This is a genomic window from Saccharomonospora sp. CUA-673, from assembly GCF_001942305.1.
Taxonomy (GTDB): Bacteria; Actinomycetota; Actinomycetes; order Mycobacteriales; family Pseudonocardiaceae; genus Prauserella.
Genome location: NZ_MKKE01000021.1, coordinates 1 through 56,297, shown reverse-complemented (window position 1 = coordinate 56,297; position 56,297 = coordinate 1). Strand labels below are relative to the sequence as shown.

The 56,297-nt window shown below is 70.2% G+C and carries 52 protein-coding genes, 2 tRNA genes, 1 other RNA gene and 6 pseudogenes (1 of these 61 running past the window's edge); 26 read left to right on the top strand and 35 right to left on the bottom strand.

Going from position 1 to position 56,297, the window contains the following annotated elements; all coding sequences use genetic code 11:
- The 9 genes from BJF85_RS11230 to BJF85_RS11195 form a co-directional block, all read right to left on the bottom strand.
- On the bottom strand, nt 1-586 hold the 5' portion of the coding sequence (locus BJF85_RS11230; RefSeq protein WP_075847162.1) for an ABC transporter ATP-binding protein. 437 nt of this gene lie to the left of the window's left edge; the window shows 586 of its 1,023 coding nt (coding positions 1-586); its start codon is at nt 584-586; the stop codon falls past the left edge of the window.
- Nucleotides 583-1,581: an ABC transporter ATP-binding protein gene (locus BJF85_RS11225; RefSeq protein ID WP_075847160.1), complete on the bottom strand. Its 999-nt coding sequence runs from the start codon at nt 1,579-1,581 to the stop codon at nt 583-585. Before BJF85_RS11225 ends, BJF85_RS11230 begins: the two co-directional genes overlap by 4 nt.
- Before the next feature lie 5 nt (nt 1,582-1,586).
- Complete coding sequence (locus tag BJF85_RS11220; protein ID WP_075847158.1) at nt 1,587-2,507, bottom strand: ABC transporter permease; 921 nt, start codon at nt 2,505-2,507, stop codon at nt 1,587-1,589.
- Complete coding sequence (locus BJF85_RS11215; protein ID WP_075847156.1) at nt 2,504-3,508, bottom strand: ABC transporter permease; 1,005 nt, start codon at nt 3,506-3,508, stop codon at nt 2,504-2,506. The genes BJF85_RS11220 and BJF85_RS11215 overlap by 4 nt, the downstream gene beginning before the upstream one ends.
- A gap of 77 nt (nt 3,509-3,585) precedes the next feature.
- Complete coding sequence (locus BJF85_RS11210) at nt 3,586-4,770, bottom strand: ABC transporter substrate-binding protein (protein WP_158056891.1); 1,185 nt, start codon at nt 4,768-4,770, stop codon at nt 3,586-3,588.
- 61 nt (nt 4,771-4,831) lie between these two features.
- Nucleotides 4,832-5,131 (bottom strand): ABC transporter substrate-binding protein, encoded by a 300-nt coding sequence (locus tag BJF85_RS31360; RefSeq protein WP_369822144.1) that lies wholly within the window; start codon nt 5,129-5,131, stop codon nt 4,832-4,834.
- Between the two features lie 321 nt (nt 5,132-5,452).
- Complete coding sequence (locus BJF85_RS11205; protein WP_075847182.1) at nt 5,453-6,010, bottom strand: uridine kinase; 558 nt, start codon at nt 6,008-6,010, stop codon at nt 5,453-5,455.
- Between the two features lie 83 nt (nt 6,011-6,093).
- Nucleotides 6,094-6,690, bottom strand: a complete 597-nt coding sequence (gene recR / locus BJF85_RS11200) for a recombination mediator RecR (protein ID WP_075847154.1) — start codon at nt 6,688-6,690, stop codon at nt 6,094-6,096.
- A 2-nt stretch (nt 6,691-6,692) separates the two neighbouring features.
- Nucleotides 6,693-7,058 carry a YbaB/EbfC family nucleoid-associated protein gene (locus BJF85_RS11195; protein WP_075847152.1) on the bottom strand — a complete coding sequence of 122 codons (366 nt, stop codon included), beginning with the start codon at nt 7,056-7,058 and terminating at the stop codon, nt 6,693-6,695.
- A gap of 77 nt (nt 7,059-7,135) precedes the next feature.
- Between BJF85_RS11195 and BJF85_RS11190 the strand changes: the two genes are divergently transcribed.
- Entirely contained in the window at nt 7,136-7,987 is an 852-nt protein-coding gene (locus BJF85_RS11190) for an N-acetylmuramoyl-L-alanine amidase (protein ID WP_255375559.1), read from the top strand.
- Nucleotides 7,988-8,215: 228 nt separating this feature from the next.
- Here the strand turns inward: BJF85_RS11190 and BJF85_RS28425 are convergent.
- Nucleotides 8,216-10,356, bottom strand: a pseudogene (locus BJF85_RS28425) (DNA polymerase III subunit gamma and tau); the annotation flags it as partial.
- Nucleotides 10,357-10,541: 185 nt separating this feature from the next.
- Between BJF85_RS28425 and BJF85_RS11180 the strand changes: the two are divergent.
- Nucleotides 10,542-12,104: an SLC13 family permease gene (locus BJF85_RS11180; RefSeq protein ID WP_255375557.1), complete on the top strand. Its 1,563-nt coding sequence runs from the start codon at nt 10,542-10,544 to the stop codon at nt 12,102-12,104.
- A gap of 128 nt (nt 12,105-12,232) precedes the next feature.
- Here the strand turns inward: BJF85_RS11180 and BJF85_RS28920 are convergent, their stop codons facing one another.
- The 4 genes from BJF85_RS28920 to BJF85_RS11165 all read right to left on the bottom strand — a co-directional run bounded on the left by BJF85_RS28920 (nt 12,233) and on the right by BJF85_RS11165 (nt 14,309).
- Nucleotides 12,233-13,069, bottom strand: coding sequence for a hypothetical protein (locus tag BJF85_RS28920; RefSeq protein ID WP_222844528.1), 837 nt, complete (start codon nt 13,067-13,069; stop codon nt 12,233-12,235).
- Nucleotides 13,066-13,290, bottom strand: coding sequence for a hypothetical protein (locus BJF85_RS28915; protein ID WP_222844527.1), 225 nt, complete (start codon nt 13,288-13,290; stop codon nt 13,066-13,068). Before BJF85_RS28915 ends, BJF85_RS28920 begins: the two co-directional genes overlap by 4 nt.
- 600 nt (nt 13,291-13,890) lie before the next feature.
- An RNA gene (gene ffs, locus BJF85_RS11170) (signal recognition particle sRNA small type) lies at nt 13,891-13,987 on the bottom strand.
- A 55-nt stretch (nt 13,988-14,042) separates the two neighbouring features.
- Nucleotides 14,043-14,309: a DUF397 domain-containing protein gene (locus tag BJF85_RS11165; RefSeq protein ID WP_075847178.1), complete on the bottom strand. Its 267-nt coding sequence runs from the start codon at nt 14,307-14,309 to the stop codon at nt 14,043-14,045.
- Nucleotides 14,310-14,598: 289 nt separating this feature from the next.
- Between BJF85_RS11165 and BJF85_RS11160 the strand changes: the two genes are divergently transcribed.
- Nucleotides 14,599-14,811, top strand: coding sequence for a hypothetical protein (locus tag BJF85_RS11160; RefSeq protein WP_222844526.1), 213 nt, complete (start codon nt 14,599-14,601; stop codon nt 14,809-14,811).
- Nucleotides 14,812-14,942: 131 nt separating this feature from the next.
- On the opposite strand, the gene BJF85_RS11155 is transcribed toward BJF85_RS11160, so the two are convergent.
- Entirely contained in the window at nt 14,943-15,800 is an 858-nt protein-coding gene (locus tag BJF85_RS11155; RefSeq protein ID WP_075847148.1) for a helix-turn-helix transcriptional regulator, read from the bottom strand.
- A 66-nt stretch (nt 15,801-15,866) separates the two neighbouring features.
- Between BJF85_RS11155 and gndA the strand changes: the two genes are divergently transcribed.
- The 5 genes from gndA to metH all read left to right on the top strand — a co-directional run bounded on the left by gndA (nt 15,867) and on the right by metH (nt 23,543).
- Nucleotides 15,867-17,309: an NADP-dependent phosphogluconate dehydrogenase gene (gene gndA, locus BJF85_RS11150; RefSeq protein WP_075847146.1), complete on the top strand. Its 1,443-nt coding sequence runs from the start codon at nt 15,867-15,869 to the stop codon at nt 17,307-17,309.
- 4 nt (nt 17,310-17,313) lie between these two features.
- The gene (locus tag BJF85_RS11145) at nt 17,314-18,669 is read left to right on the top strand and encodes a TrkH family potassium uptake protein (protein WP_075847176.1); all 1,356 of its coding nucleotides are present in this window, start codon (nt 17,314-17,316) and stop codon (nt 18,667-18,669) included.
- The gene (locus BJF85_RS11140; RefSeq protein ID WP_255375556.1) at nt 18,662-19,339 is read left to right on the top strand and encodes a TrkA family potassium uptake protein; all 678 of its coding nucleotides are present in this window, start codon (nt 18,662-18,664) and stop codon (nt 19,337-19,339) included. Before BJF85_RS11145 ends, BJF85_RS11140 begins: the two co-directional genes overlap by 8 nt.
- An 84-nt stretch (nt 19,340-19,423) precedes the next feature.
- Nucleotides 19,424-19,512 (top strand) — tRNA-Ser (locus BJF85_RS11135).
- A gap of 311 nt (nt 19,513-19,823) precedes the next feature.
- On the top strand, nt 19,824-23,543 hold the full coding sequence (gene metH / locus BJF85_RS11130; protein ID WP_222844529.1) for a methionine synthase: 3,720 nt from the start codon (nt 19,824-19,826) through the stop codon (nt 23,541-23,543).
- Nucleotides 23,544-23,653: 110 nt separating this feature from the next.
- On the opposite strand, the gene BJF85_RS11125 is transcribed toward metH, so the two are convergent.
- Complete coding sequence (locus tag BJF85_RS11125) at nt 23,654-23,992, bottom strand: hypothetical protein (RefSeq protein ID WP_075847174.1); 339 nt, start codon at nt 23,990-23,992, stop codon at nt 23,654-23,656.
- 316 nt (nt 23,993-24,308) lie between these two features.
- On the opposite strand from BJF85_RS11125, the gene BJF85_RS11120 reads away from it, so the two are divergent.
- From BJF85_RS11120 to BJF85_RS11105, 4 genes and pseudogenes are all read left to right on the top strand, one after another.
- Nucleotides 24,309-24,569, top strand: a complete 261-nt coding sequence (locus tag BJF85_RS11120) for a hypothetical protein (RefSeq protein WP_030532094.1) — start codon at nt 24,309-24,311, stop codon at nt 24,567-24,569.
- A gap of 22 nt (nt 24,570-24,591) precedes the next feature.
- On the top strand, nt 24,592-24,852 hold the full coding sequence (locus tag BJF85_RS11115; RefSeq protein WP_075847140.1) for a hypothetical protein: 261 nt from the start codon (nt 24,592-24,594) through the stop codon (nt 24,850-24,852).
- A 6-nt stretch (nt 24,853-24,858) separates the two neighbouring features.
- Nucleotides 24,859-27,608: pseudogene (locus BJF85_RS11110) on the top strand (FtsK/SpoIIIE domain-containing protein).
- The gene (locus tag BJF85_RS11105; protein ID WP_075847138.1) at nt 27,601-27,999 is read left to right on the top strand and encodes a hypothetical protein; all 399 of its coding nucleotides are present in this window, start codon (nt 27,601-27,603) and stop codon (nt 27,997-27,999) included. Before BJF85_RS11110 ends, BJF85_RS11105 begins: the two are co-directional and overlap by 8 nt.
- Nucleotides 28,000-28,118: 119 nt before the next feature.
- Here the strand turns inward: BJF85_RS11105 and BJF85_RS11100 are convergent, their stop codons facing one another.
- The 4 genes from BJF85_RS11100 to BJF85_RS11085 all read right to left on the bottom strand — a co-directional run bounded on the left by BJF85_RS11100 (nt 28,119) and on the right by BJF85_RS11085 (nt 31,288).
- A complete protein-coding gene (locus BJF85_RS11100; RefSeq protein WP_083666237.1) occupies nt 28,119-30,023 on the bottom strand; it encodes an endonuclease/exonuclease/phosphatase family protein in 1,905 nt (634 codons plus the stop codon).
- Nucleotides 30,024-30,195: 172 nt separating this feature from the next.
- Nucleotides 30,196-30,283 (bottom strand) — tRNA-Ser (locus tag BJF85_RS11095).
- A 10-nt stretch (nt 30,284-30,293) separates the two neighbouring features.
- Nucleotides 30,294-30,809 (bottom strand): nucleoside deaminase, encoded by a 516-nt coding sequence (locus BJF85_RS11090; RefSeq protein WP_075847136.1) that lies wholly within the window; start codon nt 30,807-30,809, stop codon nt 30,294-30,296.
- A complete protein-coding gene (locus tag BJF85_RS11085) occupies nt 30,806-31,288 on the bottom strand; it encodes a tRNA adenosine deaminase-associated protein (protein ID WP_075847134.1) in 483 nt (160 codons plus the stop codon). The genes BJF85_RS11090 and BJF85_RS11085 overlap by 4 nt, the downstream gene beginning before the upstream one ends.
- Before the next feature lie 108 nt (nt 31,289-31,396).
- Here BJF85_RS11085 and BJF85_RS11080 point away from each other — a divergent pair.
- Nucleotides 31,397-32,625: pseudogene (locus BJF85_RS11080) on the top strand (M20 family metallopeptidase).
- A 106-nt stretch (nt 32,626-32,731) separates the two neighbouring features.
- Nucleotides 32,732-33,745, top strand: a complete 1,014-nt coding sequence (locus tag BJF85_RS11075) for a prephenate dehydrogenase (protein WP_075847132.1) — start codon at nt 32,732-32,734, stop codon at nt 33,743-33,745.
- Between the two features lie 5 nt (nt 33,746-33,750).
- Here BJF85_RS11075 and BJF85_RS11070 read toward each other — a convergent pair whose 3' ends face one another.
- From BJF85_RS11070 to BJF85_RS11055, 4 genes are all read right to left on the bottom strand, one after another.
- On the bottom strand, nt 33,751-34,053 hold the full coding sequence (locus BJF85_RS11070) for an antitoxin (protein WP_075847130.1): 303 nt from the start codon (nt 34,051-34,053) through the stop codon (nt 33,751-33,753).
- 64 nt (nt 34,054-34,117) lie between these two features.
- Nucleotides 34,118-36,094: an FUSC family protein gene (locus BJF85_RS11065; protein ID WP_075847128.1), complete on the bottom strand. Its 1,977-nt coding sequence runs from the start codon at nt 36,092-36,094 to the stop codon at nt 34,118-34,120.
- Complete coding sequence (locus BJF85_RS11060; RefSeq protein ID WP_075847126.1) at nt 36,091-36,303, bottom strand: hypothetical protein; 213 nt, start codon at nt 36,301-36,303, stop codon at nt 36,091-36,093. Before BJF85_RS11060 ends, BJF85_RS11065 begins: the two co-directional genes overlap by 4 nt.
- Nucleotides 36,300-36,998: an RNA polymerase sigma factor gene (locus BJF85_RS11055; RefSeq protein ID WP_075847124.1), complete on the bottom strand. Its 699-nt coding sequence runs from the start codon at nt 36,996-36,998 to the stop codon at nt 36,300-36,302. The genes BJF85_RS11060 and BJF85_RS11055 overlap by 4 nt, the downstream gene beginning before the upstream one ends.
- A 536-nt stretch (nt 36,999-37,534) precedes the next feature.
- Here BJF85_RS11055 and BJF85_RS11050 point away from each other — a divergent pair.
- The 3 genes and pseudogenes from BJF85_RS11050 (at nt 37,535) to BJF85_RS11040 (ending at nt 39,926) form a co-directional block, all read left to right on the top strand.
- Nucleotides 37,535-37,801, top strand: coding sequence for a glutaredoxin domain-containing protein (locus BJF85_RS11050; RefSeq protein WP_075847122.1), 267 nt, complete (start codon nt 37,535-37,537; stop codon nt 37,799-37,801).
- A gap of 68 nt (nt 37,802-37,869) precedes the next feature.
- Entirely contained in the window at nt 37,870-38,343 is a 474-nt protein-coding gene (locus BJF85_RS11045; protein WP_075847120.1) for a Fur family transcriptional regulator, read from the top strand.
- A gap of 58 nt (nt 38,344-38,401) precedes the next feature.
- A pseudogene (locus BJF85_RS11040) lies at nt 38,402-39,926 on the top strand (catalase).
- A 60-nt stretch (nt 39,927-39,986) separates the two neighbouring features.
- On the opposite strand, the gene catC reads toward BJF85_RS11040, so the two are convergent.
- Nucleotides 39,987-40,262: a muconolactone Delta-isomerase gene (gene catC / locus BJF85_RS11035; RefSeq protein WP_075847118.1), complete on the bottom strand. Its 276-nt coding sequence runs from the start codon at nt 40,260-40,262 to the stop codon at nt 39,987-39,989.
- Nucleotides 40,263-40,375: 113 nt separating this feature from the next.
- Here catC and BJF85_RS11030 point away from each other — a divergent pair.
- A pseudogene (locus BJF85_RS11030) lies at nt 40,376-41,122 on the top strand (IclR family transcriptional regulator C-terminal domain-containing protein); the annotation flags it as partial.
- A gap of 47 nt (nt 41,123-41,169) precedes the next feature.
- Here BJF85_RS11030 and BJF85_RS11025 read toward each other — a convergent pair.
- On the bottom strand, nt 41,170-41,625 hold the full coding sequence (locus BJF85_RS11025; protein ID WP_075847114.1) for a nitroreductase family deazaflavin-dependent oxidoreductase: 456 nt from the start codon (nt 41,623-41,625) through the stop codon (nt 41,170-41,172).
- 154 nt (nt 41,626-41,779) lie between these two features.
- Between BJF85_RS11025 and BJF85_RS11020 the strand changes: the two genes are divergently transcribed.
- The gene (locus BJF85_RS11020; RefSeq protein WP_075847112.1) at nt 41,780-42,508 is read left to right on the top strand and encodes a TetR/AcrR family transcriptional regulator; all 729 of its coding nucleotides are present in this window, start codon (nt 41,780-41,782) and stop codon (nt 42,506-42,508) included.
- On the opposite strand, the gene BJF85_RS11015 is transcribed toward BJF85_RS11020, so the two are convergent.
- Genes BJF85_RS11015 through BJF85_RS11005 form a run of 3 tightly spaced genes read right to left on the bottom strand, consistent with a single transcriptional unit; the run spans nt 42,501 to nt 45,206 of the window.
- Nucleotides 42,501-43,103 carry an LUD domain-containing protein gene (locus BJF85_RS11015; RefSeq protein WP_075847110.1) on the bottom strand — a complete coding sequence of 201 codons (603 nt, stop codon included), beginning with the start codon at nt 43,101-43,103 and terminating at the stop codon, nt 42,501-42,503. The two genes, BJF85_RS11020 and BJF85_RS11015, sit on opposite strands and share 8 nt — an antisense overlap.
- Nucleotides 43,096-44,517 (bottom strand): LutB/LldF family L-lactate oxidation iron-sulfur protein, encoded by a 1,422-nt coding sequence (locus tag BJF85_RS11010; protein ID WP_075847108.1) that lies wholly within the window; start codon nt 44,515-44,517, stop codon nt 43,096-43,098. The genes BJF85_RS11015 and BJF85_RS11010 overlap by 8 nt, the downstream gene beginning before the upstream one ends.
- Nucleotides 44,499-45,206, bottom strand: coding sequence for a (Fe-S)-binding protein (locus BJF85_RS11005; protein WP_075847170.1), 708 nt, complete (start codon nt 45,204-45,206; stop codon nt 44,499-44,501). Before BJF85_RS11005 ends, BJF85_RS11010 begins: the two co-directional genes overlap by 19 nt.
- Nucleotides 45,207-45,524: 318 nt before the next feature.
- Here BJF85_RS11005 and BJF85_RS11000 point away from each other — a divergent pair, with 318 nt between their 5' ends.
- Nucleotides 45,525-46,349, top strand: coding sequence for a nitroreductase/quinone reductase family protein (locus BJF85_RS11000; protein WP_075847106.1), 825 nt, complete (start codon nt 45,525-45,527; stop codon nt 46,347-46,349).
- Nucleotides 46,350-46,715: 366 nt separating this feature from the next.
- Complete coding sequence (locus BJF85_RS10995) at nt 46,716-47,507, top strand: maleylpyruvate isomerase family mycothiol-dependent enzyme (RefSeq protein WP_075847104.1); 792 nt, start codon at nt 46,716-46,718, stop codon at nt 47,505-47,507.
- A 195-nt stretch (nt 47,508-47,702) separates the two neighbouring features.
- Here BJF85_RS10995 and BJF85_RS10990 read toward each other — a convergent pair whose 3' ends face one another.
- Together BJF85_RS10990 and BJF85_RS29990 are read right to left on the bottom strand one after the other, a co-directional pair.
- Nucleotides 47,703-48,113 carry a VOC family protein gene (locus BJF85_RS10990; protein ID WP_075847102.1) on the bottom strand — a complete coding sequence of 137 codons (411 nt, stop codon included), beginning with the start codon at nt 48,111-48,113 and terminating at the stop codon, nt 47,703-47,705.
- Nucleotides 48,114-48,232: 119 nt separating this feature from the next.
- Nucleotides 48,233-48,358 carry a hypothetical protein gene (locus BJF85_RS29990; protein WP_255375554.1) on the bottom strand — a complete coding sequence of 42 codons (126 nt, stop codon included), beginning with the start codon at nt 48,356-48,358 and terminating at the stop codon, nt 48,233-48,235.
- A 46-nt stretch (nt 48,359-48,404) separates the two neighbouring features.
- Between BJF85_RS29990 and BJF85_RS10985 the strand changes: the two genes are divergently transcribed.
- The 5 genes from BJF85_RS10985 to BJF85_RS10965 all read left to right on the top strand — a co-directional run bounded on the left by BJF85_RS10985 (nt 48,405) and on the right by BJF85_RS10965 (nt 52,491).
- Entirely contained in the window at nt 48,405-48,863 is a 459-nt protein-coding gene (locus tag BJF85_RS10985) for a GNAT family N-acetyltransferase (protein WP_075847100.1), read from the top strand.
- Nucleotides 48,864-49,057: 194 nt separating this feature from the next.
- Nucleotides 49,058-50,023 (top strand): cyclase family protein, encoded by a 966-nt coding sequence (locus tag BJF85_RS10980; protein ID WP_075847098.1) that lies wholly within the window; start codon nt 49,058-49,060, stop codon nt 50,021-50,023.
- 2 nt (nt 50,024-50,025) lie between these two features.
- A complete protein-coding gene (locus tag BJF85_RS10975) occupies nt 50,026-51,675 on the top strand; it encodes an AMP-binding protein (protein WP_075847096.1) in 1,650 nt (549 codons plus the stop codon).
- Nucleotides 51,676-51,760: 85 nt separating this feature from the next.
- Entirely contained in the window at nt 51,761-52,126 is a 366-nt protein-coding gene (locus tag BJF85_RS10970; RefSeq protein WP_255375553.1) for a GatB/YqeY domain-containing protein, read from the top strand.
- 59 nt (nt 52,127-52,185) lie between these two features.
- Nucleotides 52,186-52,491, top strand: coding sequence for a GNAT family N-acetyltransferase (locus BJF85_RS10965; RefSeq protein ID WP_075847094.1), 306 nt, complete (start codon nt 52,186-52,188; stop codon nt 52,489-52,491).
- A 106-nt stretch (nt 52,492-52,597) separates the two neighbouring features.
- Here the strand turns inward: BJF85_RS10965 and BJF85_RS10960 are convergent, their stop codons facing one another.
- The 4 genes and pseudogenes from BJF85_RS10960 to BJF85_RS10945 form a co-directional block, all read right to left on the bottom strand.
- On the bottom strand, nt 52,598-53,563 hold the full coding sequence (locus tag BJF85_RS10960) for a pirin family protein (protein ID WP_075847092.1): 966 nt from the start codon (nt 53,561-53,563) through the stop codon (nt 52,598-52,600).
- Between the two features lie 106 nt (nt 53,564-53,669).
- Nucleotides 53,670-54,380, bottom strand: a complete 711-nt coding sequence (locus BJF85_RS10955) for a hypothetical protein (RefSeq protein ID WP_139320577.1) — start codon at nt 54,378-54,380, stop codon at nt 53,670-53,672.
- A 124-nt stretch (nt 54,381-54,504) separates the two neighbouring features.
- Nucleotides 54,505-55,281 carry a thioesterase family protein gene (locus BJF85_RS10950; RefSeq protein ID WP_075847088.1) on the bottom strand — a complete coding sequence of 259 codons (777 nt, stop codon included), beginning with the start codon at nt 55,279-55,281 and terminating at the stop codon, nt 54,505-54,507.
- Nucleotides 55,282-55,294: 13 nt separating this feature from the next.
- Nucleotides 55,295-56,022: pseudogene (locus BJF85_RS10945) on the bottom strand (ESX secretion-associated protein EspG).
- Nucleotides 56,023-56,297 lie beyond the last annotated feature (275 nt).

The following is a 56,297-nucleotide window of genomic DNA, read 5'->3' as shown; positions in this document are numbered from 1 at the left end:
CCTGCACCGACACGTCCAACGCCGACACCGGTTCGTCCGCCACGATCAGGTCCGGCTCCACCGCCAGTGCCCGTGCGATGCCGATCCGCTGCCGCTGCCCGCCCGAGAACTCGTGCGGATACTTGTGCAGCGCGCTCTCCGACAGGCCGACGGCGTCGAGCAGTTCCACCAGCCGCGCCCGCGTCGACTCCTTGCCGGAGTCGAGCCCGTGCGCGCGCATGCCCTCGACGATGATCGACTCCACGGACTGGCGCGGGTCCAAACTCGACAGCGGATCCTGGAAGATCATCTGCATCCGCCGGCGCGCCTTGCGCAACGTCTCGCCCTTGAGCGCCGACACGTCGGTGTCGTCGAACACGACCCGTCCGCCGGTCGGCTCCACCAGCCGCAGCAGGCCCCGGCCGAGCGTCGTCTTGCCGCAGCCCGACTCCCCTACCAGGCCGTACGTCTCGCCGCGCCGGATCGTCAGGTCCACCCCGTCGACGGCGTAGACGTGCCCGACGGTCCGTTCCAGCACGATGCCCCGCTTGATGGGGAAATGCACCTCGAGACCCTCGACGGTCACGAGCACCTCTTCGGAACTCACCGCGCTCCCTCCGGCACCGCGTCGTCGCTCGATTCGACCGGGTTGTGACACCGCAGCATGCCTCCGCGATCCTCGACCAGCGACGGCGGATCGCTCCAGCACGCGTCCGTCGCGTTCGGACACCGCGGCGCGAACGCACAGCCGTCGGCCCACGCGATGTTGTCGGACACCGAGCCCTTGATCGGCGTGAGCGCCTCCCCACGCGGCGAGTCGAGCCGCGGGATGGATTCCAGCAGTCCGTGCGTGTACGGATGCCGCGCGCCGCTGAACAGCGCGTGCCGTTCCGCGCGTTCCACGATCCGCCCGCCGTACATGACGTTGACCTCGTCGCACAGGCCCGCCACGACGCCGAGATCGTGCGTGATCATGATCAGTGCGGTGTCCGTTTCGGACACCAGCTCCGACAGCAACGACAGGATCTGCGCCTGGATCGTGACGTCGAGGGCGGTCGTCGGCTCGTCGGCGATGAGCAGTCTCGGCCGGCAGGCCAGCGCGATCGCGATGAGCACACGCTGGCGCATCCCGCCCGACAGCTGATGCGGATACTCGCCGAGCCTGCGCTGCGGATCGGGCAGGCCGACGTGGCCGAGCAGTTCGACCGCCTCGGAACGCGCCTCCTTGCGCGACATCCCGCGGTGCCGTTCCAGCACCTCCGCGATCTGCAGCCCGATGGTGATCACCGGGTTCAGCGACGACAGCGGGTCCTGGAACACCATGCCCAGGTCCCGCCCCCGCCGGTCGCGCAGCTGCCGGTCGGACAGGGTGAGCAACTCCGTGTCCTCGAACGTGACCGACCCCGTGACCTGCGCTCCCCTTTTCGGCAGCAGGCCCATGATCGCCAGCGAGGTCACCGACTTCCCGCTGCCCGATTCGCCGACCAGCCCCACCGTCTGTCCCGGCTCCACCGAGAAGCTGACGCCGTCGACGGCGGTGAACGGGCGGGTTCCCTTGCGCTTGAACACGACGCTGAGGTCGCGGACGTCGAGTAGTGCCATTGCCCTTACCGCCTGTTCTTCGGGTCGAGCGATTCCCGCATCGACTCGCCGAGCAGAGTGAAGCCGAGCGCCACGACGATGATCGCGATCGCCGGGTAGAACGCCAGCGACGGCTTGACCGCCAACAGGTCCTGCGCGTTGCCGAGCATCAGACCCCATTCGGCGCGCCGCCAGTCCGAGTCGCCGAGGCCGAGGAACGACAGCGCCGCCGCGTCGATGATCGCCGTGGCCAGCGTCAACGTGGCCTGCACGATCACCGGACCGATCGAGTTCGGCAGCATGTGCCGGAACACGATCGTCCGCCGTTTGACGCCCAGCGCGGTCGCGGCGAGCACGTGGTCGCTGTTGCGTTGCGCCATCATCGATCCGCGCAACAGCCGGGCGAACACCGGGACGCCGATCATCGCGACGGCGATGATCACCGTCCACTGGCTGCCCGGCAGCAGCGCCGCGATCGAGATCGCCAGCAGCAGCGACGGAATCGACAGCATGATGTCGGTCAGCCGCATGAGGACGGCGTCGACCCAACCACCGAACGCACCGGCCAACCCGCCGATGATCATGCCGATCGCGACGCCGATCAACGTCGCGAACACGCCGACGAACAACGTCTGCTGTGCGCCGACGAGAAGCCGCGAGAAGAAGTCGTACCCGTTCTGATCGCTGCCCAGCAGGAAGCCGGGCATCGGACCGGGGATGTGCGACGGCGTCAGCTCCGCCTGGAGCTCGGGATACGGGACGTAGGGGTCCTTCGGCGCGACGAACGGCGCGATCGCCGCGAGGACCACGAACAGCGACACGATGACGAGGCCGACGATCGCGACCGGACTGCGGAACGTGCGCCGCAGCGCGTCCATCGCCAGGCTGGTGCCGCCCTCGGCGAGGGCGTCGATCCGGTCGGCCCTCCGGGTGGAAAGAATGCTCATCGCACACGCACCCTCGGGTCGATGATTGCGTACGAAATGTCGACCAGCAGGTTGACCAGCACGAAGACACCCGCGAACAGCAGGATCAGACCTTGCAGCCGTGGATAGTCACGTTGCTGGATGGCCTGTTCGAGCAGCGTGCCGAGCCCGCCCCACGCGAACACCTTCTCCGTCAGCACCGCACCCGACATCAGCAGACCGGTCTGCAGGCCGATCGTCGTCGACACCGGCAGCAGCGCGTTCCGGAGCACGTGCCGCTTGCGCACGACCTTCGTGGTCAGGCCCTTCGAATCGGCCGTGCGGACGAAGTCCTCGCTCTGCACGTCCAACACGGACGCCCGCGTGATCCGCACGATCACGGCGAACGGGATGCTCGCCAGCGCCACCGACGGCAGGATCAGATGCAGGATCGCATCCCACGTGGCGTCGAACTCGCCGGTCAGCATCCCGTCGAGAGTGGCGATGCCGGTGACGCGCGTGGCGTCGATCAGCACGTCCTGCCTGCCCGACGGCGGCAGCACGCCGAGCTCCTGCGCGAAGACGTACTTGAGCAGGAAGCCGAGGAAGAACACCGGCACCGCGACGCCCACCAGCGTGGTGATGACGGTGGCGTTGTCGAGGAACCGGCCCCGGAACCGCGCAGCGACGTAGCCCATCGGGATGCCGAACAGCACCGCCAGGAACATCGCCGCGGCCGACAGCTCCAACGTCGCCGGGAAAGCCCGCGCGATCTCCTGCATCACCGGTTCGCTGGTGATCAGGGAGTTGCCGAAGTCGCCGGTGAGCACCCGGCCGAGGAAACGGAAGTACTGGACGAAGATCGGATCGTCCAGTCCCAGCACCGCGTTCAGCTGCGCGATGCGCTCGGGGGTCGCGCGGTCGCCGAGCAACGCCGACGCCGGCCCGCCGGGCAGCATCCGCAGCCACGCGAAGACCAGCACGGACAGTACGAACAGCGTCGGAATGGCCTGGAGCAACCGACGCACGGTGAACCTGAGCATGAATTACGTGCCTTTTCCCAGGGGAGCCCGGGAGACGGCGCCGCAGCGCCGCCTCCCGGGCCGATGACGGCCGAGCGTCAGCTCTCGCCCTTGTGGACCGTAGCGAACCGCTCGTCGGTCAGCGGGCTCGGAACGAGACCCTGGATGTCGGCGCCCACGACGATCGCCGGCGGGGACGAGGTCAACGGCACCGCGGGCACGTACTCGGAGATCTTCACCGACGCCTCCTCGTAGGCCTGCTTCTGCTCCTCGTCGTCGACCTTGGAGTCTGCTTCGGACAGTGCCGAGAAGATCTCCTGGTTGTTGAAGCCGAACTCGGCCTTGTACCGGCCGAAGAACGTGCCGATGAAGTTGCCGGCGTCGCCGTAGTCGCCGGTCCAGCCGAGCAGGTGCAGGTCGTGCTCGCCGGCCTGCTGGACGTCGTCGAGGAATCCGCCGTTCCACGGGCGCTGGCGCATCTCGACGTCGATGCCCACGGCCTTCAGGTCGTCGGACACGGCACCCGCGATGTCGACCGGGCTCGGCATGTACGGCCGGCTGACCTCGGTGGGCACGTAGAACTCGAGCGTCAGGTCCTCGGCGCCCGCCTCTGCCAGGAGCCGCTTGGCCTCCTCGACGTCGTACTCACGCGTCTCGACGTCGTCGGTGTAGCCGTCGGTCTCCTCCGGCAGGAACTGATCGCGTGCCGTGGCGCCCTCGGGCATCTGGTTCTGCGCGAGCTGTTCCTTGTTGATGGCGTGGTCGATGGCCTTGCGGACACGCACATCCTCGAGTTCCGGCGTGTTCTCCTGGTTGATGCCCAGGTACAGAATGTTGAACGTCGGCCGCACCATCACCTGCGCGCCGGAGTCCCGCAATTCCTGGTAGTCACCGGGATTCGGCAGGTCGTAGCCGTCGATCTGGCCGGAGATCATGTCCTGCTTACGCGTGTTCTCGTCCTCGATGATGCGGAAGACGATCCGCTCCATCTGGGCCTGGTCACCCCAGTAGTCGTCGTTACGCACGAGCGTGACCGTGTTCGCCGAACGGTCGTAGGACTCGAACTCGTACGGCCCGGTGCCCGTGGGGTGTTCGTCGGCGAATGCGGGGTAGTCGAACGAGCCGCCGCTCTGGGTGACCTCGTCGGCGTTGTGCTCCTGCAGGGCCTGCGGGCTGGCGATCGACAGCGACGTCAGGCCGAACGCGTCGGGGAACGCACCCTTGGCCTTGGTGAGGTTGAGGACGGCGGTGTGCTCGTCGGTCGCCTCGCACGAGTCGTACACCGGGTCGCCGGTGGCCGCGCCCTCGTTGTTGGCGAAGCCTCGAAGACGTCGCCGTAGTAGATCATCTGGCTCTGCGCCGCGCGCCCGGCATGTTGTACCAGCGATCGAAGTTGAAGCAGACGGCCTCGGCGTTGAAATCGGTGCCGTCGTGGAACTTCACGCCCTCGCGGAGGGTGAACGTCCAGGTCTTGCCGTCGTTGCTGGGCTCCCACTCGGTGGCGAGGCCAGGTTCCAGATCGGCGCTGCCCGGCTTGTACGCCACGAGCGTCTCGTACATCTGCCGGATCGGTCGGAACGATTCTCCGTCCTCGTTGAACGCGGGGTCGAAGTTCTTCGGCGCACCTGCCGCGCCGAAGACCAACGTGTCCGCATCACCGGCGCCTGGTCGCGTTCCGAGGCACAGGCCGACAGCACCAGCGCGCCTGCCAGCCCGATCAGGGCGAGGCGGCGCATGCGAGGCACTCGCGAGTGGAGCATGTTCGCACTCCTTGAAAAGATCAGTTCGGTGACGCCCAGGTGGGCGCAGATGGAGGCAGACCTTAGCGCTCGGTGGCCGTTTCCTTAAGTGGTTGAGGTTACGATCGGGATACTTGACCGAAAAACCGCGCCGGAACCAACGGTGCAGAATCGCATCCCCAGAACTGACCGGGTCCAAATCCCCGAGGATTCGCACACTTTTGTCTCAGCGATTAGGCCGTTCGGCCGAGTACGAAAGATGTGCCGCCTTCCACGGTTCGTCGACCGCGAACCACCCGGATTCGAACCGCTGCCATCGCCTCAGGTGCGGTCTGGACCATTCCCCGTCGCGCGCCACGGCGCGTTCGAGACGCACGCGCGGGTCGCCGACCTCGAGCCAGCACAGCAGCGAGACGACGTCGCGGACCGACCGGCGGCCGGCGGAGACCCCTTCGAGCACGAGCACGTCGGGCACGGGAACGTCCACCCACGCGCCCAGGTGCGGCCGGCCGTCGGGCGCCCATTCGGTACGCCGGTAGCGACCCGGCCGGCCGGCGGCGAGCGGGGTCAGCACGCCGGTGGCGAGCCGCGGCCACCACGACACGGGCTCGTCCCACGTCGCGAAGTCGTCCGTGCTCACCAATGCCGTGTCGACATGGCGAGCTGTCAACACGTCGACGATCTCGGCCGCCAGTCGGGTCTTGCCCGCGCCGGACCGGCCGTCGATCGCGAGCAACCGGACCGCGCCGAGTCGCGGCGCCGCAGCCGACAGCCGCGTCGCCACCTCCGCCGCGAACGCCGCGTGCTCGGGAGACACTGAGCCACCGGAAAACACTGCGGCACCGGGAGACACGTCCGGCACCGCGCTTACAGCGTGCGGCGGCCCGACAACGCGCGGCCGAGGGTGAGCTCGTCGGCGAACTCGAGGTCGCCGCCCATGGGCAGACCGGAGGCCAGGCGCGTGACGTTGAGCCCGGGGAAGTCGCGCAGCATCCGCACCAGGTACGTCGCGGTGGCCTCGCCCTCGGTGTTCGGGTCGGTCGCGATGATGACCTCGGTGATCTCCTCGGCACCGATCCGCGTCAGCAGGTCCTTGATACGCAGCTGGTCGGGGCCGATCCCGGACAGCGGGTCGAGCGCACCGCCCAGCACGTGGTAACGGCCGCGGAACTCGCGGGTGCGTTCCACCGCGAGCACGTCCTTGGGTTCCTCGACGACGCAGATCAACGACACGTCGCGGCGGACGTCGTTGCAGATCCGGCACCGCTCCGCCTCGGAGACGTTGCCGCAGACCTCGCAGAAGCGGACCCCTTCGGCGACCTTGCCCAGCACCTCACGCAGCCTGCCGATGTCCTGCGGATCGGAGGCCAGCAGGTGGAAGGCGATGCGCTGCGCGCTCTTCGGACCGACGCCGGGGAGCCTGCCCAGCTCGTCGATCAGGTCCTGAACGACACCTTCGTACACGCTTACATTCCGGGCAGACCGAGGTTGCCCATGCCGGGCAGACCCTCACCGCCGCCGAGTCCGCCCGCGATCGGGCCCAGCTTCTCCTGCTGCAACTGCTGCGCGTTGCTCGTCGCGTCGCGCACGGCCGCGACGACCAGGTCGGACAGCGTCTCGACGTCCTCGGGGTCCACGATCTTGGGGTCGATGTCGAGCTTCTTGAGCTCGAGCTCACCGCTGACCGTGGCGGTGACCATGCCACCGCCTGCCGTGCCGGTGACCTCCGCCTGCGCGATCTCCTGCTGGGCCTCCATCATCTGCTGCTGCATCTGCTGGGCCTGCTGCAGGATCTGCTGCATGTCGGGCATTCCGCCGCCGGGCTGCGCCATGATGGTCGATCCGATCTCGTCGCTGGGGTAGCTGTGCCGACCAGCCTAGTCGCCCCGGGTGTGGCACCGTGGAAGCCGTGCGAGGTTCGGGGGGTTCCGATTCGCTGCCGCGGCTGCGCGCGCACGCGCGACGGGTCGCGGCAGCGCTGTGCGCAGGAATCCTCCTCGCGTCGTGCTCGACCGCCGACCCGGCGCCGTCGACACCTCCCCCGAACGGGGCATCGCCCGCCGAACGCGGCGGGGAACACCGCGGGGGTGACGGTGGCTCACGGGACGACGGTCCGCCGCTCGTCGTGCTCGACCCCGGGCACAACGGCGCCAACGCCGAGCACCTCGACGAGATCGAACGTCGCGTGCCCAACGGGCGGGGCGAACACAAGCAGTGCAACTCCACCGGCACCAGCACCGACGACGGCTACGGCGAGCACGCGTTCAACTTCGCCGTCGCCGAGCAGGTGCGCGAGCGGTTGACCGCGCGCGGCGTGCGGGTGGAGCTGACCCGTGAGGACGACGAGGGCTACGGCCCGTGCGTCGACGAACGCGCGGCGATCGGCAACCGCGCAGGCGCCGACGCGGTCGTGTCCATCCACGCCGACGGCACCGCCCCCTCCGCGAGCGGTTTCCACGTCATCTACTCGGACCCGCCGCTCAACGAGGCCCAACGCGGCCCCGCGGTGCGCCTGGCCCACGCGATGGCCGAGGGCATGACCGACGCCGGCCTGCCGGTGGCCGACTACATCGCCTCCGACGAGGGGTTCGATCCGCGCGACGACCTCGCGGGGCTGAATTTGTCGACCGTGCCCGCCGTCCTCGTCGAATGCGGCAACATGCGCAACCCGGCCGAGGCCCGCGCCATGGCCTCCCCCGAGGGCCGCGCCCACTACGCCGACGCCATCACCCGAGGCATCACCCGCTACCTCGACCGGTAGCCGCGGCGGGTCAGTCGATGGGGCGGGCGCCAGGTGGTCGGAGAGCAGGCGTTCGGCCAGGGCTTCCGGGTCGTCCGGGGTCGATGCCGGGGCCCGGTTCGCCTGCGACGACTCCGCGCCTCCCGACTGCGTACCGCCCGACTGTGCCGAGCCCGCGTGCGATGACCCTGACTGAGCCGGGCCCGCCGACGACCCCGGCGTACCGGGGCCCGCTGCATCCGACCTCGGGGGTGCGGCTTCCGGGGCGCCGTACTCGTCGTCCTCGGGTTCCGGCGGCAACGGGATGTCGGGTTCCGTCGTCGTCACCTTCGGGCCCGCCGGACGCTCCGGCGCCGACTGCGACGACTCTGCCGACGCGGTTCCGCCGGCCGATCCCGCGGCCGGGGACTCCGATTCCGACGCCGGTCGCGGCGGCGCCTGCTGCGGGTCCGGCCGCGCGGGAGCCTCAGCACTCGCGGATCCGGCATTCGCCGCGCCGGTCGGGCCGTTCTGCGGCGGCTTCGGCGGTGCGCTCGGCGCCGCGGACTGTGCGGCCGCCTTCGCCGGGGCCGACCCCTGGACGGCACTCGTGTGCAGACAGCGGACCTGCCACTGCCCCCCGAGCAGCTCGCCCAACGCGGCCGCGATGCAGTCCGCATTCCGCGGTTCCGACAGCCTGCGCGCCAACGGCTCGGCGGTGTGCGTGAGCGTCACGCCGTTGCCCTCGACGCTGTGCACGGTCGCGTTGGTCAGCATCGCCTCGGTGCTGCGGCTGGCCTTGCGCACCGCACCGAGCAGCTGCGGCCAGTACTGCCGGAGCGCAGCCGCATCGACCGCACCCGGCTGACTCGACGACCCCTCCGAACCGGACTCCGGCGGCGGGTCGGCGGCCGCCGACCCCGCTGCGGCCGCGGCCGGCTGCGCCTCGGCAGCCGGCGGAGCCGCATTCACCGGAGCCGAAGTCGCCGGAGCCGCGTTCGCCGGAGCCGGGGCCGCACTCGCCGACTCGGCAGCGGCAGGCTCGTTCGCCGCCGCGGCCGGAGCAGCGGGCGCCGTCGCCCCGGCGGGCGCGGTCGCCTCCGAAGCAGCCACCGAACCCGAAGCAGCCGCCAGTCCCGGAGCTGCCTCGGGCGTCCGCTGCGAGGGCCGCTCGAACGTCCGCTCCGGTACGGCGCGGCAGCATCAGCACCAGCCGCACCGGCACCGCCACCGGACGGAGCCGCACCACCGGCGGTCATCCGCCGTTCGAGCCGTTCGACCCGCTGGAGCACGGCGCCCTCGTCGTCGGCGACCTCGGGCAGCAGCATGCGCGCGGCGAGGAGTTCGAGCAGCAGTCGCGGGGCGGTGGCGCCGCGCATCTCGAGCAGTCCGCCGTGCAGCAGCTCGGCGTAGCGGGTGAGCGTGCCGGGCCTGACCCGCTCGGCCTGCGCGACCATGCGGTTGAGTTCCTCCTCCGGCGCGGCGACCATGCCGCGGCTCGCGGCGTCGGGCACCGAGCGGAGCAGGATGAGGTCGCGGAACCGGTCGAGCAGGTCGCTGGCGAAGCGGCGCGGGTCGTGGCCCGCCTCGGCGAGCTGGTCGATGGTGCCGAACACGCCCTGGTGGTCGTCGGCGGCCAGGGCGTCGACCATCGCGTCGATCAGGGCGGAGTCGGTGACGCCGAGGAGCGCGACGGCGCGGTCGTAGGTGACGCCGTCGGGTCCGGCGCCGGCGAGCAGCTGGTCCAGCACGGACTGCGTGTCACGGGCCGATCCGCCGCCCGCGCGCACGACGAGGGGGTACACGGCCGGTTCGACCGCGATGCCCTCCGCGGCCACGTTGCGCTCGAGCAGCTCGCGCATCGACGTCGGCGGGATGAGCCGGAACGGGTAGTGGTGTGTCCGCGACCGGATCGTCGTGAGCACCTTGTCCGGCTCGGTCGTCGCGAAGATGAAGATGAGGTGTTCCGGCGGCTCCTCGACGATCTTCAGCAGGGCGTTGAAACCCTGCGTCGTGACCATGTGGGCCTCGTCGATGATGAACACGCGGTACCGCGACTCGGCGGGTGCGTAGAAGGCGCGGTCGCGCAGCTCACGGGCGTCGTCGACACCGCCGTGGCTGGCGGCGTCGAGTTCGGTGACGTCGACACTGCCGGGGCCTTCGGGGGCCAGCGCGCGGCACGGGCCGCACTCGCCGCACGGGTCGGCGGTCGGGCCCTGCTCGCAGTTGAGCGAGCGCGCCATGATGCGTGCGCTGGACGTCTTGCCGCAGCCGCGCGGACCCGAGAACAGGTAGGCGTGGTTGATCCGACCGGCCGCGAGGGCGGTGCGGAGCGGTTCGGTGACGTGCTCCTGCCCCACGACCTCCGCGAAGGTCGAGGGCCGGTACTTGCGGTACAGCGCGAGAGCCACGCAGCGAGCGTACCGATCCCCGCCGACACCGCACGCCGCCGCCGAGCCCCACCGCCGGAACCCGGCTACACCCACGAACGCGCGCGAACCAGACGGCTGCGACCAATACGCACAAAAGGGGGACATTCGCCGTGAGTCGTGTCACCTTCGACGCCGCCATCAGTGACGATCAATCGGAGGCAACGATGCCAACTCCGCTCGACGAAGCGCGGACCGGAGCCGCGCCCGCGGCGGGGCCACGCCCCGGCGCGGACGAGAGCCAACTGTCCCAACGCCGGATCTGGATCGGCCGGCTGCTCGGCCCGGCCCTGGGACTGGCGGTCTACCTGCTGCTGCCGCAGGACGAGGCCCTGTCCGACGCCGCACGGACGACCGCGGCGATCGCGATCGTCATGGCCGTGTGGTGGATGACCGAGGCGCTGCCGCTCGCGGTGACCTCGCTCGTGCCCCTTGTGGCGTTCCCCCTGGCGGGCATCCTCGAACTGGACGCCGCGACCGCGCCGTACGCGGCCGACACGGTGTTCCTGTTCCTGGGCGGGTTCGTCATCGCGCTCGCCATGCAGAAGTGGAACCTGCACAAACGCATCGCCCTGGTCGTCATGACGATCATCGGGACGAAGCCGCGGCAGCTCATCCTCGGCGCGATGGTGGCGACGGCGTTCCTGTCGATGTGGGTCAGCAACACGGCGACCACGCTGATGATGCTGCCGATCGGCATCAGCATCCTCGCGCTCGTCGCGGCCAAGGGATCGGCGTCCGGCGGTGATGAGGCCGATTCCGGCGGCGGCCCGGTGTCGGAGATGTTCGCCGACAAGGACACGAAGAACTTCGCGACCTGCCTGATGCTCGCGATCGCGTTCGCCGCCACCATCGGCGGACTCGCGACGTTGATCGGCAGCCCGCCGAACCTCATCCTCGCCGGATTCGTGGAGAACGCCTACGACAACGTGACGATCGGCTTCGCCGACTGGATGAAGATCGGCGTGCCGCTGTCGGCGGTGTTCCTGGTCATCGCGTGGCTGCTGCTGACGCGCGTCATCTACCCGACGAAGCTGACCGACGTGGTCGGCGGCAAGGACGTCATCCGGTCCGAATTGGACAAGCTCGGCCCGATGTCGCGCGGTGAGTGGACGGTGCTGATCGTCTTCGTGTGCACCGCGCTGTTGTGGGTGTTCCGGGAGCCGCTGACCGAATGGGAGGCGCTCACGTCGGTCCTGCCGTTCGTCGCGAACCTCGACGACGCCATCATCGCGATCGGCGCGGCCATCGCGCTGTTCATGATCCCGGTGTCGATGCGCAAGGACAGCCCGTCGATGGCGATGGACTGGCGCAGCGCGCAGTCCGGCGTGCCGTGGGGCGTGCTGTTGCTGTTCGGCGGCGGGTTGAGCCTCGCGGCCGCCGTGCAGGAGACCGAGCTCAGCGACTACATCGGCAGCCAGGTCGGCGGGCTCGGTGTGCTGCCGACGGTCGTGCTCGTGGCCGCCGTGTGCCTGATCGTGTTGCTGCTGACCGAACTGACCAGCAACACGGCGACCGCGGCGACGTTCCTGCCCGTGCTCGGCGGCGTCGCCGTGGGCATCGGCATCGACCCGCTGTTGCTGCTCGTGCCCGCCGCGTTCGCGGCGACCTGCAGTTTCATGATGCCGGTCGGCACTCCTCCGAACGCGATCGTGTTCGGTTCCGGCTACGTGACGATGGGCCAGATGGTGCGGGCCGGTGTCTGGCTGAACCTCGTCGCGTCGTGCTGATCACCGCCGCCGGGATGCTGCTGGGCGGCTGGGCGCTGGGCATCACGTTGTAGACCGACCACGACACGTCGAACGCGGCGTGGACCGTCCGGTATGGACGATCCACGCCGCGTTCGTGTGCGCAGGCGTCAGGGTCGGATGCCGATTCCCGGCCGCTTGCTCCACTTCTCCTCGCGTTCGGCGGTGAGCGCGGGCCAGGTGTGCCCGCCCGGGCGCGGGTACACCTTGTCGGCGTAGTCGCCGGGGCGGTAGTCGGGTTCGTAGAAGCAGCCGGTTCCGTAGGTCGCGTCGAAGGCGGGACACGTGTCCGCGATCAACCGTGCGGTGGGTTTGCGACCGGTGGTTGCCCAGGTCGACAGGGCCGCCATCGATGTGGCGTACTCGGCGTCGCTGAGTCCGCTGTGGTCGCTCTCGGAGGTGAACGTCTGCACGAGGTGCTGGTCGGTGCCCGCGCCCTCGAGGCCGGCGCGGTACGCCGATTCGTGCTCGACGTACACGGTCGGGTCGCCGATGGCGTGCAGGGTGAGCACGGGCATCGACACGGCGCCGGTGAGGTCGCTGTCGTAGGACAGGTCGCGGCGGGCCGATTCGTCGGCGGAGAACCGTTGGACGCCGATGTTGAGCGCCCTGTCGTCGCCGGATCCGCTGTACCGGACACCCCTGTTGCCGAAGGGGTTCCGTCCGTCAAGTCTGTTGTGGACGATGTCGCGGAACGTGAAGGTCGCCCAGTTGAGGTGGGCTGCCAGGGACTGCTCCGGGATGCGGGTCACGGCGAGGATGTCGTCGAGGCGCTGTTGTTGGTCGGCGGTGCGTTCGCCGGGTTCGGCTGCGTAGCCGGTGCATTCCCGGAGCCGGTCGCGGACGTCGTCGGACGTCAGGTCGGAGTCCTTGGGCAGGCCCATCCACAGTGGATACTGCGGTTCGGTGGGGCGCGGGTGGTTTCCGCAGTAGTACTGGTAGATCACGCGGAGGTCGACGCGGTAGTCGTAGCCGCGGGAGCGCCTGCGACGAGTCCGTTGGTGAGCAGGGCGCCGTCGTAGGCGGGTTGGGGTCGGGCGGCGTCGACCTCGGCGATCTTGGCGGCGATGTTGCCGCCCCAGGATTGGCCGTGGATGTAGGTCTGTCGTGGTTGGCCGACGTGGTCGAGGAACAGCTGACGGAGGTTCTCGGTGTCCTCGACGGCCATGCGGACGCCGTAGCCGCCGCGGCGGTAGGACGATCCGGCCCAGGCGTAGCCTCGTCGACCATGACGGTCCAGCGTTCGAGGTCGTCGGCGCTGCGTTGGGGGTCGGATTCGGCGGGTTCGAGGTCGGGGCCGCCGTGGGAGTGCATGACGAGTGCGCCGTTCCAGTCGTGGGGGACGGCGATCGTGTAGTAGGCCCCGTTGGTGTCCTTGCCCTGGTAGCACGTGGCGTGGGCGGCGATGTCGGCCGGACATTCGGTGGGTGCGGGTGGGTCCGTTGCCGCGGCGGCGGGTGTGGGCGCGATGACGGATCCGATGAGGACGGCGAGTGCGGTCCCGTATCGCAGTCCGTTGCGGCGAGTGGTCGGTGTGGTGGGGATTCGGCAGGCCGATGGTGTGGTCGGCATGGCAGCCTCCTGGGATCTGCGCACCGTTGCGCGGATCGGATGCTAAGCACCCCGAACCACGGACCCACCCTTTTAGTTCATAACGGTCACCCCGACCGCCAACACAGCGACGCAGATTGCTGACACGCCCGCGCAGATTGCTGACACAGCGACGTGGATTGCTGACACGGCACACGGGTGAAGGCGAAGCCCAAGACAAACAGGGGACCCCCGCACCCGTCAGAGCCTGCTTATCCTTGCTGCCTTCCGGCCCTGGGGAGGTTCACAGGGTGGACGCCGCGGGGGTCCGCTGTTCAGTCTACGGCCTGGCGGCCCCGGGCTCGAACCGGGGCCTCGAGCGGGGCCGGGTCATGTGGGCAGGTCGAATTGGCCTGCTTTGACGGCGGTCAGGAAGGCGCTCCATTCACCGCGGGTGAACATGAATACGGGGCTGTCGTCCAGCTTGGTGTCGCGGACACCCACATGGCCGTCACCGGTGCGGTCGCCGAAGTTCACTTCGACGCAGTTGCCTCCGTTGGGTTCGCTGGCGAAGGACTTCGTCCATCCGATCGGGTCGAACCTGCTCGACGCGGTTGCGGGGTCGTAATAATCCTCTTCAACTGTGTGGTCGGCCATCTCCACCTCCGTACCGCTCGCGGTGCAGGTCGGCACCCGTTGCCGGCTCCGATTCTGCCTTGCGTCTCCGGTTCTCACCTGTGTGTCGATGTCTGACCGACGGAAGCGTGCGTCCATCCGTGGGAACTTCACATCAGCCGGTCGACACCATGATTAATCCCCTCCTAGGATTATTCCTAACGCTGAACGGCGGGTCGACCCCGGGCCGTCAGCTTGCGAGGGACACCACAGGTCCAGAGCGAAACCGCAGCACAGGCGGGGGTGAGTGCAGATGGCCGTACGGCTGGAGATGACTCGAGCGCACGCGTCGGGTACGGAGCGGGGCACGGGCGGCGATGCCGCACCGAAGGTGCCCGTGCAGCGCAAACTGCGGCGCTTCGCCCCGGGTCTCGTCATCAGCAGGCCGGGCGCCGACTCCGACTCCGCCGCGGACGTCTCCGATCTGGCCGGGATGGCGATCGACGACCGCAGGCTCACCTCGCGCTACGTCGTCCGCCTCTGAGCGGACCCTCCGACGCCCCCGGTCCCCACCACAATGCTCCCGAGGATAGTCGCGTTGAACGCGACTATGGGGCCTCGGGAGCATTTCCACAGACCGATCCCCAGATCGGCACGGCGTGCCGGCGGTGGTGGTCAGGTGACGAGCTGGGAGCGGTACTCGGCGGCGAGGTCCTGGACGAACTCGCGCGTCTCGTTGCGTTCGAGTGCGGCGCCGCGCAGCCGGTCCCAGGAGTCGACGAAGATCTGGAAGTCCTTCATGTCGTCCAGGTAGATCCCGCCCGCGGAGTGCTCGACGTACACGAAGTCGCGGGTGCGGTCGGGGAAGCGCATGATCGTGAAGTCGTTGGGCACGGCGGCGAGCTTGGCGTCGAACGGCAGCACGTGGACGTACACGCGACTGCGCCGGTCCAGCTCGATGAGGTGTTCCATCTGGTCGAGCATCACGCCGGGTGCCCGGCCGCCCGGTGCCCTGCGCAGCGCCGCCTCGGAGAGGATGAACCGGTAGTACGGCGGCTGCTCCTGGTCGAAGACCGCCTTGCGGTCGAGGCGGTTGCGCACGAGCGAGGTGATGTCGCCCGCGCCGAACTCGGTGAACTGCTTGAGCATGTAGTGCTCGGACTGCAGCGGACCGGGGATGCGTTCACCGTGCCAGGTGAGGATCTCGGCCGCGGCGGGTTCGAGGTCGGTGAAGGTCCGGAACCAGTGCGGTACCACTGAGCGGTACCCGGACCAGTGGCCGCGCTGCCCGGCGGCGGCCCGGGCGAGATTCAGCAGCGTATCGGCCTCTTCGCCGGCCACGCCGTAGGCGTCGATCATCGTGCGCACGTCGCCGAGCTTGGCCCCGACGGCGCCCGATTCGATCTTGTTGACCTTGCCCTGGGTACAGCCGAGGATCTCCGCGACCTGCTGCTGCGTCATCCCTGAGCTGGTGCGCGCATGCCGCAACTCGTTACCGAGCTGCTTGCGGCGGGAGGTCACGGTACTGGCCATGGCGGCGCAAACGTTACCGTTTTCGTCCGCTGCCCCAAAACCCGAGGTCGGAGTAGGGTCCGTGACATGACGAAGAACGCCGACATCGGCGTGACCGGACTTGCCGTCATGGGTCGCAACCTGGCGCGCAATCTGGCCCGCCGCGGGCACACTGTCGCACTCCACAACAGGTCGGAAGCACGGACGAAAGAGCTGGTCGAGCAGTTCGGCGACGAGGGTGACTTCGTCCCGACGTACTCGGCCCAGCAGTTCGTCGACTCCCTGGAACGGCCGCGCAAGCTGGTCGTCATGGTCAAGGCGGGAGCGCCGACGGACGCGGTGATCGAGGAGTTCGCCCCGCTGCTCGAACCGGGTGACGTGATCGTCGACGCGGGCAACGCGCACTTCGCCGACACCCGGCGCAGGGAGGCGGCGCTGCGCGAACGCGGGCTGCACTTCGTCGGCACGGGCGTGTCCGGCGGCGAGGAGGGTGCGCTGCACGGGCCGAGCATCATGCCGGGTGGTTCGGCCGAGTCGTACGAATCGCTGGGGCCGTTGCTGGAGAGCATCTCCGCGCAGGTCGACGGGCAGCCGTGCTGTGCCCACATCGGACCGGACGGCGCGGGGCACTTCGTCAAGATGGTGCACAACGGCATCGAGTACGCCGACATGCAGCTGATCGCGGAGTCGTTCGACCTGCTCCGCGGGGCCGCGGGCTACGAACCGGCGCAGATCGCCGAGGTGTTCCGGACGTGGAACACGGGCCGGCTGGAGTCGTACCTCATCGAGATCACCGCCGACGTGCTCGGCCACGTCGACGCCGCGACCGGCAAACCGTTCGTCGACATCGTCGCCGACCAGGCCGAGCAGAAGGGCACCGGCCGGTGGACCGTGCAGATCGGTCTGGACCTCGGCCAGCCGATCACGGGCATCGCCGAGGCGACGTTCGCGCGGTCGCTGTCCGGGCACGCCGACCTGCGCGCGGCCGCCCGCGGACTCGAGGGCCCCGCTCGGGCGCCGAAGCTGTCCGGTTCGGACGCCGAGCGGTTCGCCGACGACGTCGAGCAGGCGCTGTACGCGTCCAAGGTGGTCGCCTACGCGCAGGGCTTCAACCAGATCCTCGCCGGCGGCGCCGAGTACGGCTGGGACATCGACCTCGGCACGGTCGCGTCGATCTGGCGCGACGGGTGCATCATCCGCGCCCGGTTCCTCGACGACATCCGCGCCGCGTACGCGGCCGAGCCGGGTCTGCAGACGCTGTTGACCAGCGGTGGTTTCCGCGCCGCGGTCGAGGAGGCGCAGGACGCGTGGCGTTCGGTGGTCTCGACCGCCGTCCGGCTCGGCATCCCCACGCCGGGCTTCTCGACGGCTCTCGCCTACTACGACGCGCTGCGCGCCGAGCGGCTGCCCGCGGCGTTGGTACAGGGTCAGCGCGACTTCTTCGGCGCCCACACGTACCGCCGCGTCGACACCGAGGGCACGTTCCACACCGAGTGGGCAGCCGAGGGGCGTCCCGAACACCGCGCCTGACGTGGTGCGCGCCGGCCTGCTGACGCGACTGTTGCCGACGTGGCGGCAGCCGGCGCGCATCGTCGTGCTCGGCTTCGCCGCGGCCGCCGCGTTCGGCACGCTGCTGCTGGCCCTGCCCGCATCGACCGAGGGCGACGATGCCGCCGGGCCGGTCACGGCGCTGTTCACGGCCGTCTCCGCGCTGTGCGTGACCGGGCTGATCGTCGTCGACACCCCGGAGTACTGGTCGACCTTCGGCGAGCTGGTGATCCTCGGGCTGATCCAGCTGGGCGGCCTCGGCATCATGACCACCGCGTCGCTGCTGGGCCTGCTCGTGTCGCGCCGGTTCGGACTGCGGATGCGCCTGACCGCGCAGACCGAGACCAAGGCGCTCGACCTCGGCGACGTGCGGCGCGTCGTCCGCGGCGTCATCACGGTGTCCCTGCTGATGGAGCTCGTCGTCGCGATCGTGCTGACCGTCCGGTTCGCGACCGGGTACGGCTACGACCTCGGACGCGCGATCTACCACGGGGTGTTCCACGCGATCTCGGCGTTCAACAACGCGGGATTCGCGCTGTACACCGACAGCCTCATGCCGTTCGCGACCGATCCGTGGATCTGCGTCCCGGTGATCCTCGCGATGACCGCGGGCGGTCTGGGCTTCCCGGTGTGGATCGAGCTGTGGCGGCACCGCCGCCGGCACGTGCGCTGGTCGATGCACACCAAGCTCACGCTCGTGACCAGCGCCGTGCTGCTGGTGGTCGGCGTGGTGGCGATCACCGCGGCCGAGTGGAACAACCCGGAGACACTCGGCGGCTTCGGCGTCGGCGGCAAGCTGATGGCCGGCGTCTTCCACGGGGCGATGCCGCGGACCGCGGGCTTCAACAGCGTCGACGTCGGCGAGATGGAATCCGGAACGCTGCTGGTCAACTGCATCCTGATGTTCATCGGCGGCGGCAGCGCCGGCACGGCGGGCGGCATCAAGGTGACGACGTTCGTCCTGCTGGCGTTCGTCATCTACTCCGAGGTCAAGGGCGAACCGTCGACGCACGCGTTCGGCCGCAAGATCCCCGTGCTGGTGCAGCGGCAGGCGCTGACGGTCGCGCTGCTCAGCGTCGGGGCGGTCATGCTCGGCACGCTCGCGCTGCTCACGCTCACGCCGTTCCGGCTCGAGCAGGTGCTGTTCGAGACGGTGTCGGCGTTCGCGACGGTCGGGCTGTCCACCGGCATCACGGCCGAGGTGGGCACGGCCGGGCACCTGTTGTTGGCGCTGCTGATGTTCCTGGGGCGCGTCGGGCCGATCACGCTGGCGTCGGCGCTGGCGTTGCGCGATCGTTCACGCAGGTACGAACTGCCGGAAGAGAGGCCCATCGTTGGCTAGGTCGAAGGACGTCAATCGCGTCGTGGTCGTCGGGCTCGGCCGGTTCGGGGCCTCGCTGGCGTTCGAACTCGTCGGCAGCGGATTCGAGGTGCTCGGCCTGGACCGCGACCCCAAGATCGTGCAGCGCTACGCCGACGACCTGACGCACGCCGCGGTCGCCGACACCACCGACCCCGAGGCGTTGACGCAGCTCGGCGTGCCGGAGTTCGAACGGGCGGTGGTGTGCATCGGCGACGACATCGAGGCGAGCATCCTCAGCACGTCGGTACTGGCCGACTTCGGCATCCCGACGATCTGGGCGAAGGCCACGAACCGGCGGCACCGGCGGATTCTCGAACGCGTCGGCGCGCACCACGTGGTGCTGCCCGAGCACGACATGGGCGAACGCGTCGCGCACCTGGTCACCGGTCGGATGCTTGATTACATCGAGTTCGAGGACGACTACGCGCTCGTCAAGACCACCGCACCGGACTTCGTGCTCGGCGTGCCGCTGGGGCAGACCGCGATCCGCAAGCGCTACGGCGTCACCGTCGTCGGCATCAAGCGGCCCGGGGAGAAGTTCACGTACGCCACGCAGGACAGCGTCGTCGAGCGCCACGACCTGCTCGTCGTCGCCGGCCGCCGCGAGCAGGTCGAAACCTTCGCCAACCTCACCTCCTCCCCACGCTGAGCAGCCACCGCGCCCGCCCGGAGGTGCTCCCGAGCGGTGCACCCGCTCACTGATGGTCACGCTGGGTCCTGTACTCTTTTCGGCGGAGGATTGGCCGAGCGGCCTAAGGCGCACGATTGGAAATCGTGTTGGGTTAACAGCCCTCACGGGTTCGAATCCCGTATCCTCCGCCAGCACGCGGACGCCGGGCGGCCCTACGGGGACGCCCGGCGTTTTCGCTGTTCGGACGGCCGCACACCCGGCCACGCCGCCACCCGCGCACCCACCCGCGCGCCGCCCACACCCGGCCTCGCGCGCGGCTACACCATGCAACCCGAATCGTCCAGACGGTGATCTTTCTCCCAGACGGCTCGTGTTCAGAGACCCGTTACGGCATAGACTGTGCGGCAGGCCGAGAGGCGTTGCAACGGGCCACCGATCGCCCGCCACGCTCGGCAAGTGCAACAAGGACGCCTTCCGACCAGGGAGGCACGGCGTGAGCCACATCCAGCCAGATCGCACCGACCAACTCGCCGCACTGCTGCGTGAGCGGATCCTGATCATCGACGGTGCGATGGGCACGATGATCCAGCAGCAGTCCCCCGGCGAGGCCGAGTTCCGCGGCGAACGGTTCGCCGACTGGGGCTGCGACGTCAAGGGCAACAGCGACCTGCTGACGCTGACCCAGCCCGACCTGATCAGCGGCATCACCCGCCAGTTCCTCGCGGCCGGCGCCGACATCGTCGAGACGAACACGTTCAGCGCGACGACCATCGCGCAGGCCGACTTCGAGATGGAAGAGCTGGTCTACGAGCTCAACTACGAGGGCGCGCGGCTGGCCCGCACGGCCGCCGACGAGCACTCGACGCCGGACCGTCCGCGGTTCGTGGCGGGTGCACTGGGGCCGACGAACCGGACGGCGTCGATCTCGCCGGACGTCAACGACCCCGGTGCCCGCAACGTCTCGTACGACGACCTGGTGACGGCCTACCTGCAGCAGGCCAACGGCCTCGTCGACGGTGGCGCCGACCTGCTGCTGATCGAGACGATCTTCGACACCCTCAACGCGAAGGCGTGCATCTTCGCCCTCGAGACGCTGTTCGAGGAGCGTGGCCGCCGCTGGCCGGTGATGGTGTCGGGCACCATCACCGACGCCTCCGGACGCACCCTGTCCGGCCAGACCACCGAGGCGTTCTGGAACTCGATCCGGCACGTCAACCCGCTGCTGGTCGGCCTCAACTGCGCGCTCGGCGCCGGCGAGATGCGCCAGTACGTCGCCGAGCTCAGCCGCATCGCGGACTGCTTCGTGCACTGCTACCCGAACGCCGGTCTGCCCAACGCGTTCGGCGAGTACGACGAGACGCCCGAGCAGATGTCCGCGGTGATCCGCGAGTTCGCCGAATCGGGCCTGGTCAACGTGCTCGGTGGCTGCTGCGGCACCACGCCCGAGCACATCGCCGCCGTCAAGGACGCGGCCGACGGCGTGCAGCCGCGCACGCCCGCCGAGCCCGCACCGGCGATGCGCCTGTCCGGCCTCGAGCCGTTCAACATCGACAACTCGTCGCTGTTCGTGAACGTCGGCGAGCGGACCAACATCACCGGTTCGGCCCGGTTCCGCAAGCTGATCAAGGACAGCGACTACGACACCGCCCTGTCGGTGGCCGTGCAGCAGGTCGAGAACGGCGCGCAGGTCATCGACGTCAACATGGACGAGGGCATGATCGACGGCGTCGCCGCGATGGACCGCTTCCTCAAGCTGATCGCGTCCGAGCCCGACATCAGCCGCGTGCCGATCATGGTCGACTCCTCCAAGTGGGAGGTCATCGAGGCCGGCCTGAAGAACGTCCAGGGCAAGCCGATCGTCAACTCGATCTCGCTCAAGGCGGGCGAGGAGGAGTTCGTCGAGCAGGCCCGGCTGTGCAAGAAGTACGGCGCGGCCGTGGTCGTGATGGCGTTCGACGAGGACGGGCAGGCCGACAACCTCGAACGGCGCAAGGAGATCTGCAAGCGCGCGTACGACATCCTCGTCGACCAGGTCGACTTCCCGCGCGAGGACATCGTCTTCGACCCGAACGTCTTCGCCGTCGCCACGGGCATCGAGGAGCACGCCACCTACGGCGTGGACTTCATCGAGGGCGCCCGCTGGATCAAGGAGAACCTGCCGGGCGCGAAGATCTCCGGCGGCATCTCCAACGTGTCGTTCTCCTTCCGCGGTAACAACACGGTGCGTGAGGCCATCCACGCGGTGTTCCTGTTCCACGCCATCGACGCGGGCCTGGACATGGGCATCGTCAACGCGGGTGCGCTGGCCGTGTACGACGAGGTCGACAAGGAGCTGCGCGACGCCATCGAGGACGTCGTGCTCAACCGCACCGACGACACGCAGGCCGCCACCGAGCGGCTGCTGGAGCTGGCCGAGCAGCACAAGGGCAACGGCTCGTCCTCGGAGGACACCCAGGACGAGTGGCGTTCGCTGCCCGTGGCCGAGCGGATCACGCACGCCCTGGTCAAGGGCATCGACGCACACGTCGAGGACGACACCGAGGAGCTGCGCGCGCAGATCGCCGACCGCGGCGGCCGGCCGATCGAGGTCATCGAGGGTCCGCTGATGGACGGCATGAACGTCGTCGGCGACCTGTTCGGCGCCGGCAAGATGTTCCTGCCGCAGGTGGTCAAGAGCGCCCGGGTGATGAAGAAGGCCGTGGCGTACCTGATCCCGTTCATCGAGCAGGAGAAGGCCGAGGCCGGCACCACCGGGGCCAAGGACACCAACGGCACCGTGGTGCTCGCGACCGTGAAGGGCGACGTCCACGACATCGGCAAGAACATCGTCGGCGTCGTGCTGCAGTGCAACAACTACGAGGTCATCGACCTCGGCGTGATGGTGCCGGCGCAGCAGATCCTGGACGCGGCCAAGGAGAACCAGGCCGACGTCATCGGGCTGTCCGGTCTGATCACCCCGTCGCTCGACGAGATGGTCAACTTCGCCTCCGAGATGCAGCGCCAGGAGCTGGACATGCCGCTGCTGCTCGGCGGTGCGACCACCTCGCGGGCGCACACCGCGGTCAAGGTCGACAAGAAGTACGACGGCCCCGTGGTGTGGGTGAAGGACGCCTCGCGTTCGGTGCCGGTGGTGGCCTCGCTGCTGCACGCCGAACAGCGCGAGACGCTGATGGCCGAGGTGCAGGCCGATTTCGACGCGCTGCGCGCCCGGCACGCCAACAAGCAGGACCGGCCGATGGTCACGCTCGAGCAGGCGCGCGAGAACCGCACGCCGATCGACTGGTCGAACTACACGCCGCCGGCGCCGGCCAAGCCGGGCGTGCACACGTTCGACGACTACGACCTCGCCGAGCTGCGCGACTACATCGACTGGCAGCCGTTCTTCAACGCGTGGGAGATGAAGGGCTCGTTCCCCGACATCCTCAACAACCCGGCGACCAGCGAGACCGCGCGCAAGCTCTACGACGACGCGCAGGCGATGCTCGACAAGATCATCGAGGAGAAGTGGCTGACCGCCAGCGGCGTCATCGGCTTCTTCCCCGCCAACGCGGTCGGTGACGACATCCAGCTCTACGGCGACGACGCGCGCAAGGAGAAGCTCGCGACGCTGTTCAACCTGCGTCAGCAGGGCGAGCACCGCGAGGGCGTGCCGAACCGCTCCATCGGTGACTTCGTGGCGCCCCAGGACACCGGCCTCGAGGACTGGGTCGGCGGTTTCGCCGTCACCGCGGGTCTCGGCTCGCAGCAGAAGGTCCAGGAGTTCAAGGACAAGCTCGACGACTACAACGCGATCCTGCTCGAGTCGCTGGCCGACCGGCTCGCCGAGGCGTTCGCCGAGCGGATGCACGAGCGGGTGCGCAAGGAGTTCTGGGGCTACGCCCCCGACGAGGAGCTGGACAACGTCGGCCTGATCAAGGAGAAGTACGACGGCATCCGGCCGGCGCCCGGTTACCCCGCGTGCCCGGAGCACACCGAGAAGCAGACCCTGTGGGACCTGCTCGACGTGGAGCGCACGACCGGCATCGAGCTCACCGAGTCGATGGCCATGTGGCCGGGTGCGGCCGTGTCCGGCTTCTACTTCAGCCACCCCGAGTCGCGCTACTTCGTGGTGGGCCGGCTGGGCCGCGACCAGGTCGAGGACTACGCCGAGCGCAAGGGCTGGACGCTCCAGCAGGCCGAGAAGTGGCTCTCGGCCAACCTCGGCTACGACCCCGAGGACTGATCACCCGCGGCACCGCCGCGGACGGCGCGACGCCGGGCTGCCCCTCGTGGGCCGCCCGGCGTCGCGCTGCCTGCGTGCCTACCGGAGCACGGACATCGTGGCGGCCGGCCTCACGGCCGGTCCCGGCCCGGCGTCTGCTCCGCGACGCCGTGGCGCAGCGGGCCGCTCGGTCGGGCTGCGCTGTCCGGCGAGACGGCCGATCCGTGCCGGGTGTCCGCCGGCTTTCCGCTCGCGCTCTGTTGGTCACCACCGGACGGCTCAGCGCCCTCGGCGAGGTCCTGTTGCCGCGCCCGCAGCAGCTCCAGCACGGGTACGCGGTTGGCGTGGGCCTCCTCGTGCTCGAGCAGGGTCCGGAGGTCCTCGGCCGGCAACGAGCGGATCCGGTGCTGCAGTGCGGTGATCGGCAGCTCGTCGTAGTCGGGAAGGGGCAGGACACTGTCGGAAGTCATGGTGTGCACCTCGCGAAACATGCGACGACCGTCGTCGACGGCCGCGGGATCGGTGGGCCGCTTCAGCGGATTCGGCGAGCCGATCCCGGTCGGGCGTTCTGCCGGGTCGTACCCGAGGCATCCGCGCGGCAAACCCGCCGTGGGTGCCGGTGTGTTCGACCCGTTCCTGCGAGGTCGGAGAGTCCGAATCCCTTTCGGCCCAGTCGCTCGCCACGGACGGTGATCGGATATCGCCCACCTCCACACACCCGCCACCGCCTGGTCACGCTAAGTTGAGACGCGACACGTACCGAGCTCGTCCCAAGGAGCCCGCCCCATGGCCGGAGTGGAAGAGATCCGCGCGGGGATCGCCGCCGCGAACGAGAAGGCTTCCGCCAGCATCGCCGCACTGCAGCAAGCCGCGCAGACCCTGGAGGAAGCGCAACAGACCCTCGCGATGGCGACCCAGGGCAGCGCGCAGGAGGACGTCAGCCAGGCCCACGGGCTGCTCGCCGAGGCCATCCAGGGCATCACCGGCACGCAGAGCACCATCCAGGCCTGCATCTCCTCGACCGAGGGCTACGCGGCGCGGCTGTAGAGCCGACGTCGAGGCAACCGTCATGTCGCTGGCTGAACTGCACGCCTCGCTGAACCTCGTCCGGTCGAGCCTGACCGACGCCGCCGCCGAGGCCGCCCGCGCCAAGGAACTGCTCGAGGAGTACCGGCGCGCGCTGCTGGACGTCCAGAGCGGCACCGCCGCCACCTCGGGCGATCCGTGGCTGCCCGCTCAGCTGCCCCGCGCGTTCGACCAGATCGACGAGCACAAGACCCAGCTCGGTGGGGTCGAGCAGGCTCTCGACCAATACGAAGCAAGGTTGTAGCGGGGTATGGGCAGGAGGGTCCAGGAGCAACGAGCCCGCGTCGTCAGCGCGCTCGACACGCTGCGCAGGCAGGTCGGCCTCGCACTCGGGGCCACCCGCAACGCCCGGGTGCAGGCCGAGCAGGACCTCGCCCAGCGGCGGCTCGAGCAGGACGTCGTGCGCGCCGGCATGGACCGCGCGGCCGCCGACCCCGAGTTGGCCGCGCGGATGTCCACCCCCGCCACCGCGGCGGTCGTGCACAAGCTGGCCAGCGTGCGCGAGCAGTTCTACGCCGACTGGGCGGCCGGTCCGCGGCGGCTGCGCGAGCTGGTCGCCGACACCGCGCCCGGCTCCGCGTCGGCGCCCGCCGGACAGTGGCTGGGCCGCGTCGGCACGGCGTCGGGGCTGACGACACCCCAGCTGTGGCGGATCGGCGAGGCCACAGTGGACGGCTCGGCCGACTCGACGTTCGACGTCGCCGTGCCGCTGCTGGACTCCTCGCACCTGGCGATCACGTCCGCCCCCAACACGCGTTCCACTGTGGACGGACTGGTCGAGACGATGCTGATGCGCGTGCTGTCGACGTTCGAACCGGGCGCGGTGAAGATCCACCTGTGGGACATCGGCCAGCTGACCGGGGTGCTGCCGAACTTCTACGCCCTGTCCCGCACCAGCGCCGTCACGGTGCACGACCCGACGCGACTGGCCGACCTGCTCGACGAGTTCGCGGGCCACATCCGGCGTATCCACGGGTACACGATGCAGGCCGGGCACGTGTCGCTGCGGGCGATGCGCGCCGCGACCGGCAAACGCCTCGAACCGTGGCGCATCGGCGTCCTCTACGGCAACGGCGAGGACCTGCAGCCCGAGCAGATCCGCGACATCAAACGCGTCGCCTCCGGCGCGATCGAGGCCGGCATGTCGCTGATCCTGGTGGACGTGCCCACGATGCTCGACGGCGCCGTCGAGAACGTCCACGTCACCGGCGACCGCACGGCCGTGACGAGCATGACCGGCCCGAACCTGCCCGTGCGCCTCGATCCGCCGCTGCCGGGCGGTCAGGTGTCGGCGGCCACGTCGCGGATCGCCGAGGCGCTGGTGACCAAACAGGGCGGACCGCGCACGTTCGCCGACCTGCTGCCGACCGAGTACGGCACCTCCTCGTCGGCCGAGGAACTGCGCGCACCCGTCGGCTTCCACGAGGGCGAGCCCGTCGACGTCGTCATCGGCGACGCGACGCCGCACGCGCTGATCGGCGGTCCGAGCGGGTCGGGCAAGACGAACTTCCTGTACGCGCTGCTCGGTTCGCTGTGCGCGCGCTACTCGCCGAACGAGCTCGCGCTGTACCTGCTCGACTTCAAGGAGGGCGTGTCGTTCGCGGGCCTTGCGCCCGGGCGCAAGGACGAGAGCTGGCTGCCGCACGCCCGGCTCGTCGGCGTCAACGTCAACACCGACCGCGAGTTCGGCCTGGCGCTGCTGCGGTTCCTCACCGACGAACTGCGCAGGCGTTCGGCCGCGGCGAAGGAACACGAGGTCACGACGCTGTCGGAGCTGCGCGAACAGGACCCCACGGGACACTGGCCGCGCATCGTGGCGGTGGTCGACGAGTTCCAATACCTGTTCGGCGAACGCGACACCGTCACCACGCTCGCGACATCGCTGCTCGAGGACGTCGCACGACGCGGCCGTTCGCAGGGCATCCACCTGATCCTCGCCAGTCAGGACATCGCGGGCATCGAGGCGTTCTGGGGCAAACCGGCGGTGTTCGAGCAGTGCACGCTGCGGATCGCGATGCCGAAGGCGCGCCGGGTGTTGGCCGAGGCCAACCAGGCCGCCGTCGCGGCGCCGCGCTGGCACGCCGTCGTCAACCACGACTCCGGAATCGGCCACGGCAACCAGTTGGCGCACGTGCCCGATGCCAGCTCCGGCGGCGTCTTCCCCGCCCTGCAACGGGAACTGTGGCAGCGCTACGGCGCGACGAGCGTGCCGCGGCTGTTCGACGGTGCGCATGCACCGCGGCTCGCCGAGTCGGCCGCGTTCACCTCACTGTCGCGTGTGGACCCGGGCGACCGGCCGCACGCCCTCGTGGGGCAGTCGATCGACGTCGCCGACGTGGCGCACGGCGTCGAACTGTCGACCTCCCCGGGCCGCAACCTCGCGGTGCTCGGCACGACGCAACGCGACGCGGTGTCGGTGCTCGACTCGGCCACGACGTCGCTGGCGCGCCAGTTCGCGCCCGGCGACGTCGAATTCGCCCTGGGTTGCCTCGTCGACCGGTGCGAACCCGCGGTGCGCGCCCTCGCCGAGCGACTGACGCCGAGGGTCACAAGGCCGACGTCGTCGCCGCGGACACCGTCGTCGAGCTCGTCACCGCGTGGGCGGGCGAACTGGCCGCCGCGGGCGCACCCCGCCGGATCGCGGTGCTGTACGGCGTCGACGCGGCCCTGCCCGCGTTGGAGGCCAAGGAACCGGGCAGGTCCAGCGGCCTCGACCACCTGCGGACCGTGCTGAAACAGGGACCCGCGCGCGGGGTGCACGTGCTGGGTTGGTGGCGCAGCATCGCACGGCTGAAGGACACGCTCGGGTTCGGCGGCACCGACGACATCGGCGCGTGGACCGCACTCGACGTCCAGGGCAACGAACTCGGCCCGCTCGCCGCCGGTCAGGTCGTGCACTGGTCGCCGCGCCCGGACCGCGCGCTGTTCTTCGACCGCACGACCCTCAGCGCCCCGGAGATCGTCATCCCGTTCCGCAGGGAGGAGGACGTCGATGACTGAGCACGTGGACGGCCCGAACGCCGGCGGCGCGAACGTGGACGCGGCCGCGCGGTACAAGGAGATCATCGGGCTCGCGCGGAAGGCGGCCGAGGACCTGCGCGCCTGGGAGCAGGCGCGGGAACAGCAGCTGCACGGCGAGATCGCGGCGGCGGAGGAGCACGTGCAGGCGGCGGCCGAGGCGGAGGAGGCGATGGCCGAACGCGCGCGCCGCTGGTGGACGATGGCGCGGGACAACGTGTCGCGGCTGTCGTGGCTCGACGTGGGCGAGGAACCGACGCCCGTCCCGACGGCCCGGGGCGACCACGCGAACCGCTACGCCGAGGACGTCCGCCCCGCGTACCACGAACTCACCCAAGCCGTCCTGAACCTCGGCTGGCGCGCCCGCAAGTAACTCCCGAGGCCCCATGGTCGCTCCCACCCGTCGCCCGACCGCCACCCCTCAAGGACGCGCTGACGCGCGGCAGCGCTCGATGGCGACTATGGGGCCCTCGGGAGCTTTTACAAGCGGGCTCAGGAACCGGTGGGCCAGCCGGCCGGGGTGGGGGCCGAGGGGCGGAAGCGAACGATCTGGGGGTCGTGGTCGCTGGCCTGCTCGGCGAACTCGGCGTTGATGTGCACCACGTCGTAGTCGACGCGCCGCAGCGAGTCGGACACCAGGATGTGGTCCAGCACCTGCGAGTTGCCCTCGAACACGTAGCTGTACTGCTCGTCGGCCGGCAACGTGTCCATCAGCGACGTCAGCGCACCGCCCTCGGTGAGCGTGCCCAGCGTCTCCGAGAACTGGAAGTCGTTGAGGTCGCCCGCGACCACGATGTTCGCGTTCGGCTGCACACCCTGCAGCTCGTCGACGAACCCGCGCAGTACCTGCGCCTGCTGCAGCCGCTGCTCCTCGGTCGACCGCGTCGGCGGCTGGAACCGGCCGTGCGTCGGCTCGTCCCCGCCCTTGGCCGCGAAGTGGTTCGCGACGACGAACACCGTGCGGCCGCGGAACTCGAACTCGCCGACGAGCGGCTTGCGGCTCTCCAGCCAGGCCTCGTTCTCCGGGTCGATCCGGCCGGGCGACACCGACAGCTGCGCCGTGCCGGACCGCGACTTCTCGACCTCCACGGGCGTCGTCGCGTCACCGCCCTCGCGGTCCACAAACGACACCCGGTCGGGGTTGTACAGGAAGCCGACGCGGATGTTGCCGCCCGGCTGGCCGCCGTCGGCGAGGTCCTCGGGGTCGATCTGGCGCCATTCGTACGTCGGCCCGCCCGCGGCGGCGATCGCCTCGACGAACCGGTCGAGCGTCTCGTCGGCCTCGACGACGCCGTCGCCGTTGCCGTCGGCGCCGTTGTTGTCCTGGATCTCCTCGAGCGTCACGACGTCCGGCGACCGCAGGTTGCGGACGACGCCCTCGGCGAGCGCGTCGAACTTGGCCTGCTCGTCGGTGGCGGCCAGGTTCTCCACGTTGTAGGTCGCCACGGACATGTCGGCACGGTTCTGCTTGGCCGTCACCTGCCGCTCGAGTCCGTTGTCGACGACCTCGCCGAGCTCGGTGGCCATCAGCGTGTAGCCGCCGTACTGGTCGTACTCCACCGGTCCGGTCGTGGTGCCGCTCAGCGTGTCGCCCGTGTTCGCCTCGGGGAACGGACGCTCGTCGAACGGGATCAGCGACTCGATCTTCAGCAGTCCCGTGTTCGGCCGGTCGTAGGCGCCGTACACGGCACCGCCCCGCGCGCTCGGGTTCTCGTCGGGCTTGGTGGTCACGTACAGCTCGTTGTACTGCGTGCTGGGGCTCACCAGCCGCGCGTCGCTGACGGTGACCCGCTCGCCCTCGCGCGACTCCCAGAAGTCTAGGGCGTACTTGTCCGGCTGGAGTTCCAGCTCGTCGAGGTTGCCCTCCGCCGGGGCGAGCGCGTCCGGGACGGTGTCGGGCGTGATCTCCTGCGCCGCAGGCAGTTCGTTGCCGGAGGAGGCGACCGTCCACTCGGCCTCGGACAGCTGGGTCGTCGACTGGTACGCCGAGTCCTCGCCGCCCGGTCGGTACTCGGTGACCTCGCCGCTGACCGACAGCTCGTCGCCCACGGCGACGTCGGCGCTCTCGTCTCCGGTGTAGACGAACAGGGCCGAGCTCGCCCGCTCGTCGGCGGGTTCGGGGTCGGGGTCCTGCACCCAGAAACCGCGCGCGCTGCCGAAGTCGCGTTTGGCCGTGACGATGCCCGGCACGGTGACGGCCTCGCCGACGAGCGGCGAGATGCGGCCGGTGCCCTGGACGTCGGTGATCCGGGTGTCGGCGGCGCTTCCGGTGGCGCGGTTGTCGGCCAGCGCGGGCGCGGCGGACACGAGCGAGGCGGTCATGAGCGTCGCGGCCAACGCCGAGACGGCACGGGTGCTTCTGCGGCTGAGTGCGGTCACGGACGCATCCTTGCCCATTCGGGTGAGCACGGGAAGTCAGTTGCCCAACGCGGAGGAGTCCGTTCGTCGCACCGCTGGGCCGATCGGGCGTGGCCGGAAATCAGGGCCTGTCCGGAGGGTGAACAGCCTGCAAACAGCGAACGGGCGGGTGCTCGCCGGGAAGTCCCGGTGAACACCCGCCCGTTTCGGCTGGCGGTAGCGGTGGGATTCGAACCCACGGAGGCTCTCACCTCACGCGATTTCGAGTCGCGCTCCTTCGGCCGCTCGGACACGCTACCGCTGAATAGGTTACGTCACCGGGGGTTCACCGATCGCACGGGGTCCGGCTCGGCCGTCGTCACCGCGATGCGCTGCGAAGAACTCCTCGAGCAGCGCGGCGCACTCGTCGGCGAGCACGCCGCCGACGACCTCGGGGCGGTGGTTCAACCTCCGGTCGCGCACGACGTCCCACAGCGAGCCGACGGCCCCGGTGCGCGGTTCCCACGCGCCGAACACGACCCGGTCGACGCGGGCGAGCACGAGCGCACCCGCGCACATCGTGCACGGTTCGACGGTCACCGCGAGGGTGCAGCCCGCGAGCCGCCACCCGTCGCCGTACTCGGCGGCCGCGGCGCGCAGCGCCAGCACCTCGGCGTGCGCGGTGGGGTCGCCGAGGTCCTCGCGCGCGTTGTGCGCGCCCGCGAGGAGCCGGCCGTCGGGCGCGAACACCGCCGCGCCGATGGGCACGTCCCGGGTGCCGCGGGCCCGCCGGGCGTATCCGAGTGCCTCGCGGACCGCGGCTTCGTCGGCGGCGGCCGGGTTCACAGTTCGTCGAGGACCTTGTTGAACTCCTCGCCGAACCCGCAGCGCTGGGCGATCATGCCCAGCTGCTCGTCCGGGTACAGCTCGGTCTCGCCCGCGATGACCTCGAGCTCCGGTGCGGGCATGCCGAGGTCGGCGAGGATCTCCAGGTCGCCCTCGGGCCAGATCGTGTCGTCGTCCTCGTCCGGCGGTTCCGCGCGCAGCAGGTCCAGCACGTCGGCGGCGATGTCGTAGTCGAGCGCCGCGGCCGCGTCGGACACCAACAGCTGGGCGCCGCTCGGCGTCGGCCGGACGACGACGAAGAACTCGTCGTCCACCGCCAACAGGCCGAACACCGCGCCCGTCGAACGCAGCTTGCGCAGCTCCGTGATCGCGGCGTCGAGCTCGGCGAGTGCAGCCTGATCCAGCGCGCTGCATCGCCACTGACCGTCCTCGCGCACCACGGCCACCGCTAGTCCCGTGATCGACTCGTCCACCGGCATAGAGCCCACCGTATACCCGCGTGACCTTCGGTGACGGCTCGAAAGCGACCTGTCCGTTTCGTACCCGGGAGCCGCGGCGCCCGCCCGCCGCGTGCCAGGATCGATCACATGACCGGACCCGAACAGCTCCCCTCCCTTCCTGACCTGGTGCTTCCACGGCTCGCCGAGGAGGCGAAGGCCCTGCAGCCGGACACCGTGGCGCTGCGCAGGCGGCTGCACCGGGAGCCCGAGATCGGTCTGCACCTGCCGCGTACGCAGGAGCTGATCCTCGAGGCGCTCGAGGGCCTGCCGCTGGAGGTCACCACGGGCCGCTCGTCGACGTCGGTCACCGCGGTGCTGCGCGGGGCGAAGCCGGGCCCGGCCGTGTTGCTGCGCGGGGACATGGACGCGCTGCCGCTCACGGAGGAGTCCGGGGAGGAGTTCGCCTCCGACAACGAGGGCGTCATGCACGCCTGCGGGCACGACACGCACGTCGCGATGCTCGTGTCGGCGGCGCGGCTGCTGTCGCGGCACGTCGACGACCTCGCCGGATCGGTCGTGTTCATGTTCCAGCCCGGCGAGGAGGGCCAGCACGGCGCGCGGCACATGATCCACGAGGGCGTGCTCGATGCGGCGGGCGAGCGCGTGACCAACGCGTTCGGGGTGCACATCTTCCCGACGCTGCCGAGCGGGCAGGTGTACACGCGGCCCGGACCGCTGATGGCGTCGGTCGACGACTTCCACCTGCGCGTCGTCGGCAAGGGCGGGCACGGGTCGGCGCCGGAGGGTGCGCGCGACCCGATCCCGGCGGCCGCGGAGATGGTCGGCGCGCTCAACACCATGCGCGCGCGGCGGTTCGCGGCGACCGAACCGGTGGTGGTGTCGGTGACCCACATCGAGGCGGGTACGACCACGAACATCATCCCCGAGACGGCGTTCCTCGAGGGCACGATGCGCACGCTGTCGGACGCGGCGCGGTCGAAGGTGCGCGCGGAACTCGAGTCGGTGTGCGAGGGCATCGCCGCGGCGCACGGCTGCCGCATCCACCTCGACCTCACGCCCGGCTACCCGACGACCGTCAACGACCCGGCCGAGGCGGCGCGCGTGCTCGACCTCGCCGCGACGGTGCTCGGCCAGGACAACGCGATGCTGCTGCCCGAGCCGATCATGGGCGGCGAGGACTTCTCGTACGTGCTCCAGCGCGTGCCCGGCGCGTTCGCGCTGCTCGGCGCGTGCCCGCCCGACGTCGACGAGGCCGATGCGCCCGGCAACCACTCGAACCGGGTCGTCCACCACGAGGACGCCATGTCCTCCGGCGTCGCCTCTACGCCGCCTACGCCCTCTCCCTGCTCCGCTGAGTAACCGACGGAAAAGCTCCCGAGGGCCCCATAGTCGCGTTGAATGCGACCAAAGGGCCCTCGGGAGCACCTAGGTGGCTGCGCGGGGTGACGCTCGGATGCAAGGATGTGTGCTGTGCGTGACGTGTGCGTGATCGGGTTGGGGCTCATCGGTGGGTCGGTGCTGCGTGCCGCGTCGGCGGCGGGGCGGACCGTGTGGGGTGCGTCGACGGCGCAGGCGGATGTCGACGCCGCGACCGCCGACGGGTTCGACGCCGGGACCGACGTCGCCGAGGCGCTGGGCCGCGCCGCGCAGCGCGACGCCCTCGTCGTCCTCGCGGTGCCGCTGACGGCGGTCGACGACGTCCTGCGCATCGTGGGCATGCACGCGCCGAACTGCCTGCTCACCGACGTCACGAGCGTCAAGGGCCCCGTCGCCGAGTCGGTCGCCCGACTGGCCCCGGAGGCGCGCTACGCCGGTGGACATCCGATGGCGGGCACCACGGAGTCCGGGTGGAAGGCCGGGACCGCGACCCTGTTCGAGGGAGCCACGTGGGTCGTGTGTCTCGAGGAGGACGACAGCGTCGCCCACGACGGAACCGGCGCCGCGTCCGCCGACCTCACGGCGTGGCGGGAGGCGGCCACGCTGGCCCTCGACGCCGGCGCCCGCGTCGTCGCGATCCCCGCGCTCGCCCACGACGCGACGGTCGCCCGGACGTCGCACCTGCCGCATCTGCTGGCCGCGATCCTCGCGAACGCCGCAGCCTCGGGCGGTCCGATCGCCGGCGCGCTCGCCGCGGGATCGCTGCGCGACGGCATCCGCGTCGCCGGCACCCGCCCGGAGCTCGTGCGCGCCATGACCGAGGGCAACCGCGCGGCACTGCTTCCCGTCCTCGACGAGGCGCTCGGCATGCTGGGTGCCGCACGCGGATCGCTCGCCTCGACAGGCGGACTGAAGGTGACCATCGACGCGGGTCACGACGCGCACGCCTCGCTGGCGGCGGCGCAGGACGGCCCCCGCACGCCGGTCACGCTCGATCTGAACGCTCCCGACGCCCGCGAGGGTCTCGTCTCGTTCGGGCTGCGCGGAGGGTGGTTCACCGCACTCGACGGCGACACCCTCCGCGGCGAGGTGGCCTGACTACCTCAGCGGCCGGTCGGACCCGAGGGTCCGTTCGGACCGTTCGTGCCGTTGGGACCGGAGGGCCCGTCGGGACCGGTCGAGCCGCCGGGACCGCCTTGGCCACCGTCGCCGCCGTCACCGCCGCCGGTCTGCTTGTGCAACGCGTCCTTGGCCTTCTGCGTCACGTTGTCGATCTTGTCGGCCTTGTCGCCGAACTTGGACTTGGCGAAGCCGCTCGCCTTGTCCAGGCCCTGTTCGACCTTCCCGCTGTTCTTGCTCAGCGCGTCCTGAGCCTTCTTCTTGATGTCGTCGAAATTGATGCCCATGTGACCAATCCACCAGCATCTGCGTCCCAGCGCAAACCCTGGTGAGAGCGCGTCGACCGAAACGTCACCGTCTGCGGCGGAATGGGAACTTCGAACGGGTGAGATTGGGTCCGCGGACGGCGTCGAAGGCCGTGTCGACCAGGTCGGCGACGCCGGCGAGCTGGTCGGTGTCGGGCAGGTCGACGTCGACCGGATCGCGCTGCTCGCGGACGGCCGCGGACAGTTCGGCGAGGGCGGCGGTGACGAGCCGGACGTCGGACGCGGCGGGCCGGTCCGCGCCGTGCGAGACGCTGACGGCGACGGCCGTGGCCGCGTCCGTCACCTGTTCGAGCGAAGCGATGGCGGGCCACCACGCGGCGGCCTGCCTGCCCGCGGGCGACGGTTCGACGACGAGTTGCTGGAACGCCGTCCGCAGGTCGGCCAGTCCGCGGTAGGCGTGCCGCCGGCAGCGGGAGCCCTCGACGCGGTCGGCGTCCGGTCCGAGGCTCACCTCGACGTACCGCGCGACCGTGTCGGCGACGTCGGCCAGCCGCCCGCCGACCTGCGGCCGCCGCGTGCCCGGCCACAGCAGGTAGCCGAACACGAGGACGATCGCGCAGCCGACGACCGTGTCGGCGAGGCGCGCGAGCACGACGCTCCAGTCGCCGCCGATGCTCAGGTCCATCTGCAGGATGATCAGCGGCGTGACGAACGCGCTGAAGATGCCGTAGTTGCGAACCTGGCCGAGCACGAGGCCGGCCGACAGGAACGCCACGACGGCCACGAGCGCGACGCTGTGCTGGGCGGCACCGAGTCCGAGCACGGCCGCGCCGATGCCGACCCCGGCGACCGTGCCGACACCTCGCAGCACGGCGCGGCCGAACACCGAGCCGAAGTCCGGTTTCAGCACCAGGCCGACGGTGAGGGTGATCCAGTACGAGTTGTCCAGCGGCACGGTCAGGCGAACGAGCTCGGCGACCGCGACGCACAACGTCAGGCGCGCGGCCGCCATCCATGTCAGCGGCCCGGAGGCGAGCGAGTCGGCCCAGTCGCGCACCCGGCGCACCCACGGCACACGACGGGGCCTGCTCCGCTCCTGCTCGGTGTCGATCTTCGTCAACGCGTGGTACAGCGCGGCCTCCGGCGAGTCCGCCGGATCGGGCCCGCCGGCACCGGAGTCGGCGGAGTCGGTGGCCGAGCGTGCGGTGGGCGGGGCGGGCAACGGTGCGTTGGCCAACACGGCCGCGGCGAGATCGGTGAAATGGGCGATGACCTCACGCGGTGCGCGTTGTCCCGCGTTGACCATCGCCACCGAGGCCTCCACCGCAGGCGTCGTCGCCGACAGCAGGTTGAGCAGCCTGCGGTACGTGGCGTCGCGGCCGGACAGCCAGGACCGCGCCGTCAGCAGCCGGTCGTAGGCGGTGTTCATCGCCGTCGTGAGCTGGTGCCGCGCGGTCAACGACGTCGCTTCGCCCTCGGCCGAGTGCATCGCGGCGAGTTCGATGTAGACCTGCGCGACGGCCTGTCGTTCGGGCGAGGTCGCGTGCACCGTCCACCCGGACAAGGCGAGCAGCAGACCCCACACCCCGCCGGTGACGACACACGCGAGCGCCACGAGGACGTCCGCGCCCGCCTCGGCCTGACCGGTGCCGAGCGTGACGAACACCAGCAACTGCAACGCCGCGAAGGACGCGTTGTTGCCGCCCGCGCTGATCAACGCCGACACGGCCGCCACCAGCACCACCGTCGGATGCGACAGCCACGGATCGGCCCCGGTGACCAGCCCGAGCCCGAAGCCGAACACCGCGGCGCACACCGTGATCCCGAGGCGCTTCGCCCGGTAGGCGTACGGCCACGAGCCGTCCCCCAGCACCGTCGGCAGCACGCCCGCCGAGACGAGCGCGCCGATGGCCGGTTCGCCGAGCAGATAGCCGACGGCGATCGGCACCGTGAACCCGACGACGGCCCGCACGATCCGGCTCCAGGGGATCGGCGCCGGGTCGGTGCGCAGCAACTGCACCAGCCAACGCGGCGCCGCCAGATCGGCTCGGGGTGATCTCACCCCTCCATCTTGGCGTACGCGCGCCCGGAATCGGCATTCTCGAGCGCGGTCTGGACCTTCTCGACGAGTCCGTCCGGCATGCGGTCGAGGTCGAACACGAACCGGCGCAGTTCGGCCACCGGCAGCGCAGCGGACCGCGCCGTCGCGGGCGAGGCCGGGTTCCCCGGGAAGACCGTTCCCGGGACGACGGCGCCTGTGCAGCAGCTCATGCCGGTCCGCTCCCGTCCCGTGTCCCGTCACCGCGTGGCCCGTCGACGAGGCGGTCCGCGGCGGAGACGTCCGGCGAGGTGTCCGGCCATGCGTCGGCGAACAGCGCCCGCAACCGCGCGAGACACCGGCTCCGGGTCGGGCCGATGCTGCCGTGCGGCATGCCGAGGACGTCCGCGACGTAGCGGTACTCGGCCCTGCCGGCCAGCACCGTCAGCCGCAACAACTCCTGGCACCGCCGCGACAACCCGCGGAACGCCTGCCACAACCTGCGGTCGCGTTCGGCGCGCAGCACCGTGTCCTCCGGCGCCGGCGGCGGCCCGGCGGTGTTGTCGACGAGCACCTCGGACAGGACCCCGGCCGGCACCACCGGCTCCCCGCGCCTGCGCGCGCGAACCGCCTCCCTGCGGGTCGTGGTGATCAGCCACGCCGCCAGCGCACGCGGGTCGTCCAACTCGTCGAGCCGGCGCACCAACGTCAGCCACACGGTCTGGACGACGTCCTCGGCTGCGTACGCATCGAGACCGTTGCCGCGCGCGACATGCCACACCAGCGGGCTCAGCTCGGCCACGAGCCGGTGCATCGCCCGGCGATCGCCGGCCTGCGCCGCGGTCATGCACGCGGCGTGCAGCTCGTGCCCCTCGAGCCCGTCCCAGGCCGTGGATCTCGACCCCGGATCGGCTTCCCTCTCCGACACTGCGGTTCCCCCTCCGAACGGCGCCCCTCACGCGCGTCCGCAGTATCGCCGGTCTACCCACCGTGGAACGGGCAGGTCCAGACCACCTCCAGCCTCACCCGTTCACCGTAGAGCTCCCTCGGGGCACGAGCCGCGCCCGGAACCGGCGCGGCCGCCTCCCTGCGGCTGCGCCGGCCGGCGCCCGATTCCCTGCGAGAGGCGCTTGGCCGGCACCCCCAGGTAGGCACGCACGGTGCGTACCGGTCGGCCAGTCGCTGTTCTCATCGGGAACACCCCTTCGACCGGCCCGACGTTCGCGCGGTTCCCTCGTTCGAGCTGCGATCGGGATCGTTCCCGCGTGCACACGAACCGCCCCGGGTGGTGGCCGACGGCCCCCTCGGCTGCCGGCCACCACGCGCCGGGCACAGCCCGACACCTCACAGGAGTCGACGGAGCGTCGCCAGATACATGCGGGGCACACTTTTCACCGAGCGCGTGACGTGGTCGTACGTCACACCGGGCCGGCTCGGGCGAGCACGCGCAGTACCGTCGATGTCGTGGCGACTGACGTGATCGAGTTCTACTGGCGGCCCGGCTGCCCCTTCTGCATGATGCTCGAGGCCGACCTGGACGCGAGCAACCTGCCCGTGCGCAAGGTCAACATCTGGGAGGAGACCGGCGCGGCCGACCGGGTCAAGGCGGCGGCGAACGGCAACGAGACCGTGCCGACCGTGTTCGTCGGCGACCGCGGACTGGTCAACCCGAGCATGGCCGAGCTGCTGGACGTCGTCCGCAGCGAGGCGCCCGCACTCCTCGACAGCTGACGCTTCACCCGAACGTGTGGTGGCCGGACTGGGTTTGACGGGGTCCAGATCCGGGTAATTCCCCCGCGATGGACGCAGGTTCACGTTCCGACGTCGCAGAGCTCCTTCGCTCGGCCGGTTTGCGAGTCACCGGTCCACGTCGACGCGTACTCTCCTGGCTCGAGCACCACCCGCACTCGACGGCCGACGCCGTCTGGGCCGGGGTGCGCGGGCAGCCCGCGTCGGTGTCCCGGCAGGCGATCTACGACGTCCTGCGTGCCTGCGAGGAGGCCGGGCTGGTGCGTTCCATCCAGCCGGCGGGGCACGCGGCGCGCTACGAACGCCGGGTGCACGACAACCATCACCACGTCGTCTGCCAGTCATGCGGGCGGACGGAAGACGTCGACTGCGCCGTCGGCGCGTCGCCGTGCCTGACACCGAGCGACCACCACGGTTTCGCCGTCGTGGCCGCCGAGGTCACGTTCTGGGGCCTGTGCCCGGCCTGTCGCATGCGGCAACGGGACGAACCGCGGCTCCAGCGCCTCGCCTCCAGGAGCGGTTGACCCCGGAGGAACGGGCACGGTGATGCGTGGGCGGCGCGCCGAGGAGGACGACGAGAACATGGCCGCACCCACCAACAAACACCCCGGCACGACAACCGATTCCGGCGCACCCGTCGAGAGCGACGAACATTCGCTCACCGTCGGCGCCGGCGGGCCGATTCTGCTCCAGGATTCGTATCTGATCGAGCAGATGGCCCAGTTCAACCGCGAACGCATTCCCGAACGGCAGCCGCATGCCAAGGGCAGCGGCGCGTACGGCCGGTTCGAGGTCACCGGCGACGTCAGCCGATACACCAAGGCCGCGCTGTTCCAGCCCGGCACGACGACGGAACTGGTCATCCGGTTCTCGACCGTCGCCGGTGAACGCGGCAGCCCCGACACGTGGCGGGACCGCGCGGGTTCGCCGTGAAGTTCTACACGTCCGAGGGCAACTACGACATGGTCGGCAACAACACGCCGGTGTTCTTCATCAAGGACCCGATGAAGTTCCAGCATTTCATCCGGTCGCAGAAACGTCGGGCCGACAACAATCTGCGCGACCACGACATGCAGTGGGATTTCTGGACGCTGTCCCCGGAATCGGCGCACCAGGTGACCTGGCTGATGGGTGACCGCGGAATCCCGCGCACGTGGCGGCACATGAACGGCTACACGTCCCACACCTACATGTGGATCAACGCCTCCGGCGAGCGGTTCTGGGTCAAGTACCACTTCAAGACCGACCAGGGCATCGAGACGTTCACCCAGCACGAGGCGGACCAGATGGCCGCGGCCGACACCGATTACCACACGCGCGACCTCTTCGAGCACATCGCGGCGGGCGACCATCCGAGTTGGACACTCTACGTGCAGGTGATGCCGTACGAGGAGGCGAAGACGTACCGGTTCAACCCGTTCGACCTGACGAAGGTGTGGCCGCACGGCGACTATCCGCTGATCGAGGTCGGCCGGATGACGCTCGACCGGAACCCGACCGACAACCACGCCGAGATCGAACAGGCCGCGTTCCAGCCGAACAACCTGGTACCGGGCATCGGCCCGAGCCCCGACCGGATGTTGTTGGCGCGACTGTTCTCCTACGCCGATGCGCACCGCGCCCGGATCGGTGTGAACTACCAGCAGATTCCGGTGAACGCGCCGACCGCGCCGACCCACTCGTACTCGAAGGACGGGGCGATGGCGTACCAGCTGACGCAGGACCCGGTGTACGCGCCGAACTCCAAGGGCGGACCGGCCGCGGACCCCGATCGGCACGCCCCGCCGTCGTGGTACGCCGACGGTGAGATCACGCGCGCCGCGTACGTCTCGCACGCCGAGGACGACGACTGGTCGCAGCCCGGCACGCTCGTCCGTGAGGTGATGGACGACGCCGCCCGCGACCGACTTGTCGACAACGTCGTCGGGCACCTGCTCAACGGCGTCACCGAACCGGTCCTGGAGCGGGCGTCGAGTACTGGCGCAACATCGATCCCGACGTCGGCAAGCGCATCGAGGACGGGGTGCGCTCGAAGCAGGACGAGAAGGATCCGAAGTCCAGGCAGCAGGCCAACCCGGCACGAACCACCATGCAGCAGAAGGCCTGACCTCTCGCTGACCTCTCGCCCGCGGGCCCGGATCGCCATGCGCGGTCCGGGCCCGGCGCGTCAGATGGCGGACGGGTGCCGCGTGAGCGCCGTGACGGTGACGTCCATATACGGGAACAGCGGCAGGTTCGACAGGATCTCGTGCAGCTCGTCGCCGGATTCGACGTCGAAGATCGACACGTTGGCATACCGGCCCACGACCCGCCACAGGTGCCGCCACGTGCCGGCCCGCTGCAGCTCCTGCGCCATGGCCTTCTCGTCGGCCTTGAGCGTCGCGGCGACGTCGGGGTGCATGTCGGTCGGCAGGTTCACGTGCATTTCCACGTGGAAGAGCATCGGAGCAAACTCCTCACCGGTCGGGAACTTGACAGCGTCGTCAGGCGCTCGCACAGTACCGAGCAGTCGGATAGCGAACAACTCATCCGCAATGCGTACACGAGGAGCTCGCGGTGCCGAAGCCTCCCGAGGACAAGGACCACGTCCAGTCGCTCGAACGCGGCCTGAGCGTGATCCTCGCGTTCGCCGACCACGGACCGCGCATGACGCTGTCGCGGACGGCGCAGGTCACGGGCCTGTCCCGGCCGACGGTGCGCCGCGTGCTGCTGACCCTCGAACGGCTCGGCTACGTCCGGTCCGACGACCGCGACTTCGCGCTCACCCCGCAGGTGCTCGCGCTCGGCCACGCGTACCTGTCGTCGCTGAACCTCACCCAGGTGGCCCAGCCGCACATGGAGCGCGTCACCGAGACCACCGGCCACACGTGTTCGCTGTCGGTGCTCGACGGCGACGACGCCGTGTTCGTCACGCGCGTGCCGTCGCGACAGGTCCTGCGGCACACGCTCACGACGGGCACGCGCCTGCCCGCCTACGCGACGTCGATGGGCCGCGTGCTGCTGGCGGGCCTGCCCGACCACGAGCTGTCGACGTACCTGGCCAAGGCCCCGTTCCCACGGCTGACCGCCCACACGCGCGTGACCGCCGACGAACTCGCCTCCGAACTGACCAACACGCGCGTGCGCGGCTGGGCGTTCGTGGACCAGGAGTTCGAGGAGGGCGTGCGCTCGCTGTCCACCCCGGTCCGCGACTCGCACGGCGCGACCATCGCGTCGCTGAGCACGTCGATCGCAGCCAGCGAGCTCGACGTCGACGAGATCCACCGGCACGTCCGCCCGGTCCTCGTCGACGCCGCCGCCGCGATCAGCACCGAGCTCGGCGCTGACCGCGTGTCAGGCGGCTGGGCTCGTCACGCGGCTGGGCTCGTCAGGCGGAAGACGGGGACTCCCGGCGCCGCGGCGAGCAGGTCGTCGTCGGGCGAGTTCTTGTCGATGCCGTCGAAGAACGCGCCGACCTCCCAGCCCCACCTGCGCAGATAGGCACGCAGGAGCGCGGGTTTGGCGCCGTCGTCCAGCTCCGTCGCGTGGAACGTCTCGACCCGGCTGCCCACGCGCAGCGTCCCCTCGCCGGCCGCGCGGAGGTTGCGCACCCACTGGGTGTGCCCGCGCGCCGCGACGAGGTAGCGCTCGCCGTCGACCGTCAGCACGTTCACCGGCACCGACCGCCACGCGCCGCTGCGGCGGCCGCGCACCGAGAGCACCCGGCTGCCCCACACGCTCAGTCCGGCCCTGGTCAACCGGGCCACGAACGCGTTGAACCACCGCGCCGCCCGGTCGGGCTCGAGGTATCGCACCTGCTCGGCCATGTCACTCTCCCCGCTCGTTCGAATCACCCTTGCGGATCATCGATCCGTTTCGAGAGCACTGCTCTCCCTTTGAGCATGCCCGACGCGTCGCCGAAATACAAGAGCGGCGCTCTCGATTTGGTGCGGCGATCACGTCGATGTCAGGATCACGGACATGCCCGCCCACCGCACCGCGCGCGAACGCGCCCGCGCCGAGCTCACCACCGCGATCAAGGACGAGGCGCGCACACAGCTCGCCGACAAGGGGGCGGCGGGCCTGTCGCTCCGCGCGGTCGCGCGGGAGTTGGAGATGGTGTCATCGGCGATCTACCGGTACTTCCCGAGCCGCGACGAGCTGCTGACCGCGCTGATCCTCGACGCGTACACGGCGCTCGGCGACGCGCTCGCCGAGGCGATCGCCGCCGTGGGAGACGGGCCGTTCGTCGAGCGGTGGCGGGCCGCGGCCCACGCACTCCGCGACTGGGCCCGCGCGCACCCGCACGAGTACGCGCTGCTGTACGGAACACCCGTACCCGGCTATCGCGCGCCCACCGACACCGTCGGCCCGGCGGGACGCATCCCCGGCGCGTTCCTGCGCATCGCCCACGAGGCCTGGCGGGCCGACGCCCTCGCGGACCCCGGCGGACCACTCCCGACGGAGACGCTGCAACCCGAGACGTTGCAACCCGAGACGTTGCAGGCGCAGACGGGCCGGGTGATCGACGTACTGGAGTTGCCCGGCATGCCGGCCGAGCTCGTGCTCGCGACGATCGATGCGTGGACGCAGCTGTTCGGCGCGGTGGCACTGGAGATCAACGGCCAGTTCGTGGGTTCGTTCGACCCGGCCGACGACTACTTCGTCCGCGCCGTCGAGCGGCAGACCCGGCTGGTGGGTCTCAGCTGACGAGCAGCACCTCGAGGGTTCGCGGCCCGTGCACACCCTCGACGCGGTCGAGCTCGATGTCGCTGGTCGCGGACGGTCCGCTGATGAACGTCAACGGCCGCTGCGGTTCCAGCGCCGCGATCGCCTCGGGGACGCTGCCCACGATCTGCTCGGCGCGCACGACGCACAGGTGATAGTCGGGCACGAGGGTCAGCATGCGCCTGCCCTGCGCGGCGCCCGCGTCGAGCACGATCGTGCCCGTCTCCGCGATCGCGAGCGCACACCCCGTGAGCACGCCGTCCGCGCTGTCCAGTTCGGACAGCCCCAGCCGCGGGTCGTCGGGCGCCCAGTCGACGCCGGGGACCCGCCACGCGCCGGGCACGTCGGCGGGCACGACGATCCGGCCGCGCGCGTCGAGCCGCTCGCCGATGCGGTACGGCAGTTCGCGGGCACCGACCCGGTGCACGTGGGCGCGGTAGTCGGTGATGCGTTCGTCGAACAAGGCCACGACGTCGGCGTAGCCGCGGTCGTGGTCGTAATCGCGCGGCACGTCGGGTGTCGCCGGTCGCGGGACACCACGAATCCGGCCGAGGATCTCCTCGCGCGCGTCAGCCACGGTTCCGCCTCCACCACGCCCGGAACGACTCCTTCGGCACCGCCGGCGCGTCACGGGTGTCGGTCCACTTCGAGCCCGGCCACGGCAGCGACGACAGCGTGCCGTCCCGCGCGACGAACCGGCTCAGCGAACCGGCCTTCTGCGCCGCCTCGTAGCGTTTCCGATCGCGGAACACCCACGCGGCGGCCGACATGGCCAGCGCCTCGCCGGTGCGCTTCCCCTTGGCCTCCACGACCTCCGCCCGTAGGTGGGTCAGCACCTCGGGGATGTTGATCCGAACAGGACAGACCTCGTAGCACGCCCCGCACAGCGACGAGGCGTACGGAAGCGACGCCGCCTGCGGATCGGTCAGGTCGCCGGACAGCTGCGGCGCGAGAATCGCGCCGATCGGCCCCGGGTACACCGATCCGTACGCCTGACCGCCCGTACGCTCGTACACCGGGCACACGTTCAGGCACGCCGAACAGCGGATGCACCGCAGCGCCTGCCGGCCCACCTCGTCGGCGAGGGTCTGCGTGCGGCCGTTGTCGAGCAGCACGAGGTGGAACTTCTGCGGGCCGTCGCCGGGCGTCACGCCGGACCAGATCGACGTGTACGGGTTCATCCGCTCGGCCGTCGACGAGCGCGGCAGCAACTGCAGGAACACCTCGAGGTCCCGCCAGCTGGGCAGCACCTTCTCGACGCCCATCACCGTGATCAGGGTTTCCGGCAGGGTCAGGCACATCCGGCCGTTGCCCTCGGACTCGACGACCACGACGGAGCCGGTGTCGGCGATGCCGAAGTTCGCCCCGGAGATCGCGACCTTGGCGGACAGGAACTTCCGGCGCAGGTAGCGACGCGCGGCCTCGGCGAGCGCGCGCGGTTCGTCGGACTCCGGCGGCTCGGGCATCGACGCGAAGATCTCCTTGATCTCCGCCCGGTTCCGGTGGATCGCGGGCACGAGGATGTGCGAGGGCCGGTCCTCGCCGAGCTGCACGATCACCTCGGCGAGGTCCGTCTCGATCGCGTGCACGCCGCCCTCGGCGAGCGCCTCGTTGAGGCCGATCTCGGCCGTCGCCATGGACTTGACCTTCACGACCTCGTCGGCGCTCTCCTGGCGGGCGAGGTCGAGCACGATCCGGTTGGCCTCGTCGGCGTCGCGCGCCCAGTGGACGACCCCGCCGCGTTCGGTCACCGCCGCCTCGAGCTGTTCGAGGTAGGTGTCCAAGTTGGACAGGACGTCGTCCTTGACCGCCTCACCGGCCAGGCGGAGCCGTTCCCAGTCGTCGAGTTCGGCCACGACCCCGGCGCGTTTGGTGCGGATCGTCGTCGTGGCCTTGCGCAGGTTGCCGCGCAGTTGCGTGTCGGAGAGCGCGGTGCGCGCGGCGTCCGGGAACGTCGGACTGCCCAGCCACGTCACGGGGTTTCGGCCCACGGCTCCTCCTCCGTACTCGCCAGGATCTCGGCCAGGTGCACCGCGCGCACGCCCGTGCGCAGGCGCGACAGACCGCCGCCGATGTGCATGAGACACGAGTTGTCGCCCGCGCTCACGACCTCCGCACCGGTGTCCTGCACATGGCGCATCTTGTCGGCCAGCATCGCGGTGGACGTCTCGGCGTTCTTCAACGCGAACGTGCCGCCGAAGCCGCAACACTGCTCGGCCTGCGGCAGCTCGCGCAGGTCCAGACCTGCGACGCCGCGCAGCAGCCGCAACGGCTTGTCGCCGACGCCGAGCATCCGCAGCGAGTGGCACGTCGGGTGGTAGGTGACGCGGTGGGGGAAGTAGGCACCGACGTCGGTCACGCCGAGGACGTCGACGAGGAACTCGCTGAGCTCGTAGGTGCGCCCAACGGCTGGACTATCCGCGTCGTGGAGATCGGGGTGGATCTCGCGGACCATGCCCGCGCACGAGCCCGACGGGGTGACCACGTAGTCGTAGCCGTCGAACACCGACGCGTACGCCTCGGCCAGGGGACGGGCGTGCTCGCGGTAGCCGGTGTTGAAGTGCATCTGCCCGCAGCACGTCTGGTCGAGCGGGAAGTCGACGTCGCAGCCGAGCCGTTCGAGCAGCCGGACGAGGGCCTTGCCGGTGTTCGGGTACAACGTGTCGGTCAGGCACGTCATGAACAGCGCCACGCTGGGGTTCCCGGTACGGGGCTCGTCGGCACCCGCCGCCACATGTCCGTCCTCAGTGGACTCCCGCGTGTCGTGTCCGTTCACCACGACCCCGAGCTTACGGCCGCGGACGCTTCTACGCGAGGATTGCGGACCGGGTCACCGAGGGCTACCGTCGAGGGCGTGACTACCGGGTCGGCCGCGTTGCGCGGCCATTCACGAGATCGGTTCCCGGTCACCACGTGACCGTGCGGCGGGCCAGGAGCCCGCCGATTCGCACTGCATTTCAGCTGGTCGGAACAACACCTTCTGGAGAAAGCAGTGCGGATGAACGAATTCAACAACTGGGTCATCGAGCAGTTTCGCGCGAACGGCGGCCGTGTCGACGGCCCGTTCGAGGGTGCGCGACTGCTCCTGCTCACCACGACCGGCGCTCGGAGCGGGCGCCGACACACCACGCCGCTCGGCTACCTGCCGGACGGCGAACGCGTCCTGGTCATCGGATCGGCGGGCGGGGCGGACTTCCATCCGGCGTGGTTCCACAACGTGCGGGCGGATCCGCGGGTCACGGTGGAGGACGGGGCGTTCACCTACGAGGCCGATGCCGTCGTGCTCGACCGGGCCGAGCGGGACGCCGTGTTCGCGCGCGCCGTGGCGGCCGAACCCGGATGGGACGAGTACCAACGGGCGACGTCGCGGATCCTCCCGGTCGTCGCACTCGTCCCGGCGGGCCCACCGGGCGCTGATTCGGCACCCGGCTCGGTGGCCGACATGCTGGTGCGGGTACACGCCGCGTTCCGCACCGAATTGCGGCGCCTCCGGTCGGAGCTGTCGGGGTCGGGGACGACGTTGGGGGCGCAGCTGCGGATCAACTGCCTCACGCTGTGCCAGGGTCTGCACAACCACCACGTCGGCGAGGACGCCGGACTGTTCGCGGCGATCATCGACCGCCACCCCGAGGCGTCCGACGTCGTCGCCAGGCTGACGGCCGAACACGAACGGATCGCGGAGACCGTCGAACAGCTCCGCCTGGCGGCCCGGGCCGAGTCCCGGGACCTCGCGCGCGCCGAGATCGACCGGCTCACCGCGGAGTTGGAGCAGCACCTCGACGACGAGGAGGAATGGCTCCTACCCCTCCTGCGCACCTGGTGACCCGAACCGCCGACACAGCAACGGGAGAGAAGAGGGGCGCCGGCCCTCGCTGGGGGTCCAAGGGCCGGCGCGGCGAACCCCCTGGGGGAGAGGAGGGTTCGTACTCAGAGGGAAGGGCTGCCCGGTTCGTCAATGACGCGCGACGTTCGAACTCACCCGCATGGGGGATGACGAGCGGTCGATATGCCCGAATCGACGGGCGCGGAGCCTGTCGATTTCCGTTCTGCCCGGTTCGTCCACACCGGACAACGGTGTTGGCGGAACTGTCCGACACACGGCCGTCGAAGCTGCGCACGGCGTGGCCGGCCCGTGCGCGGCGGGTTACGGTTTCGGCGAGCCGACGCCGTCCCCTGCCGGAGCCGCCGCATGTTCGAAGCCACCGTCGAGCCGACGCCCGACGCGGCGCGGGAAGCGGCCGACCAGCTCCTCGAGCTCGTGCTGTCGACCGTCGACCCCACGGTGCCCGTGCCGGCCACGCCGCCGTGGTCGATCACCGACGTCTTCGGGCACGTGGCGATGGAACCGGTGCGCTACCGCGACCTCGCCCTCGGCCGCGGGACGTGGCCGAAACGCGCCGCCGACCTGCCGGAGTTCAACGCCGACCAGGTCGCGGCGCTGCCGACACGGGACCTCCGCGAGCTCGCCGGAATCCTCCAGGCGGGCCTCGAGGACTTCCTCGCCACGATCGAGGCGCTGGGGCCGGACGCGCAGATGATGTTCGACGGCGATCAGCGGATCAGGGTCGACCGGGCGCTCGGCACGCTGATCGGCGAGTTGCTCGTGCACGGCCACGACATCGCGCGCGCCCGCGGGCGACGGTGGCGGATCGACCGCGAACACGTGCCGATGGTGCTCACCGGGATGCACCAGATCATGCCCGGCTGGGTCGACCCGGCCGGGGCATCGGGGCACACCGCGACGTATCACGTGCGGCTGCGGCGCGGGCCGATGCAGATCTATCGGTTCCGCGACGGTGCACTGACGATCGGCTCGAGCGGACGACCCGACGTGCGGATCTCCGCCGACCCCGCCACCTGGCTGCTGCTCGTGTACGGCCGCGCGAGTCCCACGCGCGCCGCACTCACCGGCCGGGTCATCGCCACGGGCCGCCGCCCCTGGCTCGCCCCAACCCTCCCCACCCGCTTCCTCCCGCCCTAACCGCCGTGTCAGCAGTTGGCGTCACCGTGTCAGCACCCCACGTCGCCGTGTCAGCGTCCCACGACGCCGTGTTGGCAACCCGCGTCACCGTGTCAGCACTTCACGGCGCCGTGTTGGCAGCTCGCGTCGCCGTGTTGCGCGCCCACGATCGAGGCGTGCGTTCGTGCGCGCGAGGCGGCAGGTGCGGTTCACAATTCAGGCGCCGCCGGCGACCAGCTCGATCTCGAATCCCGCACTGTTCTCGAGAAACGCGGCGTAATGCGCGACGCCGCCCGCGTAGGGATGCCGGTCGGCGAACATCAACCGCCAGCCGTGGGCCGGGGCGTCCGCGGTCAACCGATCGACGTCCTCGCGCGAGCCGGCCCAGAACGCGACGTGGTTGAGTCCCGCGCGCATGCGGTCGTGCCCTCCGGGGCGCCGGTCCGGTCCGGCCTCGAGCACGACGTAGCCGGAGGTCGGATGCCGCCAGGTCTGACCGCCGGGCCACCGGTCGGTGCAGTGGTAGCCGAGCTCGCCGAGGAGCCAGCCCCATTCCCATTCGGCGACGTCGAGGTCGTCGACCCACAGCTCCAGATGGTGCAGCGCCCCGCGAGCCCCGGATTCCATGCTCAACCCCAATCGCCGTGTCAGCACCCCACGTCGCCGTGTCAGCGTCCCACGACGCCGTGTTGGCAACCCGCGTCACCGTGTCAGCGTTCTCCGCCGTGTCAGCGTTCTCCGCCGTGTCAGCATTCTGCGTCGCCGTGTTGGCAGCTCACGATCAGCCGAAAACTGACGTCGAGTTCGGCCTGCTCGAGCAGGTCGGCGTGCCGGTTGCGCCAGGCGCCGGATTCGAGGTCATGCCTGGTCACATCAACAGCCTCCCTCGCCGGGGCCGGCGCCGCGACAATGGTGGGCATGGACGAGATTGCGATTCGCGCGGCGCGGGACGACGAGGTGACCCTACTGGCCGACATGCGCTGGCGGTGGGTGATCGACCGCGGTGACCAGCCCGCCGTCGGGCGCGACGCGTTCGTGGCCGCGTTCGTCGCGTGGGCCCGCGAGCACTCCGCCGCCCACCACCCGCTGGTCATGCTGCACGGCGACGACGTCATCGGCATGGCCTGGTTGGCCGTCCAGCCGCGGGTTCCGTCGCCGCTGTCGACGACACGCGCCGTCGGCGACCTGCAATGCGTCTACGTCGTGCCCGAGTATCGATCATCCGGCTACGGCGACCGGATGATCGCCGCCGCCCTCGACCTCGCGCGAGAACTGCAACTCGAATGGGTCACGGTGCATTCGAGTGAACGCGCCGTCCCCGCTTACGAACGCCGCGGATTCGGCATACCGGAGCGCCTGCTCCAGACAAAGCTCTGACGCGAATTGTCAACACGGCGACGCCGAATGCTGACACGGCGACGCGGGATGCTGACACGGCCGCGCCCAACGCCCACACGGTGACGCCTTATCGGCGGTTGACAACACCGCACATGATCACGGCTCCTTGACACGCGTTCCCGGGCCCACGCAGTATCGGCGCACGGAGCCGCCGGCAGCAAAGGAGCTGACCGATGACCGAATCGCCTGCCATGCGGGAACTTCTGGGCGACGACACACCGACAAATTGGGGCAAGTGGGGGCCGGACGACGAGGTCGGCTGCCTCAACTATCTCGACGCAGGCGAGGTGCTGCGGGGAATCCGCCACGTCAAGACCGGCGAGGTTTTCACCCTGCAGACCCAGATGGGACATCCGAAGGGCGATCCGGTTTTCCCCGGACGACAGAGCATCGAGCGTGAGAACATTCTCGATGAATCGACCTGGCATCCCGACAACCCCGACGCACCCGATTTCCCGGGCGGACTGCATTACGCCGACGACGTGGCGAAGATCTTCCTCCAGGGGTCGTCGCAGTACGACGCGCTCGGCCACGTCTGGTACGACGGCAAGATCTGGAACGGCTACGACGCCGAGACCACGATCGGCGGACTCGACAAGGCATCGGTGCTGCCCATCGCCGAGAAGGGCGTGGTCGGTCGCGGCGTGCTCATCGACATGGCGCGGTATCGGGGCAAGGACAACCTCGACAAGGGCGAGACGTTCGACCACAACGACCTGCTCGCCGCCGCGGCCGCGCAGGGCGTGACGATCGAGAAACACGACATTCTCGTGATTCGCACCGGTCACATCGGTTACTGGTACCGAACGACGCCGGAGGAGTTCTACGACGACTTCAACGAACCCGGTCTGACGTACTCCCGCGAACTCGTGGAATGGTTCCGGGACACGGAGATTCCGAATCTCGTCACCGACACGATCGCCAACGAGGTGACGAAGGAACCCGAAACGGGAGTCGCGCTTCCGCTGCACTGCGCGTTGATGCGCAATCTCGGCGTGACGCTGAGCGAGGTGATCTGGCTCGACGACCTCGCCGAGGCGTGCGCCCGCGACGGTCGGTGGACGTTCCTGTACGCGGCCGCACCGCTGAAAGTGGTTCAGGGAACGGGTTCCCCGGTCAACCCGATCGCGATCCGCTGACCATGAGCGCCTACGACGACAAACCCTGGCTCGCGCTGTACGAGCCGGGCACGCCGCACAGCATCACGCCGGAGTTCGACAACGTCGTGGACATGTTCGCCGCCACGGCCGCGGCGCGCCCGGACGCCGATGCGATCCGCTACTTCGACGGCCGCATCACCGCGCGTGAGCTGGCGGAACTGTCCGACGCGTTCGCCGCGGGCCTGCTCGACCGCGGTTTCCGCCGCGGCGACCGCGTCGCGATCTACGCCCAGAATGTGCCGCAGTTCGTGATCGCCCAGCTCGCGACGTGGAAGGCCGGCGGCATCGCGGTGTCGGTCAACCCGATGAACCGGGGGCGCGAACTCGAGCTGATCCTGCGTGATTCGGGCGCAACCGTGTTGGTGTGCCTGGAGAATCTGTACCGGGACGTCGCGGCGGACGTCGTCCCGCGCACAGACGTCCACACGGTCGTCACGACGTCGGAACTCGAGCACCAGACGCGGTGCGATCCGCGGTTGTTCGCCGGTGTCGAGCGGATCGAGTTCGCGGACACGGTCGATCTGGCGACGCTCATCGACGAGTTCCGCGGTACGCGCCCGCCCACGGTGTCGCTCGCGCCGGACGCCGTCGCGTTGCTGACGTACACGTCCGGCACCACCGGTCCACCGAAGGGCGCGATGAACACGCATCGCAACGTGGTGTTCAACGCGCAGACGTTCCGCGACTGGATCCACATCGACCACGACGACGTGTTGCTCGGTGCGGCGCCGCTGTTCCACATCACCGGGCTGATCGCGCACGTCGCGTTGTCGCTGCTCACGGGTTCGCCGCTGGTGCTGATGTACCGGTTCGACCCGGAGGTGACGATCGAGACGATCCGCGACGAGCGGGTGACGTTCGCGGGCGGTTCGATCACGGTGTTCATCGCGCTGATGAACGCGCCGAACGCGGAGAAGTCGGCGTTGGCGAGCCTCGAACGCGTGTACTCCGGCGGTGCGCCGATCCCGCCGAGCACGGTGCGCGCGTTCCAGGACGTGTTCGGCCACTACATCCACAACATCTACGGGTTGACGGAGACGACGTCGCCGTCGCACGCCGTGCCGCCGGGCGCCGACGCCCCGGTGGACCCGACGTCGGGCGCCCTGTCGGTGGGTGTTCCGGTGTTCGACACGGTGGTGCGTGTCGTGGGCGACGACGGGCGCGAGCTGCCGCCCGGCGAGGTCGGCGAGCTGGTCACGTCCGGTCCGGAGGTCGTGCCGGGGTACTGGAACAAGCCCGACGAGACGGCGAAGGCGTTGCCCGGCGGCGCGTTGCACACCGGCGACGTCGGCTACATGGACACCGACGGCTGGTTCTACCTGGTCGACCGCAAGAAGGACCAGATCAACGCGGGCGGGTACAAGGTGTGGCCGCGCGAGGTCGAGGACGTGCTGTACGAACACGACGCCGTGCGCGAGGCGGCCGTGGTCGGCGTGCCCGACGCGTACCGCGGCGAGACCGTGAAGGCGTTCGTCAGCCTGCGCCCTGGCCGGTCTGCGGACCCGGATGAGCTGATCGGGTTCTGCAAGGAGCGCATGGCGGCCTACAAGTATCCGCGGCAGGTCGAGATCCGCGACGAACTGCCGAAGACCGTCACCGGCAAGCTGCTGCGGCGCGAACTGCGCGAGTGAGCCGAGGTCGGGACGGGGCCGCCGGGTCCGTGCAGGCGGTGAAAATCGGAGGCGGCTGGTTGTCCGGCATTGTTACGTTGCGCTGGTGACCGAGACGACGGAGCTGCGCACCGCCATGCGAGCGGCGTTGAAGGATGCCATGAAGGCGCGGGACAAGGGTGCCATGGCCGCGTTGCGCTCGGCCCTCGGCGCCATCGACAACGCCGAGGCGGTGCAGGCGGAAGCGGCTCCGGATACGGCGTCGGAGAACGTCGCCGGCGCCGTGGCCGGCGTGGGCACGGCCGACGTGACGCGGCGGGAGCTCACGGCCGGCGACATGGCCGACATCGTGCGCGGGGCCGTCGACGAACGGCAGGCGACCGCGGCGGAGTACGACGAGCTCGGACAACGCGAGGCCGCCGACGCCATGCGGTACGAGGCGACGGTCCTGGCCCGCTTCGTCGACAGCTGACGGCCGCGCCCGGCGTGTGACGGGCGGCCGAACCGGACACGCGCACGTAGGGTGTCGACATGACGACCAGCGTGACCGACAACCCCGACGAGCAGCGGTTCGAGATCCACGTCGACGGCGTCCGCGCGGGCTTCGCCGAGTACCGGCGGCGTGACGACGTCATCGCGTTCACCCACACGGAGATCGATCCGGAGTACGCGGGCCAGGGCCTCGCGGGCAAGCTGATCCGCGGCGCGCTCGACGACGCACGGTCGGCCGGTCTCGCCGTGCACCCGCACTGCCCCTTCGTGCGCGGGTTCATCGTGAAGAACGCCGACTACCTCGACCTCGTCCCCGAGAACCAGCGCGCCCGCTTCGAACTCTGACCCCGAAGGCGCAACACGCCGACGCCAAGTGCCAACACAGTGACGCCAGATGCTGACACGCCCGCGCAGGGTGCTGACACGGCGACGCCAGGTGCTGACACGGCGGTCAGGTTCTGGGGCGGAGGCGGACGTTGGGGAGTTCGGGGGCGGGGATGGTCTTGCCCTCCCACTCCTGGGGGAAGGCGCCGAAGCGGGCGGGCGGGCCACCTGCGCGCGCTGCCTCCCATTCGGCGCGGAACCCGGCGACCTCGTCGTGGGAGCGGCCGACGAAGTTCCACCACATGACGACCTGTTCGCCGAGCGGTTCGCCGCCGAGCAGCAGCACGCGCGCGTCGGTGTGGGCGTGCAGCGTGAGTTCGGTGGCTCCGACGGGCCGGTGGACGAGCTGTCCGTCGGTGGCGGTGACGGCGGACGTCTCGACGGTGCCCTGGTCGACGAGCACGCCGTGTTCGTGGGCCGGGTCGACGTCGAGCCGTAGTTCGAGGCCGGCGGGCAGGGTGAGTTCTGCGCCGAGCAGCGGTGTGTACGTGTGCACGGGTGAGGTGTGCCCGGCGAGGCTGCCGAGGAACACGCGCAGTTGCGCGCCGTCGACGTCGGCGACCTCGGGTACGTAGTGCTCGAACCCGGGTGCGGTGAAGCGGTCGGATTCGGGGAGCGCGACCCACAGTTGCACGCCGTGCAGCGACGTCGTGGCCTCGGTGGAGTACTCGGAGTGGGCGATGCCGCTGCCCGCGGTCATCAGGTTGACCTCGCCGGGCCGGACGTAGGCGTGCGCGCCCGTGGTGTCGCGGTGTTCGACCTCGCCGCTGAACAGCCACGACACGGTCTGCAGCCCGGTGTGCGGGTGTCCGGCGACGCGCATGCCGCCGGTGTCGGACACGTCGTCGGGGCCGTAGTGGTCGACGAAGCACCAGGCGCCGATGAGCGACTGGGCGCGTTGCGGCAGGGTGCGTCGCACGGTCATCGCGCGCGGGCCGCCGAGCGGCACGTCCCGCGGTTCGAGCAGCCTGCCGCGGTCGTTCGGCTCCGCGGTGCAGGTCAGTTCCTCGGGCGTGGTTTCGAGGTTGCTCACGGCGGCCTCCGATGACTCCGATGCGTGATCACGACGTCGGAGTCCACGATGCCGCACGGCGAGCGACATCGCGAGCCACGGGGCGTCCCGTGCGGCGCGATGTCGCTCACCCGTGGAGACGGATCAGGCCGGGTCGCAGGAGCGCGGGTCGCCTGCAGGCCGGGTGCGTCCTCGTCGAGCCCGTGGAACGCTTCCTGTCCGGTGTGGACGAACGTGGTGCCGTGGACGGCGTACGTGGTGCGGACGCGTCGTAGGTGCCGTCGTCGCCGCGTTCGGCCTGCACGACGCGGAACGTGGAGTCGTCGGCGCCGGGTCCGTGGCAGCCGTAGGACACGCGCATGGTCGCGCCGCCACCGTCGTGGAACGTGAACGGCGTGCCGTCGGTGCCGGTGAGTTGCACGAAGCCCTGTTCGGGCACGTAGGTGAATGCGGTGAAGGTGATCGTGTTCGCGCCGGATTCGGTGGCGGTGACGATCTCCGCCTTGCCGTCCCGGTTCAGGTCGGCCGGCCGCGGTTCGATGGCGTACCGGGCCGTGGAATCCGCGGGATACGCCGATTCCACATAGGAATGATCGGCGAACCGTGCGGACACGACGTGTTCGCCGCTCGTGTCGTCGCCGCCGGCGCGGACGGTGACGAGTTCGGGTCCGCCGTCGCCGCTGATGTCGGCGGTGGTGGACGCGGACGGCGGTACCGGTTCGTCCGAACCGGTGGCCGGTGCGGCCGCTGCGGCCGGCGCGGAAATCGCACCGGCGCCCAACATTGCTGCCATCGTCACGCCGATGGCGGTGTTCCTGTTCTTGCTGACGGTGTTCATCGCAGCCCCCTCGCGATGTCCGAACCGCGTGCCTGTCACGCGGGCTTCGGTGTCAGGACGGGACGAACACCGCGGGGGGTTGCACGTGATTAACCCACACCTACACCGGATTTCGGCGATCGCCTCACAGCGGCCGGACGGTGAGGATCTGCTGGGCGTGGCCTACCTGGCCGCGGATGTCGTGCAGCACGCTGCTGGTGATGCCGCGTCCGTCGGGGCCGAAGGTGACGGTGGTGTCGAGGCCGGTCCAGCCGATCTCGGGGGTGCGGTGCAGGTGGATGGTGAGGTCGACGTTGGGGAACATCCACTCGGTGGGCGGGCGGCGCACGGCGATGCCGTTCGCGGCGTCCGTGTGGGTGACGAACGCGGCGACGGGTCCGACGTCCTCGCCCTGGACGAGGTTCACCTTCGACGAGATCCAGGCTGCGGTGCGGCCGGGTTGTGGTGGCGCGCAGGGACGGGTGTCGAGGGAGGCGATGTAGCCGCCGGGCCACAGGTCGCTGCCGGACCAGCGGTCGAGGTGGTCGGGCGGGGTGAGTGGTGGGAGTTCGCCGCCTTCGACGGTGGTGGTGTCGCCGAGGGTGAGCAGCCAGGCGCGGGCGCGGACGGCGGGGCGTCCGGCGATGACGGCGACGGCTTCGACGAGTTCGATGGTGCGGCCGGGGCGGATGACGTCGACCTGGATGTCGCACGTGTCGAGGGCGAGGGTGCCGAGGATGTCGAAGCTGAGGCGGGACACGACGAGGTCGCTGCCGCGTGCTTTGCGGTCGAGGTCGATGGCGTGGGTGATGAGGCCGCCGAGTGGGCTGAAGTGTTGTTCGGCGGGGTTCCACGCGCCGCTGGTGTGCGGGGTGGGTTTGTAGCGTGCCTCGTCGATCCGCTGGTAGTAGCTCTCGGTCACCGGTCTCCCTTCGTCACAGCGACTGCCACGCGGCGGCGAACGTCTGCGTCAGGTTGGCGGGGCTGCCGGGCAGGCAGCGGATCTCGCCGCGGGGGTCGGTGAAGGTGACGATACGGCCGTGGCCGCGGATGTCCAGGACGGTGAACGGTGCACTCCGGAAGCGGCCGTCGACGATGGCGCCTGCCCGGATGGCGTGGACGCCGAGCCGTGGGGCTTTCATGAGTTGGTCGAGTTGCTGTTCGGGTGCGGGGCGGGCGGCGAACATGTCGTGGTTGTCGCGCCGCTGGTCGTAGGCGGCTTGGGGCACGCGCAGTTCGGGGATGGTTGCGGGGCCGAAGTCGGGTAGTTCGGTGAGGAAGTCGTCGACGAACGTGTCGGGGTTGCAGCCGACGATGCGCACGATGTCGCCGCGCACGTGGACGGCGACGCTTCGCCACCGGCGGCGGCGACGGCGAACTGCCGGTTGCCGCCGGGGATTTCGGTGCGGCAGTACAGTTCACGGTTCGGTTGGGACAGCACGCGCAGCGCGACGCGGAGTTCGCGGGTGGGCATGTCGCCGTGGGCGACGCCCTGGTCCTGCAGCAGGCGGAAGAGTTCGGCGGCGTACTCGCCGGTTTCCTCCTGCGGGATGTACAGGTCGCGGGCGCCGAGGACCTGTGGGGCTTGGCCGAGGCCTTCGAGTTCCCACAGGTACAGCAGCAGTCCGCGCGGGATCTTGACCGCGCGGTCGAGTACCGCCATGGCGGGTTACTCGCCGATGGTCGGGGGAGTGACGACGCGACCGGTGGTGGGGTCGCGCAGCACTTCACCGTTCTCGGTCAGGGCGAACACCTCGTCGGTGTCGACCATGTATTTGCGCTGGTGGTCCTCGTCGCCGCCGCCTTGGCCGCCGCGGCTGCGCCGCCGCCACCCATGGTGGGTCGCGCAGCACTTCACCGTTCTCGGTCAGGGCGAACACCTCGTCGGTGTCGACCATGTATTTGCGCTGGTGGTCCTCGTCGCCGCCGCCTTGGCCG

Excerpts from the sequence above, each read along its gene's own strand:
- BJF85_RS11225 (WP_075847160.1), bottom strand. The coding sequence starts at position 1,581 with ATGGCACTACTCGACGTCCGCGACCTCAGCGTCGTGTTCAAGCGCAAG.
- BJF85_RS11220 (WP_075847158.1), bottom strand. The coding sequence starts at position 2,507 with ATGAGCATTCTTTCCACCCGGAGGGCCGACCGGATCGACGCCCTCGCC.
- BJF85_RS11215 (WP_075847156.1), bottom strand. The coding sequence starts at position 3,508 with ATGCTCAGGTTCACCGTGCGTCGGTTGCTCCAGGCCATTCCGACGCTG.
- BJF85_RS11195 (WP_075847152.1), bottom strand. The coding sequence starts at position 7,058 with ATGGCGCAGCCCGGCGGCGGAATGCCCGACATGCAGCAGATCCTGCAG.
- BJF85_RS11180 (WP_255375557.1), top strand. The coding sequence starts at position 10,542 with ATGCCAACTCCGCTCGACGAAGCGCGGACCGGAGCCGCGCCCGCGGCG.
- BJF85_RS28915 (WP_222844527.1), bottom strand. The coding sequence starts at position 13,290 with ATGGCCGTCGAGGACACCGAGAACCTCCGTCAGCTGTTCCTCGACCAC.
- BJF85_RS11165 (WP_075847178.1), bottom strand. The coding sequence starts at position 14,309 with ATGGCCGACCACACAGTTGAAGAGGATTATTACGACCCCGCAACCGCG.
- BJF85_RS11160 (WP_222844526.1), top strand. The coding sequence starts at position 14,599 with ATGACTCGAGCGCACGCGTCGGGTACGGAGCGGGGCACGGGCGGCGAT.
- BJF85_RS11155 (WP_075847148.1), bottom strand. The coding sequence starts at position 15,800 with ATGGCCAGTACCGTGACCTCCCGCCGCAAGCAGCTCGGTAACGAGTTG.
- gndA (WP_075847146.1), top strand. The coding sequence starts at position 15,867 with ATGACGAAGAACGCCGACATCGGCGTGACCGGACTTGCCGTCATGGGT.
- BJF85_RS11125 (WP_075847174.1), bottom strand. The coding sequence starts at position 23,992 with ATGACTTCCGACAGTGTCCTGCCCCTTCCCGACTACGACGAGCTGCCG.
- BJF85_RS11120 (WP_030532094.1), top strand. The coding sequence starts at position 24,309 with ATGGCCGGAGTGGAAGAGATCCGCGCGGGGATCGCCGCCGCGAACGAG.
- BJF85_RS11115 (WP_075847140.1), top strand. The coding sequence starts at position 24,592 with ATGTCGCTGGCTGAACTGCACGCCTCGCTGAACCTCGTCCGGTCGAGC.
- BJF85_RS11105 (WP_075847138.1), top strand. The coding sequence starts at position 27,601 with ATGACTGAGCACGTGGACGGCCCGAACGCCGGCGGCGCGAACGTGGAC.
- BJF85_RS11100 (WP_083666237.1), bottom strand. The coding sequence starts at position 30,023 with ATGGGCAAGGATGCGTCCGTGACCGCACTCAGCCGCAGAAGCACCCGT.
- BJF85_RS11085 (WP_075847134.1), bottom strand. The coding sequence starts at position 31,288 with ATGCCGGTGGACGAGTCGATCACGGGACTAGCGGTGGCCGTGGTGCGC.
- BJF85_RS11075 (WP_075847132.1), top strand. The coding sequence starts at position 32,732 with ATGTGTGCTGTGCGTGACGTGTGCGTGATCGGGTTGGGGCTCATCGGT.
- BJF85_RS11070 (WP_075847130.1), bottom strand. The coding sequence starts at position 34,053 with ATGGGCATCAATTTCGACGACATCAAGAAGAAGGCTCAGGACGCGCTG.
- BJF85_RS11060 (WP_075847126.1), bottom strand. The coding sequence starts at position 36,303 with ATGAGCTGCTGCACAGGCGCCGTCGTCCCGGGAACGGTCTTCCCGGGG.
- BJF85_RS11045 (WP_075847120.1), top strand. The coding sequence starts at position 37,870 with ATGGACGCAGGTTCACGTTCCGACGTCGCAGAGCTCCTTCGCTCGGCC.
- catC (WP_075847118.1), bottom strand. The coding sequence starts at position 40,262 with ATGCTCTTCCACGTGGAAATGCACGTGAACCTGCCGACCGACATGCAC.
- BJF85_RS11025 (WP_075847114.1), bottom strand. The coding sequence starts at position 41,625 with ATGGCCGAGCAGGTGCGATACCTCGAGCCCGACCGGGCGGCGCGGTGG.
- BJF85_RS11020 (WP_075847112.1), top strand. The coding sequence starts at position 41,780 with ATGCCCGCCCACCGCACCGCGCGCGAACGCGCCCGCGCCGAGCTCACC.
- BJF85_RS11005 (WP_075847170.1), bottom strand. The coding sequence starts at position 45,206 with ATGACGTGCCTGACCGACACGTTGTACCCGAACACCGGCAAGGCCCTC.
- BJF85_RS11000 (WP_075847106.1), top strand. The coding sequence starts at position 45,525 with ATGAACGAATTCAACAACTGGGTCATCGAGCAGTTTCGCGCGAACGGC.
- BJF85_RS10995 (WP_075847104.1), top strand. The coding sequence starts at position 46,716 with ATGTTCGAAGCCACCGTCGAGCCGACGCCCGACGCGGCGCGGGAAGCG.
- BJF85_RS10990 (WP_075847102.1), bottom strand. The coding sequence starts at position 48,113 with ATGGAATCCGGGGCTCGCGGGGCGCTGCACCATCTGGAGCTGTGGGTC.
- BJF85_RS10985 (WP_075847100.1), top strand. The coding sequence starts at position 48,405 with ATGGACGAGATTGCGATTCGCGCGGCGCGGGACGACGAGGTGACCCTA.
- BJF85_RS10980 (WP_075847098.1), top strand. The coding sequence starts at position 49,058 with ATGACCGAATCGCCTGCCATGCGGGAACTTCTGGGCGACGACACACCG.
- BJF85_RS10975 (WP_075847096.1), top strand. The coding sequence starts at position 50,026 with ATGAGCGCCTACGACGACAAACCCTGGCTCGCGCTGTACGAGCCGGGC.
- BJF85_RS10965 (WP_075847094.1), top strand. The coding sequence starts at position 52,186 with ATGACGACCAGCGTGACCGACAACCCCGACGAGCAGCGGTTCGAGATC.
- BJF85_RS10955 (WP_139320577.1), bottom strand. The coding sequence starts at position 54,380 with ATGAACACCGTCAGCAAGAACAGGAACACCGCCATCGGCGTGACGATG.